We start from the raw sequence: 56379 nt of genomic DNA, 5'->3' as shown, positions 1-56379 counted from the left end.
ACGCATCGACTACATCTTCACCTCGGCCTCGCTCGCCGGATCGCTGAAGCGCCTGTGGGTCGACCGTGAAGCGGTCGGCTCGGACCATCTCCCGATTTGGGTCGAGATGGGCTGACCGGCGATTGTTCATCTGCCGGCGTTTTTGCGGTCGACGATCGCCATCATGATCGCATCGACGTATCGGCCGTCGATCTTGACCGCGTCACGCTGCACACCCTCGGTGACAAACCCGACCTTGTAGTAGAGGGAGATGGCGCGGGCATTGTCGGAATGCACGGAAAGCTCGATGCGGACGAAGCCGATGTTGCGTGCTTCCGTCAAGGCGGCATTGATAAGCCGCAGTCCCAGACCACGTCCTCGATAGTCCGGCACAATTCCCATTCCAAGGGTGCCGCGATGAGCATGTATCTGCCGGTCATGCCGTGAGATATCGCACCAACCGACAACCTCGCCACGAACAACCGCCACGAACCCTGGGTCGCCTCTCCCGATGCGGTCCACTATGAATGTTCGGGTTTGATCGAGCGGCGGCGCTTCCAGGAAAGACAGGTACTTCCGCTCACGCGCAACGATGTCGAGCGCCTGGTGAAAACTCTCGACATCGCGCGGCGTCATCGGCGCAATCGTGACTGCTTCGATATGGTTGCTATAATCGGCCATCGGCTTGATCGGAACAAACCATCAGAAGTGGACCCAGTTGCGCAGGCTGATCCAGGTCTTTCTGTCCAGCCGGTACCGCTCGACCGGCACCTGGCCGGCGACGATCGAGTTCAGCATGCCCTGGCCGGCATACTGGAAGCCGCATTTGTGGATGACCCGGCGCGAGGCCGGATTGATCACCCGCGTCGAAGCCTGCAGCACCTGGATCGACGTCCGTTGGAAGGCGAGGTCGACCAACGCGTGCGCGGCCTCCGTCGCATAGCCGCGCTTCCAATAGGGCTCGCCGATCCAGTAGCCGAGTTCCAGCCCGCGATCGGTCATGTTGAGGCCGGCGCAGCCGACGAAAATGTCGGTGCCGGCGAGCGTCAGGGCGTAGGCGATGCCGGCCCGGCGCGACCGGGTCATGGCCAGGAAGGCGCGTGCCTCGGCCTCGCCATAGGGGTGCGGCATGCGGGCCAGCATCTCGGCGACATGACGGTTGTCGGCAAGCTCGACCAGTTGCGCGATGTCGGCTTCACACGGGGCGCGCATCACCAGCCGCTCCGTGGCCAGCACCGGGCAATCTATCGCGTAACTTTCGTCTTCGGTGTCTTCCGCTTCGGCAACCATTCGACGTCCTCCAGGCAAGAAAAAGGGGAGATGGAAAACCCATCTCCCCTGATCCTTTTCCTGGCTCCATTCACTGGTTTGGCCAGACACCGGTTCCCGAGATGGGCGCCGGTTTTATAGTGCGGAACCGGCTACTCCGCGGCTTTGGTAATCGGGTTGACCGATACGTAGGTTCGGCCGTTGGCTTTTTTGTTGAAGGTGACTGCGCCGGTCTCGAGCGCAAAAAGGGTGTGGTCCGTGCCCATGCCGACATTGACGCCGGGATGCCAGGTGGTGCCGCGTTGACGGATGATGATGTTGCCCGGGATGACGGCTTCGCCGCCGAACTTCTTCACGCCCAGACGCTTGGAATGCGAGTCGCGACCGTTGCGCGACGAGCCGCCAGCTTTCTTGTGTGCCATCTAACTAACTCCGATGCGCCCTGGGGCGCTTGAATGGTCTTATGAACGCGTTCGCGTTCCGTTTCAAGTCCGATCCGGCGACCTTGTCGCCGGTTCGTTTTACTTCTTCGCCAGTTCCTTGGCCTGCTCGCGCCAGTCGTTGATCTGGTCGGTGCTGAAGGGCATGTGCGCGTCGATCTTGGCCACGTCCTTGTCCGACAGCTTGGCAAGCTGGGCGAAGGTGGTGATGCCCTGCTCGTGCAGCTGGCCGGCGGCAACCGGGCCGATGCCCTTGATCACGGCCAAATCGTCCGGCTCGCCCTTCGGCGCCTTGAACAGCGGCGCGGCGACGGCGGTCTCCGTCTTGGCTTCATCCTTCGGAGCAGCCTCGGCTTTGGCTTCCTTCTTCGCCTTGGCTTCCTTCGGCGCGGCCTCGGCCTTCGCCTCGGGCGCTACGTCAGCCTTGACTTCCTTGGCTTCCACCTTGGCTGCGGCCTTCTTGGAAGGCTTGGCGCCACCCAGCAGGATCTCGGCGATCCGCACGGTGGTCAGAAGCTGGCGGTGGCCGATCTTGCGGCGCGAATTCTGCCGGCGGCGCTTCTTGAAAGCGATGACGGTGCGGTTCTTGCCCTGCTCGACGACTTCCGCCGTGACCAGAGCGCCATCGACGAACGGGGCGCCGAAGGTGACATTTTCGCCTTCGCCATGGGCGAGGACGCTGCCGATTTCGACGATATCGCCGACATTGGCTTCGAGCTTCTCGATCTTCAGGAGATCGTTGGCGGCAACGCGATACTGCTTACCGCCCGTTTTAATGACTGCGAACATTTTTTGCCTTTCGCTGTTCGGTCGGCCTCGATGAGCCGCGTCACGCGGTTCGGCCGTCTTTTTGTCAGTCTGCGGGTTCGAAAAACAAGCGGCGTGGAAGAACCCTCCACGCCGATTGCGCGCTTCCCCTAACCGAAGGTTCGGTACGAGTCAAGGCAAACGGGCGGAATCCTTGGCCACGCCGCCTCCTTGCCGCCCCCGATCTCTCCAGTCGAGGACCGGTTGGCCCCATCTGCCGACGTGGCCGCAACGCAGCCCTCCAGACAGAGCCCGCACAGGAAGCTGAATTCCCCCGCGGATTTGGCCTTGTAACCTGCCCGCCCAGCCGTTATCTAGTGCGCCGCGCCGGCAACGGCCGACCATGACCGCGGAGAGGTGGCAGAGTGGTCGAATGCACCGCACTCGAAATGCGGCATGGGTGCAAGCCCATCGGGGGTTCGAATCCCTCCCTCTCCGCCACCCTACGCCGGTCCATTCCGGACACATAGGTTACGGTTTATATCGGAGACATGGGTAACACTTTTGGCCCGAAGGGGTTTTGGAGTGGTTCGAGCCTGCATGTCTCATCATCGAAGTAGCCCAAATCATAATCCATGAAGGAAGCCAGCCAGATATGGTCCTCGACCTGTTTGATGCCGACGGTCTGGCCGGCAAAGACGAGGCTGAGGTTGATCTTCTTGCGATTGTAGCAGATGCGGCCGCAGGTGGTGACGGTGACGGCCTTGTCGTGAAACGGATAATCGAGATCCGGCAGGCCGGCATAGATGCGCGGTGACGGNGGTGGTGACGGTGACGGCCTTGTCGTGAAACGGATAATCGAGATCCGGCAGGCCGGCATAGATGCGCGGTGACGGCGTGTAGCGCTCGGCTGGACAGGCCATGTCGAGCGCCTGATGTGGGCGTTCTGAGTTGAACTCATTGATGAAGTCATCGAACCTGGCCTGCTGCTGCAGGAAATTGGCGCCAGCCGGTTTGGTGGTTTCCTTCTTGAGAGTCAGGTGCATGCGCTCATGGCGCCCGTTCTGCTGCGGACAGCCCGGCTGGATGCGCTCGATGTCGATGCCCAGGCGCAGCCACCAGACCGACAGTTTGCTGAGATTGAACAGCGCGTTTGGGCTGGCAAAGGGAACGCCATTGTCGGTCCTGATGGCGCTGGGCAGGCCGAACTCTTTGAAAACGCTCTCGAACACCGTGAAGGCATAGGCTTCCTTGGTAGTCGACAACGCCTCGCAGGCGATGAGATAGCGGCTGGCGAAGTCGGTGATCGTCAGCGGATAGCAATAGCGCCGATCGGCGAGCATGAACTCGCCTTTGTAGTCGGCACACCACAGATCGTTGGGCCGATAGCCGTTTGAAAGTGGTGTTCCCATCGCCCTGTTGCGCCTTCGCTTGCGGCGCTCGACCAGGCCATGGCGGTCGAGAACCGCATGCACCGTCGAGATCGCAGGCCGGTGAACGTCAGGATACAGCCGGGCCAACCGTTCGCGTATCTTTGGCGCACCCCAGGTCGGCTTGTCTTGCTTGAGGCGCACAATCAGCTTCTCGATTTGAAACGGAAGCTGATTGGCGTGGCGGTAGGGTCGGCGTGATCGATCCGTCAGCCCCTCAAGGCCACTGTCATTGTAGCGTGTGAGGATCTTGTAGCCGGTCTTGCGCGAGATATCGAACTCACGGCAAAGCACCGATATCTTCTCGCCGTCCAGCAGCCGGGCAATGAACTTCAGCCGCTCTTCCATGACGTTACACTCCTTCCAAGGCACCTTGCTCTCCTTGCAAAGGGCCGAAAGTGTAACCCATGTCTCCGGAATGAACTGTCACCCATCTCTCGGGAAGGGCANTGCTCTCCTTGCAAAGGGCCGAAAGTGTAACCCATGTCTCCGGAATGAACTGTCACCCATCTCTCGGGAAGGGCACGATGCATTACAATAGCTCAGATAACCCTAAAGCGCGTCGCGCTGAAACGGATTCATGCGACGCGCTTTAAAGTCTTTGTTTAATGCATGTCGTTGTCCCACAACCGCGGCACTTCTGGGCGACATGCATGAGTGCCCGGGTCTAGGCACGGGCGATCAGTCGATATTCGGTGTTATTGGCGCGTCGATTACCACTTCCGCCCGTTCAGTCAGACGCTATGCTGCTGACCGTGAGACCAAGGCGCGCGTTCGTGATGAAGCAAAGTCAACACCGCTTGCATGAGCGGATGACCATTCGCGGCCACCTCGAACCCGCGTCCTTCCTGCCCTGGATCATGCGCCATGCGGCCAAGCTCGGTCTCGCGCACCACATCGCTCATGCAAGCACCGATCGCATCGAACTCGATATTGCCGGTGCGGCGGAACTGATCGACATGATGGAGATGGGATGTTCGCTTGGGCCCATTGAAGTCTGGGTCGAGACGATCGACCGCGCGCCTGTCGAGCAAAAAAACATATAGCTTTGCGTGTGGTTACCCTCCGTTTGCACTTAATTTAATCAATATTGCAATTGCGAAATAATTATGCATACGTCAGCCGCATCGAGCGGTTCGCCAACTCCTTGCGCCGGCATCTCTCTGGTCGGGAAACAGTAGTATCAGTACGGAAAGTAAGGTCATGCTGTCCGACAAGACGGACACCTGGGTGCCGGTCGCCCTTACCCAGGATCTGCCAACAGGACAGGTAATGCCGGCGCGGACGCCCGCCGGTCCCATTGCCCTCTGGCGAAGCCAATCGGGGCGCTTGGCGGCATCGGCGGATCGCTGTCCGCATCGCGGTATGCGCCTCTCCCATGGCTTCGTGCGCGGCGAGGCGCTCTCCTGCATCTATCACGGCTGGACCTATTCGCAGGCCGGTCAGTGTCTGCGCATTCCTGCCCATCCCAGCCTCACGCCGCCGGAGACGATTCGCGTCACGACCCGGTTGGTCGAAGAGGCCGGCGGGATCATCTGGGTCGCTGATGGAGAGCCTGACGGCAAGCCACCCCTTTTTGAGGGTTACGTCCCGCTCCGTTCATTGACGGCCCGTGCCGGACATTCGGCGCTCTCGGTCGCTGCCGGTACGAAGGCCACCGTTGAAGGATACGTCTGGCAGGCGCCCGGCGCGCCGGCAATTCGCCTGCTGCCTATCCCGCAGGAAGCCGGCGAGACGCTGATCCACGTCCTTGTTCCAGCCGATTGCGATGCGTCCGAGCGCATCGCCGCCTCGCGAGCCGCCGAGAGCCTTCGGCGCATGGCCGAAGGGATCGAGGCGAAAGGGGCTGTGCCATGATCGACGATGCGATGCGCGATGAATGGTATCCGGTCGGGCTTTTCAGCCGGCTCGACCGCTATGGGCGCGAGACCACCCTGATGGACGAGCCGATCAAGGTTGCGCTCGACGCCAATGGCGCGGCGAAAGTGACAGGCGAAAACGGGCGCGTGCTGCCGGTTTCGGTGCGCTATGGCCATATCTGGTCGTCGCTCGGCGAACCGAATAAACCGGTCTTCCCGATTCCCGAGGCAGACCAGCCCGGGCGCCGCTTCGTCGATGTCGGCGTGGTGCGGGTGCGCTGCTCGCCGCTCCGCGCCGTCGAGAACTTCCTCGACATCGCACACTTCCCCTTCGTCCATACCGACATTCTCGGCTCGGAGCCGCATACCGAGGTCGAAAACTACAAGGTCGAGATCCGCGAGGAAGAGGACGAGGTCTGGGCGACCCAGGTGAAGTTCTACCAGCCGCAGGCGGCGAAATCCGCGAGCGGAGGTATCACGACGGAATACATGTACCGCGTGCCGGCTCCGACCTGCTCAGTCCTCTACAAGACCTGCCCGCCGCGCCCGGGCGAATGGGATGTCATTGCGCTATTCGTCCAGCCGCTTGCCGAGGATCTCTGCGACGTCTGGCCGTGGATGGCGCTTTTCGATGACGAGACGCCACAGACCGACCTCATCCATTTCCAGCAGACGATTTTCCTGCAGGACCGCTCGATCCTCGAAAACCAGATCCCGCGTCTTTTGCCGCTCGATCCCGGCATGGAAATCCCGACGCGCGCCGACCTGACCTCGGTCGCCTATCGCCGCTGGCTGAAGCGCCACAATTATACCTACGGCGCGCAATTGGTGGCACAGTGAAGCTTTACGACTACATCCTCTCCCCAAGTTGCTACAAGGTGCGCCTGATGGCGACGCTGTCAGGTGTGAAGCTCGAAATCCGCCCGGTCGACTTCCATCCCGGCGCCGAGCATCGTGGCCCCGAGCTTATGGCGCTTAATCCGGGAGGCTCCATCCCGATCCTTGAAGACGGCGACCTGATCCTGACCGAGTCTTCCGCCATGCTTGGCTATCTCGCCGCGAAGGCAGCACCGGCCTGGCTCGGCAGCGGCGCCCCCAAGGAGACGGCGCGCATCCGGCAATGGCTTTCCTTCTCGCACAGGCTGACCGCCAACCTCGGCGGCGCGCGCCTGCATGAGATGCTGCTGCGCCCCGGTGACATCGGTGCGCTTCAGGCCAATGGCATAGCGGCACTACGTGAGCTGGAAGCCGGCCTCTTCGAACAAAAAATGCGTGGCGATCGGTTTCTCGCATCCGACCGGCCGACGATTGCCGACATTGCTTGCTTTCCCTATGTCGCGCTCGCGCCCGACGGTGGCGTTTCCCTCGATCCGTATCCCACGATCCGGCTCTGGTCGCGAGCGCTCCGCAGCCTCGACAATTTCATCGAGATGCCCGGTATCCACCGGCTGCACGAGTTGAAGCCCGAACCGCGACCCATACCGGACGAGGCGTGAGGTGACCGGCTATCTCCTGAAGAATTGCGCAGCGGTCATCACCGACGAGGGCAGGGGTCCGAGCGTCCGGCGCAATGTCGATGTGCTGACGAATGGCCCGCAGATCGAGGCAATCGGGCAAGGCCTGCACAGAAGCGAGTTGCCGGCCGGTACTATCGTGCAGGACGCCGACGGCTGGTTCGTCTATCCCGGCCTCGTCAACACGCACCATCACTTCTTTCAGTGCTTTGTGCGCAACCGTGCCGACCTCGACTGGACGAAGCTGTCGGTCATCGAATGGCTCGACCGGATCTATCCGATCTTCTCCCGGCTCAACGAGGATTGTTTCTACCACGCCTCGATCACGGCGATGGCAGAGTTGATAAAGCACGGTTGCACGACGGCCTTCGACCACCAGTACAATTTTCCGCTCCATGCCGGAAAACGGCTCATCGACCGGCAGTTCGAAGCGGCCGACCTTCTCGGCATGCGTTTCCACGCCGGCCGCGGCGGCAACACGCTGCCAAAATCGGAAGGCTCGACCATTCCAGACGAGATGCTGGAGACCACGGACGAATTCATTGCCGACTGCGCACGCCTCATCGACACTTATCACGACACCAGTCCCTTCAGCATGCGTCAGGTCGTGGTCGCTCCCTGCCAGCCGGTCAACTGCTACCGCGAGACCTTCGTGGAATCGGTTTCGCTGGCGCGTGATCGCGGGGTGCGGATGCACACCCATGTCGGCGAGGGCGAAAGCCCGATCATCGAGGCCCGCCATGGCATGCGTACGGTGGACTATCTCGAGGACCTCGGATTTGCCGGCCGAGACACTTTCTATGCCCATTGCTGGGAGCTGACGCATGACGAACTGCGGCTGATGGCGGCGAGCGGCACCGGTGTCTCGCATTGCCCGGAGCCGGTCTATCTGGTGGGTGCGGAGGTGACTGATATTCCCGCCATGTCCGCCTTTGGCCTGCGCGTCGGTCTCGGCTGCGACGGTGCTGCCTCGAACGACAACTCCAACCTCATGCACTGCATCCATTCCGCCTACATGCTGCAATGCCTGGCGGCCTCGACGCGCGCTCATCCCGTGCCTGCGCCGGTCGATTTCCTCGGCTATGCGACAACGGGCGGGGCCGCGCTTCTGGGCCGCAATGACATCGGCCGACTGTCGCCCGGTATGGCCGCCGACCTCTTCGCGATCGACACGCGCCGCATGGATTATGTCGGCACGCGCCACGATCCATTGAGCCTGATCGCCAAGGTCGGCATCGGCATGCCCACCGACATGACCATGATCAACGGCCGCATCGTCTGGGAGAAGGGTGCGTTTACCGGGCTGAACGAGACCCGGCTTGCTGCGGACGCGGAAGCCGCTTTTGCCGCGGTGGAATTCTAACAACTTAAGACAGGGGAACTGACATGCTGAACTATCTGACCCGCAGAACTCTGATGAAGGGCCTTGCCGCGACAGGGCTTGCCGGCGCGCTTGGCAGCCGTCCCGCCTTTGCGGCCGACGAGCCGCTCGGTATCACGCTCGTGCTCCCGTCGCCGGTCGGCGATGTCGGCTGGGGCCATGCGCTCGCCGCCGGCCTCGAGCCGGTCAAGGCCGCATACGGCGACAAGGTGAAGATCACCGTCATCGAGAACATCGCCGAAGGGCCGGACGCCGACCGGATCATGAACAAGACCGTCGCCGACGGTAACAAGTTCCTGATCGCCGGCTCATTCGGCTACCAGAATGGTGCACTACAGATCGCCCGCCGCGATCCTGCGGTCACCGTGCTGCATGCCTCCGGCTTCCAGACCGCGCCGAATTTCTCGCCCTTCGCGGCGAAGTATTTCCAGGGCACTTACCTGCTCGGCATAGCCGCCGCAGCTCTTTCCAAGACCGGCAAGCTCGGCTCCGTCTCGGCCTTCGCCATTCCGGAGCTGATCACCTCGATCAACGCATTTACGCTCGGCGCGCAGACTGTAAATCCCGATATCGAGGTATCGGTCGTCTGGGTGAACTCCTGGTTCGACCCGGCCAAGGAACAGGAAGCCGCCAAGGCGCTGATGGCACAGAACTGCGACGTGATCTTCTCGAACGCGCAGGACACACCCTCCGTGATCTCGGCCTGCGAGGAGGCTGGCGTCTACGCGTTCAACCTCAATTCGTCGATGAAGAAATATGCACCGAAGAAATATCTCGGCTGCATCGCGACGGACTGGTCGCCCTTCTTCAAGGCTTCCGTGGATGCCCATCTGGCCGGAACCTTCAAGGGCGCCAACACCTTCCTCGGCGTCGCCGAAAAGGTGGTGGAGGTCGTGGACTGGAACTCAGATATCCCAGCCGACACGATGACGAAGATCAAGGAAGTAGCGGCGAAGATCGCCGACGGCAGCTTCTCGCCCTTCACAGGTCCAATCACCAAGGCCGACGGCAGCGAAGCCGCCGCCGCCGGTGCGACGATAGCGGATCCCGAGATCGTCGCGATGGACTGGCACGTCAAGGGTGTCACCACACCACTGCCGAAGTAAGTCATGACCCCGCCCCTTCTGTCGCTCCGCGGCATCTCGAAGAGCTACGGCCAGATCCGGGCTAACGAAGCCATCGATCTGGACGTGGCGCCCCAATCGATCCATGCGATCCTCGGGGAGAATGGGGCGGGCAAATCGACGCTGATGAAGCTCATCTATGGCGTTGAACAGCCGGACGAAGGCACCGTCGTCTGGAACGGAGAGCATCTGCGCCTTGCCTCGCCGGCTGAGGCACGGCGCAGGGGCATCGGCATGGTCTTTCAGCATTTCTCGCTGTTCGAGACGCTGACTGTCGTCGAGAACATCCAGCTCGTCGTCCCCGGCGGCAAGGCGGAGCTGGCGGGGCGCATCCGCAGCCTCGGCCAGGATTTCGGCCTTGAAGTAGATCCTCTCGCCGATGTGCACGCGCTCTCGGTCGGCGAACGGCAGCGGGTGGAGATCATCCGCTGCCTGATGACGGACCCGAAGCTGCTCATTCTCGACGAGCCGACCTCGGTCTTGCCGCCGCAGGCGGTGAAGAAGCTGTTCGACACGCTCAGGCGCCTTCGCGACCGCGGCGTGTCCATCCTGTTCATCTCCCACAAACTGGAGGAAATTCGCACGATCTGTGACCAGGCGACGGTCTTGCGTGGAGGGCGCGTTATCGGCACCGTCGACCCGCGCGACTATGATGCGCACGACCTCGCCCGGATGATGATCGGCCGCGACATGCCCGAGGTGATGCCCGCGTTGGCCATGCCCGAGGGGGAGAAGCGGCTGGAACTAATCGACATGGACTACACGCCGGACGACCCCTTTGCCACGCCGCTCTCCGGCATCAGCCTCACGGTACGATCAGGCGAGATTCTTGGCATAGCCGGAATATCGGGCAATGGCCAAGGCGAGCTTGCCGCGCTTATCTCGGGCGAAGCGATGCTGCTGAAGGAACAACGCGACCGGATTTACATGATGGGCCGCGACGTAGGCACACTCGATGCGGCCGCGCGCAGGAGATTTGGCTTCGCCTTCGTGCCCGAAGACCGGCTGGGACGCGGCGCGGTCCCTGAAATGTCGCTCGTGCTCAACACCGTTCTTACCGCCCATCCTTTCGATCTCGTGAGGCGCGGCCTCATCAACAGCGCCGGAGCGACGGCTTTCACCAACGAATGCATCCGTCGGTACGACGTCCGCGCCTCCGGCCCGGATGCCGAAGCGGGCTCGCTGTCCGGCGGCAACTTGCAGAAATTCATCGTCGGTCGCGAGATGATGCTGTCGCCAAAACTGCTTTTCGTGGCGCAACCGACCTGGGGTGTAGACATTGGCGCTGCATCCGCCATCAGAAGGCGGCTCATCGCGTTGCGCAACCTGGGCGTGGCGATCCTCGTAATTTCCGAGGAACTCGAGGAACTTTTCGAACTCTGCGATTTCATCCAGGTGCTGCATCATGGGATGCTGAGTCCGCCTCTGGTCACGCGGGACACGCGCCCCGAAGACATCGGCAGATACATGATCGGAGCACATGCCTCGCCAGAGAAGGTTCCTGCATGAGCGTTTGGGCCGCGACGTTCCTCCCCGCGCTCGTCCGCCGGGAGCATGCCTCGCTCGTCGCGGCCATGCTGGCCCCGGCTGTCGCGCTTGGCATGGCGATCATCCTCAATCTGGGCCTTTATGTGCTGATAGGCCGAGATCCGGCGGCCGTCCTGTACGCGATGCTTCTCGAGCCGTTCCTCTCCTGGGCATCGTTCGCGGAGGTGCTGCTGAAGGCGGGGCCTCTTCTCCTCATTGCCCAGGGGCTGGCGATCGGTTTCCGCGCAAAAGTGTTCAACATCGGCGCGGAGGGCCAGTTTATCCTGGGCGCTATTTTCGCCTCGGCGATCCCCGTCTGGTTTCCGCAGGCGACCGGGCAGTGGATCTGGCCGCTGATGCTGCTTCTCGGTGCCCTCGGCGGTGCGCTTTGGGCATCTATCACCGCCTTCTGGCGCGTCAGGCTCAATGCGAACGAGATCCTGGTCTCCCTGATGCTGAGCCTCGTTGCGGCGCAAGTCCTCAACTACTTGCTGCTCGGCCCATGGAAGGACCCGGCCGGCTTCAATTTCCCACAATCCGTCATGTTTCAGAACGACGCGATGGTGCCGACCCTGATCACCGGTACCCGTGTCAACGTCTCGCTGCTCATCACACTTGCGCTCTCGCTGGTGGCCTGGGTTTTCATGCAGCGAAGCTTCATGGGGTATAAGCTCAAGGTCGGCGGCCTTGCCCCGCGCGCGGCCGGTTACGCCGGCTTCAGCGAAGGGCGTGCGATTTGGCTATCGCTTCTGATCGGTGGCTTGGCGGCGGGACTGGCAGGCGCCGCGGAAGTCGCGGGTCCGCTCGGCCAGTTGCAGCGCTCGATCTCGACCGGCTACGGTTATGCGGCCATTATTGTCGCATATCTCGGCGGCTTGCATCCAGTCGGCATCATCTTTTCCGCGCTCTTCATGGCTGTCCTCTATATCGGCGGCGACAATGCGATGGTGTCGGCAAACCTGCCGATCGCCGCCGTCCGCGTCTTCCAAGGCAGCTTGCTGCTCGCCTATCTCGGCGCTGTGGCCTTCGTGCGCTACCGCATCGAGTGGCGCCGCCCCCATCACCTGAGCCAGCCATGAACGCCGTCGAGTTCATTATTTCGGGCATGCTCGCAGCGGCAACCCCCTTTCTCCTTGCCGCACTCGGCGAGTTGGTGGTCGAGCGCGCCGGTGTTCTTAACCTCGGCGTAGAGGGCCTGATGGCCCTCGGCGCGGTGCTCGCGTTCATCGTCGTCTACCACGGCGGTGGACACCTGCTGGGGTTCGTTGCCGCCGGCCTCGGTAGCGCCGTCCTGTCGCTCGTCTTTGCAGTGCTGGCACTCGGATTCCGGGCAAACCAGGTCGCGACAGGCCTTGCGATCGGCATTCTCGGCCAAGGCCTTTCGGCGCTGTTCGGCAAAAGCTACGAGAGCTTGACGGTGAAGGGGCTCCCGAAACTTGCCTTTCCCGGCCTCTCGGAAATCCCGGTAGTCGGCAGGCTGTTTGTCCAGGACGTCGTCGTATGGCTTTCCCTTGCCGTGACGTTTGCGATCTGGGCGATGTTTGCCTATACGAGAGTCGGCCTTGTCGTGAGGGCAATCGGCGAGAATCCCAAGGCAGCCCACGCCATCGGCTATCCGGTCATCGCTATCCGTGTCGCGGCCATAGCTTTTGGTGGCATGATGGCGGGTTTTGCCGGCGCCTATGCGGCGGCGGTGTACACGCCCCTTTGGGCGGACGGTATGATTGCCGGACGTGGCTGGATCGCGATCGCACTCGTTGTCTTTGGTACGTGGCTCGCTGGCCGCATCTTCCTGGGTGCCTGCCTCTTCGGCGCGGTTTCGCTGATGAGCCTCGCCGCCCAGGCGACCGGTCTGGACCTGCCATCGCAACTGCTTTCCAGCCTTCCCTATCTCGTTACGATCGTCGTGCTCGGTGTCATCTCGGCGGACCGCCGCTTGCTCAGGCTGAACGGTGTCGCCTCGCTTGGCGAACCCTTCGAACGTTAGCCGGGATTAAAGTGGATTTGCGAAACTCGGCGTAAGTTGAAGAGATTCGAAACGCCAGCGGACGATCGGCATCCGATCCAAAGGGCAGAAACGCCAAACGGGGCGAAGGTATGCCCGCAAGGGTAGCGCTGACGCCGTCGACTGCGAGCAGCGGAACGATGTGGCGCACAACGCGCCCGACATCGGTGGAGATCGTCGCGGGTTTCTTGGATCGTCCCCTTTTCTGCAGTACGAGCCCCATTCTCGAGGGTCCATTCTCCACCGCAGCCTAGGGAAGCGGCGTCGCAAGATGGCCTGAGGCATGCGCCCGGTAAATTCCCGCATGCGAGCACTCGTCCTGCCTGTCTAAGGTTCCGAGTCTAACCGCAAATCCTCGATTTTTTCCGCCAATTCCAACATATATATTCCGGTCGCCGCAAGAAGCCATAACAACGACTTCCAATACTACCTATTCTTGCAGAAACTAAAAACGCTACACTCGCGTAATCATATTGGTAACGGATGCTGTTCAACCTGCGTCCAGGCAACCAGCACGGGGAGCGGCGTTATGGATTTCTTTAAAAGTTTAACAAAGGTCTTGGCCGGCGGCGCGGTTTCCGTAGCTTTGTGCTTTCCGGCTGGCGCGGGCGGGCTCAGTGTGGGCATCGGCGGCAGCGGTGGGGTGGGTGTTTCGGTCGGCGGCAGTGGCGGCGGGCTTGGCGTCGGTGTCTCGGTCGGCGGGAGCAAGGGCGTCAATGCCGGAGCGACGGTCGGAGGCACCAGCGGCACCACCGCCAGTGTCGGCGCCTCGGTTGGCAGCGGCGTTACCGCCGGCGCCGGCGTATCGGTCGGCACGGGCGTCGGGGTCGGGGTCGGCGCAACCGTCGGCAGCGGGGTCGGCGCCGGGGTCGGGGTGGGCAGTGGAGTGACGGCCGGGGTCGGCGTCGGCATTGGCACACAGACAACGACCACCAGCCCTAGGGATCCCAACACGCCGGCGGTGCCGGCGCGGCCGGCGGTGGTTGCCATCAGCGCCATGTCGGCCGGCCAGATCGCCAAGATGAAAAAACGCTGCGCCAGCGTGCTCAGCGGCAAGGGCACCTACGACCGGGACCTGAAGGAGCTCTGCCGGATATTGGCGCGGCGCTGAGTACCGCAACATCGCATCTGCCGTGGGGCGTCAGTCTCTCAGCCAGCCCCAATGCCGCAAGGTGGCGGGCATTCTTAGGGAGAGAGTTTTGCCGAGCGGTTCAGCGTTTCGCGGAAAGGCGGAACCGCTCAGGCTGTGCGCTTTCATCGGCGGCATTCCGCATGGCTTGGTCGCCGAGCCGAAGGAAGCGCGCCGCCCGGTTGCGGCCTTAATCTGACCTCTGCCGTCCGTCCGGTCACCCGTTTGGGCCGGCTCGAAGATTCGCCTCTGGCCTTTTGTATCACCCGCTCTAGCTGCTTTGTGTTAGGCTCGTCATGTTAGCCTTGTCTTGCTGATGGAGGTTTTGATGGATCGGCGATCATTCTTGACAGCATTGTTTGGCGTTGCGGGGGCCGCGGCGCTTGCTACCGCGGTTCGGCCTCTCGAGGCCGTGGCCGGGGTTCCCAATGTCGGTAACGGCATTCTCGATGAACTCGACAAGCAGGATGCCAATTCGTTTGATGACGACGAAGGCGCTGGCGATGTCGAGCAGATCTCGCATCGGCGATGGCACCATCGTCGCCACCACAGGCGGCATGTCTGGAGACGGCACTGCCGCACGTTCTGGCGGCATGGCCGGCTGCGCCGGCGCTGCTATCGCAGGCGCTCCTTTGTCGTCTTGCGGTTCTAACCGCGGCACGTTCCCGGATAGACCCTGCCCTGAGGCGCAAACACCAAACAGACCCATCCCGATTTGCATCGGGATGGGCTGGTTCAACTTTATCCAGCCACAGCTGCCACCGACTCCCGCTGCACCAGCGGGCATTCCAGCTTGGTGATGGGATAGCGGCCGCGGCCGGCAGGCGGCGGCACTTCGAGCTGTTCGATCGCCCATTGGCCCATCGCCATGTGCGGCAGGATCGATGTCGTCAGCGGCGGGAACAGATGGCGGGCGATCTCCTCGTCGTCATAGCCGACGACGGAGATGTCCTGCGGGATGTGCAGGCCTGCCTCCTTCAGCGCTTCGTAGCAGCCGATGGCCGTGCGGTCGTTCTGGCAGAAGATGGCGGTCGGGCGCTCTTTCAGCGCCAAAAGCTTCACGGTCGCGGCATAGCCGGCGCTCGCCGACCAGTCGCCCTCGACCACCAGTTCGGGATCGAACGGGATGTCGGCGGTGGCGAGCGCCCTGCGGTAGCCTTTCAGCCGGTCCTGCGCGGCCTGCATCCACGGCTCGCCGGTGATGATGGCGATGCGGCGGTGGCCGTGGCCGATCAGATGCCGGGTCGAGTTCTGGCCGCCGGCGATCTCGGAAGGCACCACGGCCGGGAAGGCATAATCGGCCGTGTAGCAGTTGAGCAGGATGACCGGTATGTCGAGGCCGTAGAGGAAATCCGGCGCCGTGATCTCGCGGGTGAAGATGGTCATGTAGATCAGCGCCGAGATGCCGCGCCTGGTGAGCGCCGCAATGGCGCGCGGCTCCATGACGGCGTCGCCCATGGTCTGCGCCACGAGCAACACATTGCCGGCGTTCCACGATGCCTGGCGCGCGCCCTCGATGGCGACAACGGCTTCCGGGCTTGTCGCCAGCTGGTCGACAGCGAAACCGATGACACCGTCAAGTCCATCGAAGGCGGGAACAGGTTTGCGCAGCGCCGAGAAGGCGGGTGCTGCGTAGCCGAGCGAGCGCGCGGCGTCGATCACCCGCTCGCGCGTCTGCTGCGACAGCCGGATGCCGGGCGAATCGTTGAGCACGAAAGAGACGGTCGCCTGCGAGCAACCGGCTGCCCTGGCAATGTCGGTCATGGTGACGCGGCCGCCCTTGGCAGCTCTCGCCGGCGCCTTGCGCCGCTTCGCCGTGTCGTCCGGATCCCTCGTCTCGCTCATGGCATTGCGTCCCAATCCCCAGCCTGTCTAGTCGCAAGCCTGCCACACCGACAAGATGGTGTCGCGCCGTCGACCAATGGAAATAGTCGAAGGCGTTTATCTTTATTAGCAGCTTTGAAGTTCGCCGCCATGCCGCTTCGGGCCGCGTGAAATTCGAGGACTGCAAGGCATCAGCTTGCGCGAAGCCGTGCTGCACCTGTTCGGGCAAACTAGACCTAGGGCCACCGCCGAGTGTCCGCGCGAGACCTCTGCTAATAGTGTTTACTAATACAAAACGACGCTGTAACGTCAATCCGCCGTGTCCGGTCAGGTGGGACCCCGTGCGGCGAGAAGTGCACGTGAATGGCCCGATGGCGAGCGGGGTTTGCCTCCGCAAGCCTGGTCTCGGACATGTGATATGTCAGACAAATCAGACTATTTACGAGCACGGGATGAGTCTCTAAAGTCCGTGATCGCGACCGACGACGCCATTCTTCAGCGCCGGGAACCCCTGAGGAGGAGGGCGTCCAAATCGCGAGCGGCAAGTCAGTGAATTCAGATCGGTTCAGTCCGACGACTGAGCCAAAACGGGAGGTTGAACATGAAATCCTTGATACGACATGCATCCGTGGCCACCGCAGCCCTGCTGCTTGGCCTGACCGCGACAGCCATTGCGCGCGCCGACGACAAGCCGACGCTTGCCTTCGTCGTCAACGGCGCTTCCGATTTCTGGAAGGCCGCCGAAGCCGGCGTCAAGAAGGCGCAGGCCGAATTGCCCGACTACAATCTCGAACTCAAGTATCCCGAGCAGTCCTCGGTCGCCATCCAGCAGCGGCTGATGGACGATCTGGTGACCGCCGGCGTCAAGGGCATCATGGTCTCGGCCGTCGACCCCAAGACCTCGACCGACGGTCTGAACAAGATCGCGTCGGAAACGGCGCTGTTCACCACCGACTCCGATGCCCCGCAGACCAAGCGCGTCGCCTATATCGGCTCGTCCAATGTCGACGCCGGCAAGCAGGCGGCCGAGATCGCCAAGAAGGCGATGCCGGACGGCGGCAAGTGCCTCGGCTTCGTCGGCCTGCTCGGCGCCGACAATGCCAAGGAACGCATCCAGGGCATGAAGGACGGCCTCGCCGGCAGCAAGATCGAACTGGTGGACGTGCGCGGCGACGACATCGACCAGGCGCGCGCCAAGAAGAATGTCGAGGACGCGCTGGTCGCCAGCCCCGACATCACCTGCATGGTCGGCTTCTATTCCTACAACACGCCGCGCATCTATGAAGCGCTGCGCGACGCCGGCAAGCTCGGCTCGATCACCGTCGTCGGCTTCGATGACGATCCGATCACGCTGGGCGGCGTCAAGGAAGGCACCGTGGCGGCCACCGTCGTGCAGCAGCCCTTCGAATGGGCCTATCAGGGCATGAAGCTGATGGCCGCCTATCTCAAGGGCGACAAATCAGGCATTCCGGAAGGCGGCCTGATCATCATCCCGACCAAGATCATCGGTAAGGACGATGTCGACACCTATGCCGCCAATCTGAAGGCGATGTCCGGAAACTGAGACCACGAGCAGTTGCGCCGGCTCAGGGTTCGCCTTGAGCCGGCGATCGTGTTGACGGGCCGGCCAAGGCCCGTCAGTCTGTAGCCCACCGGCTGCTGGCAAGCCTGATCAAATATGGCGTGATGAATTATTCCGACCCATCCATCGTCGCAACCACCCCGTTCCTCGGCCTCGAGAACGTGCGCAAGACCTATCCGGGCGTGGTGGCGCTGGACGGCTTTTCCATGGAAGTCAGGCCGGGCGAGGTGATCGGCCTGGTCGGCGAAAACGGCGCCGGCAAGTCGACCTTGATGAAGATCCTCGGCGGCGTCACCAGGCCGGACAGCGGCGCCATCACCGTCGACGGCGTTGCGCATGACGGGCTCACCGTCGAAGGCAGCCTGGGGTCGGGCATCGCCTTCGTCCACCAGGAACTCAATCTGTTCGAAAACCTCGATGTTGCCGCCAATATCTTCTTCGGCCGCGAGCCGTTGCGCGGCGGGCCGCTGAGATTGGTCGACCGCGCCAAGCTGCGCGAAATGGTGGCGCCGCTGCTGAAGCGTGTCGGCGCCAACTTTTCCGCCGATACGCCGGTTGCCTCGCTGTCGCTTGCCCAGCAGCAGATGGTCGAGATCGCCAAGGCGCTGTCGATCAAGGCCCGGCTGGTCATCCTCGACGAGCCGACATCGAGCCTGCCGCTTGCCGAAACCGACAAGCTGCTCGACGTCATCAAGGCGCTGAAGGCCGATGGCATCAGCGTCATCTTCATTTCGCACCGGCTGCATGAGGTCGAGCGCGTCGCCGACCGCGTCGTGGTGCTGCGCGACGGCATGCTGGCCGGCACCTTGCCGAAGAGCGCCATCAACCACGACCAGATGGTCAAGCTGATGATCGGCCGCATGCTGAAGGAGCGCGAGAAGGCCTCCGAGGCGGCGCGGGCGCCGGGCGCCACGGCTCTCTCGGCCAAAGCCATCCGCACCCCCGCCTACCCTGCCCGGCCGGTCGACCTCGACATCAGGCGCGGTGAAATCCTCGGCCTTGCCGGTCTTGTCGGCTCCGGCCGCACCGAACTGGCGCGGGTGTTCTTCGGCATCGACAGCACGCTTGGCGGTGGGCTCGAACTCGACGGCAAGCCGCTTGTACTGGGTTCCGCGGCCGATGCGGTCGCGCATGGCATTTTCCTGGTTCCGGAAGACCGCAAGCTGACCGGCATTTTGCTTGACCTGTCGATCGCGCAGAACATCTCGCTGCCCAACCTGCCGGCGCATGCGAAGCGTCGACTGGTGTCGGCAAGCGCCGAGACCGCCACCGCCGAGAAGCAGAAGAGCAATCTCGGCATCAAGGCGCCGTCGGTGCAGACGCGAACCGGCACGCTGTCGGGCGGCAACCAGCAGAAGGTGGTGCTGGGCAAATGGCTGGCGATGAACCCGAAGGTGATGATCCTCGATGAGCCTACGCGCGGCATCGATATCGGCGCCAAGGCCGAGATTTACGGGCTGATGCGAGCCTTGGCCGATGCCGGCGTGGCCGTGCTGATGATCTCCAGCGACATGGAAGAGGTGATCGGCGTGTCCGACCGCATCGCCGTCATGCATGAGGGCCAGATCTCGGGCATTCTCGACAAGGAACAATTCAGCCAGGAAAACGTGCTGTTGCTGGCGGTCGGCAAGCCGGCAAACTAGCGGGCTTCAGGCGATTGCCGGTCCGGCGCATTGGGGAGAAGACGATGAGCAAAAAAGATCTCGGCCTGCTGATCCTGATCCTGGTGGTCGGCGCCGTGGTGACCGCCATCAACCCGCGCTTCCTTTTGCCGATCAACCTCGCCAACACCTCGAACCTGATCGGCCTGTTCGGGATTCTCGCCATCGGCCAGGCCTTCGTCATCATCACCGGCGGCATCGAATTGTCTGTGGGATCGCTGGTGGCGCTGCTCGGCACGCTGTTCATCGATTTCATCGCTGTGCGCGACATGCCATGGCCGGTGGCGCTGCCGCTGATCCTGGTGCTGGGCGGCATCATCGGGCTGGCGCATGGCTGGCTGATCACAAGGCTGAAATTGCAGCCCTTCGTGGTGACGCTGTGCGGCCTTTTGATCTATCGCGGGGTCGCCCGTTTCTATACCGCCGACGGCACCGCCGGCTTCGCCTTCGGCCAGAATTTTCCCGAGCTCGAATTCCTCACCGCGGGCCGCAGCTATGGCGTGCCCAACAGTTTCATCGCACTGATCGTCATTTCGATCGTCATGTGGGTGGTGCTGCACCGCTCGGTGTTCGGACGCTACCTCTATGCCATCGGCAAGAACGAAGAGGCGGCTAAATATTCGGGCATCCGCACCGGCCGCGTCGTGATGGCCGCCTATGTCATCTGCGGCGTTCTGACGGCGCTGTCGGCGATCTATTTCGCCATGTACACGCGCTCGATCTCGCCGGCCAGCCACGGCCAGTTCTACGAACTCTACGCCATTGCCGCCGCCGTGCTCGGCGGCTTCTCGCTGCGCGGCGGCGAAGGCTCGCTGGTTGGCGTCATCCTGGGCACCGTGCTGCTGCAGGAGTTGCAGAACCTGGTCAATCTGCTCGGCATCCCGTCCTCGCTCAACTTCGCGGTGATGGGCGGCGTGATCCTGATCGGCGTGCTGGTCGACCAGCAATGGGGCGTGTTCCGCGCAAGGCGGCTGATGCTCGATGCCAGCCGCAAGACTGTCGCGGCCGAGTAGCGCTACATCACGCCGGAGATATCCGAGAAGGCCATCGCCTTGCGCAGTACCTCGGCGAAGCGTTCTCCGGCGGCTTCGCGCTGGCCGCCGTTGTCGATGGAGGTGACACCGGGTCCGGACAAAGCGACATTGGCGCTGCGGGCGAGCCGAGCCAGCACTTCGCCGCGCGATTCGCGGCCGCGCTGGGCGAGACGCTCGGCGAGGATTTCCGGCGAAGCGGTGATCTCGACGACAGCCAGATTGGCATAGCGCTCCCGCAGCACCGGGATGACTGCGCGCGAGACATTGGCCACGGCGACATGGCCATTGGCTATCGACCAGTCGACATCGGCCGGGATGCCATAGCGCAGGCCGTGCGCCTCCCAGGAAATGGCGAAAGCGCCGTCGGCCTGGGCCTCGGCAAAGGCGGCGTCGGCCAGCGTGTCGTGATCCTCGCTTGCGGCGTCGCTCGGCCTGGTGATGACCCGGCGGACGAACTCCAGCCTCGTCTCGTCGGCAAACAAGGTGCGGGCATAGCCGATTACCGTATCCTTGCCGGCGCCGCTCGGGCCGACGACGGCGACAAACACGCCGTTGCGGAGCGGAAAGGCCTCGCTGCTGAGTTCGCGCTCGATCGACGCCGAGACCATCAGGCGACCCGGCGCCCTTGGCGCCAGACAGTGCGCACGACCGGCACATGGTCGTCGACGCGCACACGCACCAGATCGGCGCGGCGGCCCTGTTCGATGACGCCGCGGTCGTTGAGGCCGATCGCCTCGGCCGGATTCTTCGACACCATCGCAACCGCCTGCGGCAGGGAAATGCCCTCGACGACGTCGCCGAGGAAGAAGGCCGACTGGATCAGGCTGAAGGGAATGTAGTCGGACGACAATATGTCGAGCAGGCCGTCGCCGGCCAGCGTGCGGGCCGAGACATTGCCCGAATGCGAGGAGCCGCGCATGACGTTGGGCGCGCCCATCAGTACGCCGAGCCCGGCATCCTTCGAGGCCTTGGCGGCTTCCAGCGTGGTCGGGAATTCCGCGACGCGCACGCCCTGCTCGATCGCCTCGTCGACATGGCCTGATGTGGCGTCGTCATGGCTCGCCAGCACAATGCCCCGCTCGTTGCAGGCGGCTGATATCGCCACCCGGTTCGGTCCCGAATTCTTCGCCGATTCCGACATCCGCTTTTCGCAGAACAATTGGAAGTCGCGATCGGTCAATTTCAGCTTGCGCTGATAGTAATGGGCGTAGGTCTCGAGATTGACGAACTGACGCTGTCCCGGCGCATGGTCCATCAGCGAGGCCAGCTTGACCCGCTCGTCGCCATCGAAATTGGCGAAAGCCCGCAAGCAATCCGGCGCCGAGACCTCGCAGCGCAGGTGCAGGAAATGGTCGGCCCGCAACCGGTCTTTCGCGACGCTGTCCTCGATCGCGCCGGCGAGCTTGCGGATGTCGTCGGAGGTAATATCCGCGTCCTCGTCCATGCCGACACGCAAAGCGTCGAGCACGGTGGTGATGCCGGCGGTGGCCACCTGCGCGTCATGGGCAAGGACGGCGGCGATCGGGTTCCAGCGCACTTTCGGGCGCGGCGCATAGTGGCCTTCGAGATGGTCAGTGTGCAGCTCGACCAGGCCGGGAATGATGTAGTCGCCACCCATGTCCTCGCCGCCCATGCTCCCGCCGGTGTGGCCGGTGCCGGCGTCGACGCCGGAGATAAAACCGTCGCGCAGCACGAGCGACCCTTCGACGATCTCGTCGGCAAGCACGATGCGGGCGTTGTGGAGAACAGTTTCGGCGGTCATTCAGGCAGTCCTTGCTTACTCGGACGAATTGCGGTCAGGCGGTTTTTCGGGCAGCGCGGCGGCCGAGCGCATGATGCGAAAGCACCATGAACGGAGCGCCCGGTTCGGTTTCGACGAACAGCGTCAGCGCATCCACCAGCACCGGCTGCTGCAGCACATCGGCGAACAGGCTGTCAATTGCCGCGCGCAGACGTTGGCTTTCCTGCGGCCCGGCCCGGCCGGACAGTGTCATGTGGAAGCGAAAGGTCTCAAACACATAGGGATAGCCCCACTGGCAGAGATTGCGGAACTCGGCCGGCTTCAGCGAATCCGGGCTGCGCCGCTCGATCTCGGCCTCGGTGAGCGGCGCGCGAAAACGGTCGAAGCTAAGCACGACATCATCGGCGAAACGGTTGAGCGGCGGCAGCGGGCCTTCCGGCAGCAAAGCGAAGAAACCATCGATCTGGCTGACGACCAGGCGCGGGATGGTGACCGTCGGCGTTGCTTCGGCAAAGGCGTCCAGCGCCGCGCGCAACGAGCTTTCAGTTTCGTTGGCGGCCAACCGGAAGGGCGCTTTCAGCGTCGCATGAAAACCGTAGCGCCGCGCCGATGCGGTGTGAAAGGCGACTTCGGCCGCCGACAGCTCGCCCACCGCCTCGACCGGCCTGGTGGCGGCGCCAAAGGGGTCGCGACCCAGCCAGTTGGCGGCGATCCGCGCCAGCGGCTCGTCCTGCATCGGGGTGAAATAGATGGCGTAGCGCATCGAAAATCCTCGTCAGCCCGCTGCCATAGGTGATTTCCATGACGGATTGACGAAGCTTATGCGGGTTTTCGAAGGCAAATCGACCCCGCAGGTCCTTAGCCGACGATTTTTCGCTGCTGGACCAACAGCTTCCGCCGCAAGCGAAGGCCGATCAGGCCTTCATCAGCCACTCGTGCTCGGGCGCGTTGTGGAACTTCCACGTCCGCTTCGGCCCGGCCATGACGTTAAGGTAATAGAGGTCGTAGCCGTGACAGGCCGCGCACGGATGATAGCCCTTGGGCACCAGCACGACATCGCCGTCCTCGATCGCCATCGCCTCGTCCAGTTCGCGGGCGCCCGACTTGTCGGCGTCGGTGTAGACCCGCTGGAAGGCAAAGCCCTGCGGCGGGTTGAGGCGGTGGTAATAGGTTTCCTCAAGATAGGATTCGGCAGGCAGATTGTCCTGGTCGTGCTTGTGCGGCGGGTAGCTCGATGTGTGGCCGCCGGGCGTGATGACCTCGACCACCAGCAGCGAGTCGGCGGGCTTGCCCTCGGGCAATATGTTGGTGACGTAGCGCGTGTTGGTGCCTTTGCCCCGAGTCTCCTGGCCGAGGTCGTCGGGTGCGATGACGCGAACGGGCAAGCCGCCGCCCAGGCCCGGCGCCGAACAGACCGCGAGTTCGAGATCGGTGTCGGCGGTGACCGACCAGTCCGAACCCTCCGGGATATAGACCGACCACGGCTTGCCCTCGAAGGGCGACATGCGCTCGCCGAGCAGGCCGAGTTCCCGGCCGCCGGCCCTTGCCGTGCCCTTGCCGGTGACGAACACCAGGCAGACTTCGCGATCCCGCGTCTTGCCGGATGCGGTCGCGCCCGGCTTCAGCCGGTGCAGGTCGAAGCCGACATAGGTCCATCCGGCGCTTTTGGGCGTGACATGGGCGACGCGGCCATGGCCCTTGTCGGCTTTGACGAGCAGTTTCGACATGTTTTGTCTCTCCTATCGCATGTCTTCGAGGTCGGCCTCTCAACTTCGTCATCCTAGGGCGAAGCAGGAGCGAAGCTCCGTCGCGAAGACCCTAGGATGACGAAGCGAGGGACGTTCCGGCCAATCATCGACGTAGGCGATACGCCAGGTGTCCAGTGTCCGACCCGCAAGCCCTTCCGAGCCACGGCCGCTTCATTCCTTCGGTTCGGCGTCCGCCTTCGCTTCGCCGGTCTTCGGTCGATCAGGCGCAGCCTTGCTCTCCTCCACCGGCTTGTAAAGATAGAAGAACTGCCAGACGGCGTAGGCGGCAAAGCCGAGCGCAATGATGCCCCAGAATGGGGTGCCGGAGGCGAATTCTATTCCGGCCCAGATCACGCAGACGGCGACGACGGCAACGCGCCGCCACAGCGGCCGGAAGAACGGGTGCTCGTAATCCTTCATCGGATCGCCTCAGGCATTGGGAAAACCCTGCGTTTCCACCGTGTAGCCGGCCGCCGTCATCACCCGCATCAATTCCTTGTGGCCGACCTGCGCCATCTTGAGCGGCGGGTTCTTCTTCGGGTCCTGCTCGGCCTCGACGACGAACCAGCCTTCATAGCCATGGTCGGCGAAGCGCTGCACAATGGCGCCGAAATCAAGCGAACCGTCGCCAGGCACCGTGAAGGCACCGAGCGCCACGGCGTCGAGAAAGGACTGCTTTGTGCGGTCGAGCCCGTCGATCACGCCCATGCGCACATCCTTCACATGGACATGGCTGATGCGCTTGTGGTGGTTGTCGATGGCGCGCAGCACGTCGCCACCGGCAAAGGCGAGATGCCCTGCATCGAGCAGCAACGGAATGCCTTCGCCGGAATGGCGCATGAAGGCATCGAGCTCCGGCTCGGTCTCGACCACCGCCGCCATGTGATGGTGATAGGACAGCGGCATGCCTTGCTCTGCGCACCATTCGCCGAACTCGGTGAGGCGCCTGGCATAGGCCCTCATCTCGTCATTCGACAATTTCGGCTTGGTGGCGAGAGGCCTGGAGCGATCGCCCTGGATCGAGCGGCCGACCTCGCCATAGACGATGCAAGGCGCATTAACCGCCTTGAACAGGTCGATCATCGGCTGGATGCGATCCTTGTTCTTGCCCATGTCCTCATCGACCAGCGTGCCGGAGAACCAGCCGCCGCACAGCGTCACGTCGGCCTTTTTCAGGATAGGCAGCATGATTTCGGGGTCATTGGGAAAGCGGCGGCCCATTTCCATGCCGGTGAAGCCGGCCAAGCGCGACTGGCGCAGGCACTCTTCCAGCGAGACGTCGTCGCTGAGTTCGGCAAGATCGTCGTTCCACCACGCAATGGGGGACATGCCCAGTTTGGCTTTCAAGTTTTAGCTCCGGTCTCTTGTTCACCCTCCCCCTTGTGGGGAGGGTCGCTGCGAAGCAGCGGGGTGGGGGTGCGGCGCCAGACCCCCACCCCGACCTGCGGTCCGACCTCCTCACAAGGGGGAGGTAGGGGGCAGCGCTGACTTAGCATCAATCGCCAATTGTCTGCATCTGCCGCTTTTCGTCATAGGCTTTGCGCGCTGCGTTGACCTGCGGCCGTGCGGAGACTTCCGGCACCGCGACATCCCACCAATGGCCGCCGGCATCGGTGGAAATCAGCGGGTCGGTGTCGATGACCAACACGGTGGTGCGGTCGTTGGTTTTCGACTTTTGCAGCGCAGTCTCCAGGCCGGTGATCGACGGCACCTTCTCGGCAATAGCGCCCATGCTCGCCGCATGCGCGGCGAAGTCGATGTCGGGCAGGATCTCGTGGCGCGCGTCCTTCAAGAGGTTGTTGAAGTTGGCGCCGCCGGTGGCCATCTGCAGCCGGTTGATGCAGCCATAACCCCTGTTGTCGAGCACCACGATGGTCAGCTTCAAGCCAAGCATCACCGACGTGGCGATTTCGGAATTCATCATGAGGTAGGAGCCGTCCCCGACCATGACGACTACCTCCTGGTCGGGCTTGGCCATCTTGGCGCCGAGCCCGCCGGCAATCTCGTAGCCCATGGTCGAGAAGCCATATTCGCCATGGTACGAGCCGGGCGCGCCTGCCTGCCAGAGCTTGTGCAACTCGCCCGGCAAACCGCCCGACGCATTCAGCAGCGTTACGCCGGACCCCAGCGCGCGCTGCACGGCGCCGATCACCTGCGCGTCCGACGGGAAGGCGGCGTTGGTCGACGCCGTCACCTTGGAGGCTTCGGCCTGCCAAGCCTTCTTGCCCTGGGTCGCATTGTCGGTCCATGTCGCCGGTGCTTTCCAGCTCCCCAGCGCAGCACCGAGTTCGGCGAGCCCTTCGGCCGCATCGGCGACCAGCGGCAGCGCGCGGTGCTTGCCGGCGTCGAAAGGCTGCACGTTGAGGCCGATGATGGTCTTGCCGGAGTTCTTGAACAGCGCCCACGAGCCGGTGGTGAAATCCTGCAGGCGGGTGCCGATGGCGAGCACGACATCGGCTTCCTCGGCCAGCCGGTTGGCCGCGGACGTGCCGGTGACGCCAACCGCCGCCATGTTGAGCGGATGTGTGTCGGGCAGCGAGGACTTGCCGCCTTGCGTCTCGCAGACCGGAATGCCGGCGCTCTCGGCGAATTTCGCCAGTTCGTCCGAAGCCTGCGCATACAGCACGCCGCCGCCGGCGATGATCAGCGGTTTTTTCGCACCCTTCAGCGCGGTGACCGCCGCCGCCAATTCATGCCGGTCCGGACGCGGCCGGCGCTGGTGCCAGACGCGCTCGGCGAAAAAGCTCTCGGGATAGTCATAGGCCTCGGCCTGCACGTCCTGGCAGAGCGACAGCGTCACCGGGCCGCATTCCGCCGGATCGGTCAGCACCTGCATGGTCCGCGCCAATGCCGGGATGATCTGCTCGGGACGGGTGATGCGGTCGAAATAGCGCGACACCGGACGGAAGCAGTCATTGACCGTCGCGGTGCCGTCGGAAAAGTCCTCGGCCTGCTGCAGCACCGGATCGGGGATGCGGTTGGCGAAGACATCGCCCGGCAAAAACAGGACGGGCAACCTGTTTACGTGGGCGAGCGCCGCCGCCGTCACCATGTTGAGCGCACCGGGGCCGATCGAAGAGGTCGCGGCCATGAAGCGGCGGCGGAAATTGGCCTTGCCATAGGCGATCGCCGCATGCGCCATCGCCTGCTCATTGTGGGCGCGGAAGGTCGGCAATTCGTCGCGCAGCTGGTACAGCGCCTCGCCGATGCCGGCGACATTGCCGTGACCGAAGATCGCCCAGACACCGCCGAAGATGGGCACTCGTCTGCCGTCGATCTCGGTCATCTGCTNATCTGCTTGCTCAGAAAGCGGGTCAGCGCCTGCGCCATCGTCAGGCGGATTGTCTTGCTCATGGTGTTTTCCTCCGCAGTCCTCTTGCCGCGCCTTTATGCTGCTTTACGGCCACGCGCGGCAAGCCACGCTTCGGTCAACTGTTCGAAGCGCGCGGCCATGTCGGCGATAGCCTCGTCATCCGTCATCTTGCCTGCCAGCCATCGTTCGGCGGCGTGGACGAAGATGGTGCGGCCGACGGCAAAGCCCTTGACGATCGGCGCCTTGGCGGTGGCGGCAAAGGCCGCTTCCAGTTCGTCCTGCGGCGCTTCGAGACCCAGCAGCACGACGCCACGACACCAGGGATCGTGCTTCAGGATCACCGCTTCGATCTTGGCCCAGGCGCCGGCCGACGCCTGCGGTTCGAGCTTCCACCAGTCCGGCTTGATGCCAAGCGCATAGAGTTCTTCCAGGGCGCGCGGGATGGTCGTTTCGTCGAGCTTGCCGTGCTTGCCGGCGATGATCTCGACCAGAAGCTCCCGGCCGACCTTCCGCGCGGCTTCGAACAGCGAGCGCAGCTTCTGCTGCTGCTCATCCTTGAGCGCTGCCGGATCGTCGGGGTGATAGAAGCACAGGCATTTGATGCAGTGGTCGACCGGCCATTCCACCAGTTGCGAGCCGATGTCCTGCGAGAACTCGAAGCGCAGCGGCCGCGAGCCCGGCAGTTCGACGGGACGGCCGAGCCAGGCAAAGGGGTGGCGGGCGAATTCGAACATCGCTTCGCGGCCATGCTTCTCGTCGATCAGCATGCCATAGCCGTCGCGGCCGGCGGCGACTTTCGCCGCAGCCTTGACCGCCAGCACCTTGAAATCGCGGATGCGCGCCGGATCGGCGCCGGTCTTTGCCGCGACGTCCTCAAGCTGCACACGGTGGTCGCAGGCGAGCGCCATCATCGAGGGGATATCGCGGCGGCGGGTCGTCGCCCAATGGATGTGGTTGATCGCCTCGTCCTTGCGCAGAGCGAGGTGCTTGCTGCCGTTCCTGAGGAAGAACTGCAATTCCTCGAAGGTCGGATATTCCGGCGCGCAGAGCAGCCGCGACACGGCGAAGGCGCCGCAGGCATTGGCCCAGGTCGCCGCCGTCGCGTGGTCTTCGCCTCCCAGCCAGCCGCGCAGGAAACCGGACATGAAGGCATCGCCCGCGCCCAGCACATTATAGATCTCGATCGGAAAGCCCTTGCCGACGATGCCGTCTTCCAGATCGTCGCTGACCGGCCCGTCATAGACGATGCAGCCCATGGCGCCGCGCTTCAGTACGATGGTTGCCTTGGACAGCGCGCGGATCGTCTTCAGCGCGCTCAGGCAATCGTCGGCGCCCGAGGCGATCATGATCTCTTCCTCGGTGCCGACGATGAGGTCGCAATCGGGCAGCACCGTCTTCAGCTGGGCCGAGACGCGGTCGGATTTGACATAGCGCTCAAAACCTTCGGCATGGCCGGCGAGCCCCCAGAGGTTGGGGCGGTAGTCGATGTCGAACACCACCTTGCCGCCCCTGGCCTTGATGATGCGGATCGCCTTGCGCTGGGCGGCGTCGCTGTTGGGCCGGGAAAAATGCGTGCCGGTGACGACGATCGAGCGGGCCGAGGCGATGAAGGCTTCATCGATGTCTTCTTCGGCGAGCGCCATGTCGGCGCAGTCGCTGCGATAAAAGATCATTGGCGAGACGCCTTCGCTCTCGACCGAAAGCAGCACCAGGGCCGTCAGCCGTTCCTGGTCGGTCTTGAGCCCATCGACATTGACGCCTTCGCGCCGCAGCTGCTCGCGGATGAAGCGGCCCATCTGCTCGTCGCCGACGCGGGTGAGCAGCGCCGAGCGCAGGCCTAGTCTCGCCGTGCCAACCGAGATGTTGGCCGGGCAGCCGCCGACCGATTTGGCAAAGGAGGTGATGTCCTCCAGCCGCGAGCCGATCTGCTGGCCGTAAAGGTCGACGGAAGCGCGACCGATGGTGATGACATCGAGCGTCGCCTGTTTGGCGTCCACGGCTTCGCTCATTGGAACCTCCCGTCGGTCTTGTTGTCTTGAGCAACGTAGTTGGGGGACACGCGCGAGCGGCAGCGTGGCGCCGGGAATATGAAATAATAATTCCAATCCATAGTCAATATGGAATGAGCATTCCTTCCTTTAAAAGTGCCGAAGAGCGATGGCTGCTGGAGACTTAGGATGGAGACCCGTTACCGCGCAACCAGATGTGGATCGAGACGAGTTTGAGGGGGAAAGCCGCCAGCCGACAAAACGATTCGGTTATGAAAAAGCACGCCAGACCACACTCCCAAGGTCGGGAGAGTAGCGGGCGATGATAGCCTCCTGATCATTTTCCTGCGTCAGAGTTACCTGCTTCCCAGTAGCGTCACCTAGCAATCGCACAAAGCGGTCAAGGTGCTCAATCTCAGTTTCTCCGCTGACTTGCCTAGGATCGAAGTCGAACTCGATTTCGACAACGGTGAAGAAGTGACATGCAAGCTGGATTGGCCCGACGTAAAAAGAAAGTAGGCTGTCTGTTTCGCTTTCCAGGGCGGCTTCGACCCCCAATGGCATCGATTCGATCTTGCCGGAGACACTGAAATTGGCGGGGTCCATTCGAGGAGGATGTCCCAGACGGCCTGCCAATCTGCCTCAGACGTGTTCAGAACGTAGATATCTCGCCATGAGCCGTCCCAAGCGAAATCCGATGCGATCTGTTCCCAATTCATGCATGAACCATTCTCGATGAACTTCGGTTCTAGCATGGCATACGGGATGATCCCTTTCCACAGATCCCAAGTCCGCATTTTCCGGACGGAAAACCGCTTCACGCCTTTTTCTGGGATTGCCTAGACCTTGCGCTTCTTTCCGGTGCTGCGCCGCTTCTCGCCGACGCCGACGGTGAGCGCCATGGCCAGCGCCATGGTGGCCGACAGCGAGCGGAAGCCGGCAAAATCGGCCTCGGCAACCTCGAACCAGACCTTGGCGAACTGCGCTAGTGGCGAAAACGAACTGTCGGTGATGGCGATGATCGGCACGCCCTGTTCGGAAATGGTGCGGGCCTCCTCGATGGTGGCCGGCGCATAGGGCGAGAAACTGATGGCAATGACGGCGTCCGCCGGGGTGGCGAAGGCGACCATCTCGGCATTGAGGCCGGCGGCGGATTCGATCAGCTGGTTGCGGATCTTCAGCTTGCCCAAGGCATAGGCAATGTAGCTCGCCACCGGGTAGGAGCGGCGCTTGGCCAGGACATAGATGGTCTCGGCCTTGGCCAGCAGCGAGATCGCGTCTTCCAGATGCGCCTCGTCCAGCGAGCGCGAAATGTCGTTGAGCGAAGTGCTGGCGGCGGCGACGAAGCCGTCGAAGATGGCTCGGTGTCCAGCACCCGCATCGGCCTTGGCGCGCAGCGCCTGCAGGCGTTCGTCATAAGAGGAATTGCGCTCGCGCAGCCGCTCGCGAAACACCTGCTGCAGGCTGGTGAAGCCGTCAAAGCCTAGTTGCTGGGCAAAGCGGATCAAGGTGGACGGCTGCACGCCCGCCGAAGCGGCGATGCTGGCGGCGGTGCCGAAGGCGATGTCATCGGGATTGTCGAGCGCATAGGCGGCGATCTGGGCGATGCGCTTGGGCAAGGTTTCACGGCGATCGAGGATCGTGGCGCGCAGCGTCTCGAAGTCGCGAGGTACCCGTTCGTCCATCGTCGCCCCGTCCAAGCTCATCTAGAGCATGATGCCGAAAAGTGTGCAGCGGTTTTCGGACGACATCATGCTCTCTTTAACCCAAGTGACGTCCTCTCTGCCCCATCATAGCGAGCCTGCGCAAGAAGGCCATAAAAAATGAGCAGACATTCCATTCGGAGAAGAAATGGACTAATTCATCCATCGATCGCTTCAGGTATTGGGAGAAAGAAATGGTCGGCGTTGGTCTTATTGGCACGGGTTTCATGGGCAAATGCCACGCCATTGCGTGGAGCGCCGTCGGCGCCGTCTTTCCCGATGTCGCCAAGCCGAAGCTGGTCCATCTCGGCGAGGTCAACGAGGAGCTGGCCAAGCGCAAGGCCGGTGAGTTCGGCTTCGCCAAGGCGTCGGGCGACTGGCGTGCCGTCGTCAACGACCCCGAGGTCGATATCGTCTCGCTGACCACGCCCAACCAGTTCCATCCGGAGATGGCCATCGCTATTCTCGAAGCCGGCAAGCATCTGTGGTGCGAGAAGCCGATGGCGCCGAGCTTTGCCGAAGCAGCGGCGATGGCGGCCGCGGCGAAGAAGTCCGGCAAGGTCGCAGCGCTTGGCTACAACTACATACAGAGCCCGGCCATCCGCCACATCGGCGCGCTGCTCGAGGAAAAGATCATCGGCGAGGTCAACCATCTGCGCATCGAGATGGACGAGGACTTCATGGCCGACCCCGAAGCGCTGTTCTTCTGGAAGCATGAGGCCGCATCCGGCTATGGCGCGCTCGACGATTTCGCCGTGCATCCGCTGTCGCTGGTCTCGACGCTGTTCGGCCGCGTCGCAAAAGTCATCTGCGACATGGCCAAACCCTATGTCGACCGCAAGCTGGCCAGCGGCGGCCGCCGTGCGGTGGAGACCTACGACATCGCCAGCGTTTTGATGCATCTGGAAAACGGCATTGCCGGCACGCTGCTGGTCAACCGCTCGGCCTGGGGCCGCAAGGGCCGCATCGCCATACAGATTTTCGGCTCCAAGGGATCGATCCTGTTCGACCAGGAGCGGATGAACGAAATCCAGCTCTACGTCACCGCCGATCGCCCGACCGAACAGGGCTACCGCACCATATTGATGGCGCCGCACCACAAGCCTTACGACGCCTTCCTCCCGGCGCCGGGCCATGGGCTCGGTTTCAACGACCTCAAGATCATCGAGTGCCACGAATTGCTGACGCGGCTTGCCGGCAAGCCGGCACGGGTCATCGAATTTGCCGAAGGGCTGGAGATCGAGCGCACCGTGCACGCGATGGCGAGGTCGTTCGAGGAGAAGCGCTGGGTGGATGTGCGGTAAGATCCGCTTCAGCCGCCAGCGACAGCGTTCGCCTCCCAGCCACTGACCCAGACCTGCCGCAGGCGATCGCCTTCGCCCTTGAAGCGCAGCCCGGTCGCCCGGCAATTCGCGATGCGGTCGCTGCGGAAATTGCGGATGGCCTGGCGCAATTCGCACCAGGCGACGATGTTGGCGGTCTCTGAATAGTAGATCAGCGCGATCGGACGGATCAGCCGCTCGGAGGCGCGGCCGATTTCGTCGCGATAGGACAGGTCGAGCTTTTCCTCGTCGCGGATTGCGCGGCGCACCAGCGCCAGATCGATGGTGCCGATTGCCGGTGCAGCGAGCCCCCAGACATGCAGTGCGTTGGCGTCGAACGCCTGGCGCAACGGCGGCGGCACGGCGCCGGCGATCTTGGCGCTGACGCGCTTGGCCGCCTGCTTGAGCTCGCTGTCTCCCGTGCGCTCCAGCAGCGCCAGCGACAGGACGATCGCCTCCATCTCCTCGATCGAAAACATCAGCGGCGGCAGGTCGAAGCCGGGCCGCAATATATAACCGATACCGCGCCCGCCTTCGATCGGCACGCGCATCGCCTGCAGTGCGGCGATGTCGCGATAGATCGAACGCATCGTGACTTCCAGCTGCCCGGCGATCATGGCCGCCGTCACCGGCTGCCGCGCCAGCCGCAGGATCTGGATGATCTCGAACAGGCGCGACGCCTTGCGCATTTCCTCTTCCCTGATGAAACGCTACTGACACATCCCCGTCAGTTGGGATGATTTATTGACTGCCTATCGGGTTGAAAATCAACAAATTCCTCAACGGCACCCCAGCAGGAAGCGACAGGCAACTGACATGAGTTACGCGGAAAATCTCTGGCTGTTCTTTATCCTGCTGTCCGGCATCATCATCGTGCCCGGCATGGACATGCTGTTCGTGCTTGCCAATGCGCTCACCGGCGGCCGCGACCGGGGCCTCGCCGCCACCGGCGGCATCATGGTCGGCGGCATCGTGCACACGCTGAACGGCGCCATCGGCGTCGGCCTGCTGATGCATTTCGTACCGATCCTGTACAAGCCGCTGCTGATAGCCGGCGCCGCCTACATGGCCTTCATCGGCATCTCGCTGATGCGCAGTTCCATCACCGTCGGCCATGACGGGCCCGCCGGCAGCCGTACGGCCTGGAAGGCCTTTCGCCAGGGACTGGTGACCTGCCTGATCAACCCGAAGGCCTATCTCTTCATATTTGCCGTCTATCCGCAGTTCCTGAAGCCGGATTACGGCCCGATCTGGATGCAGGCGACGGTCATGGGCTTGCTGACGGTGGCGACTCAGGCCGCGATCTATGGCGGGCTCGCCATCACCGCCGGCCGCAGCCGCAATCTGCTGGTGGCCAATCCGCGGAAGACCGCGTTTGCGGGCCGGGCGGCCGGACTGCTGCTGTTTGCGGTCTCGGTGTTTACGGCATGGGAAGGGTTGAGGGCAGCGTGATCCCGATCAAGCGATGACGCCGCGTTTCTTCGCCTCGGCGCGGCGCTTGCGGATCACTGTCCCGGTCTTTTCGTCGTCGAGGGCGGCAGCTACCCCGTCCGCGAGACCGATGACGTCATGACCGCCTCACGCCTTCGCCCAAGACGACGAGAAGCTCGTCCAATTGCTCGAACGTCTCGCCCATCGCATCCGCCGCCCCGGTACCGGCCGCGTCGAGAGCCTCCTTCGAGGGATAGAGTTCGTGCATGACCAGCAGCGTATTACCACCCTTTTCCTCGAAGGTCAGCGTGGTGACGGGTCCACCGTCACCACCTTCGTCATTGGTCCAGACAAGGCGTGAGTGCGGTGTCACTTCGATATACCTGCCGAAGAATTCGTGAAGGTCCGAGGCGTCGTGGCCGAACACCAGGCGGTACGTGCCTCCGGTACGAGCATCCATCTCACATGAACGCAGGAACATGCCCATCGACTTCGGCACCCACCACTGCTTGAACAGCTCGGGCTTCGTCCACGCCTCGAACACGATGCGCGCCGGACCGTTGACTGTTCGCGTGACGACCAGCTCGCGCTCGGACTTCCGTTCGACCGTCGTGCGGTTGTTCGTGGGCTCACTCTCGGTTCTTTGGCGCATCGGCTTTCTCCTTCCGTTTCAATTCCTCGACAACCTTGTCCAACTCGTTGAAGCGTGCGTCCCAGAGCAGGCGGTGCCGCTCGATCCAGGCCGCCTCTTCCTCCAGTCCGCGCAGGCCGAGCTTGCAGGTCCGCACGCGGCCAACCTTCTGCGTGGTGACGAGCCCCGCCTGCTCCAGGACGCCGACGTGCTTCTTCATGCCCGTGAGGGTCATGTGGAATTTTCCGGCAAGCTCGGTGATCGAAGCGTCTGCGCGTCCGAGCTGCTCCAGAACGCCACGCCGGGTGGCGTCCGAGAGCGCGGCGAACGAGGAATCCAAGTCGGTATACTGAACCATACGGTTCAGTATTTAGCAGACCGGTTGCCGGGGTGCAAGGGGAGCCGCAGCGTCCTTCCCGCGCATCGCCTCGTATCAGGCGGCGCCCGGCCGGTTCTCCATCATGGCGCGGCGGGCTGAGCGGCGCCATTCTACGGCGCCGGCGAGGCCGTGCAGCACAGTCTCTGTGGTCGCCCAGTCGATGCAGCCATCTGTGATGCTCTGGCCATAGACGAGCGGCTTGCCTGATACCACGTCCTGCCGGCCGGCGACGAGATTGCTCTCGATCATGACGCCGATGATACGCTCGTCCCCTGCTGCCACCTGGCCGGCGACATCGGCCGCCACCTTCGGCTGGTTCTCCGGCTTCTTGCTCGAGTTGGCGTGGCTGACATCGATCATCAGACGGGGGGCGACGCCGATGCGGGCAAGTTCGACCGAGGCCGCCTCGACGCTCGCCGCATCGTAATTCGGCTGAACGCCGCCGCGCAGGATGACGTGGCAGTCCTCATTGCCGGTAGTAGTCGCAATGCCGCTGCGTCCGCCCTTGGTCACCGCCATGAAATGATGCGGCTGAGCGGCGGATTTCACCGCCTCGGCGGCGATCCTGAGATTGCCGTCGGTGCCGTTCTTGAAGCCGACCGGGCAGGACAGGCCGGAAGCCAGTTCGCGGTGGATCTGGCTCTCGGTGGTGCGCGCGCCGATGGCGCCCCAGGCGACGAGGTCGGCAATGTATTGCGGCGTCGTCATGTCGAGAAATTCGGTGGCCGAGGGCAGGCCGAGATTGTTGACCGCCGACAGCACGTTGCGCGCCATCCGCAGTCCCTTGTCGATGTTGAAGCTGCCGTCGAGATCGGGGTCGTTGATAAGGCCCTTCCAGCCGACAGTCGTGCGCGGCTTTTCGAAATAGACCCGCATGACGATCTCCAACCGGTCGGACAGGGTCTCGCGCAGCGCCACCAGCCGGCTGGCATAGTCAACGGCTGCGACCGGGTCGTGGATCGAACACGGGCCGACGATGACAAGCAGCCGGTCGTCGGTGCCGTTCAAGATGGCATGGGTGGCGTTGCGTGATGCGCTCACGGTGCGCGTTGCCGTCAGCGTGCGCGGGATCTCCCGCATCACCTCGTCCGGCGTACTCAATTCTCGGATTTCCTTGACCCGAAGATCGTCTGTGGTGGTCAACACGGCTTTCTGCTCCTGTTTTTAGGAGACCTGCCGGCTGATACAAAAAAGCCGCCAGGTCTGGCGGCTGTTCGGACTTGTTGCTGCAATCTTCAGATCGAGCGCAATCCTCCCGCCGCCAGCGAGCTGCTAAAGTACCAATACGAGGCGGTCAGGTTGATCATCAGGCGTCATATAGTCGATGCCGAGGCGCTTGTCACGTGGGGTATGCGGAGACAATTCGGGATGGGCCGAATCCTCGCGATTTCGTCATCCCTGGGCGGAGCAGGAGCGAAGCTCCGTCGCGGAGACCCTGGGATCCATTCCGTGACCTGGGCCGTGGAGTGCGGCGGAGCAGAATTCTGGACCGTAGCAGCGCTCTGAAGTCGCGGCATGGATCCTCGGGTCTGCGCTGCGTCGCTACGCTCCTTGTTCCGCCCGTGGATGACGAAGTGCCGGCGGTTTCGCCAATCGCCAACACGTATAACGCGGAGCGGCTCATGCGGTCCAGGGATCGAAGAGTTCAATTCCCAAGCCTTCGAAATGTTTCGTATTGCGCGTTGCCAAGGTGAGCTCGTGCGCAATCGCAGTGGCTGCGATCAGGCCGTCCATCGACGACAGACCACGACCGCGGCGCTTGCCAAGACCCATCAGGTCGCTCCAGGCCAAGGCAACCGCATCGTCCACCGGCAAACCCGCTGTTCGAAGCGCTGGGGCAGATCCCGGGCGAGCCATTCGGCCAGCGCCTCGCGTTTGCGGCCCTCATCCATCAGAGAGACGCCGCGCCGGATCTCGGCGATCGACACTACGCTGATGAAGGAGCGGTCCTCATCAAGCTCGTCCAGCCAGCCCAGGACACGTGCGACAGGCGCTGGCCTCGTCACCTCGGACAGGATGTTCGTGTCGAGCAGCAGTCTCACAGCGGCAGGTCACGCGGTTCGTCGCGCTGACGTTCAAGCTCGAGATCGGCGCCGCGCAGCGGCGAGTCCAGCAGGAACTCGGCAAGCGTACCCTTGCGTGCGATCTTGCGCTGCCATTCCTCGGCCGAGACGACAACCACGCTTGGTTTGCCGTTCTTGGTGATCGTCTGCGGCGAGGACTGCGCGCGCTCGATGACCTCGGAGAGCCGGGCTTTTGCCCCGGCAACCGTCCAGTTGGTGCCTTTGGATGACGTTAGCATCGCATCCCTCGTGACTATCATGACTATCATGACTATCTGGGAATGGCGATGTTGCTGCAACAGGGTTTGAAGCTACTCCGGCGAGGTCCCCGCGACGTTCTGGTCATAGTCGACCAGCGAGCCGGTCATGACACCGGATTGCGGGCTGGCCATGTAGCTGATCAGCCGCGCCAGTTGGTCGGGCTTCACCAGTTGGCCCATGGGCTGGCCGGCCTCTGCCTTTGCCAGCCAGTCGTCGGAGGCACCGTGCCATTTCTTCTGCACGATGTCCTCGCCCTCGGTGTCCATCCAGCCCGGCAGAACGGCGTTGCAGCGGATGCGGTTGGAGCGATAGGCGTTGGCGACGTTCTTGGTCAGCGTCGCCAGCGCACCCTTGCTCGAGGAATAGGGCGCGAGGAACGACTGGCCGCAATGCGCCGACATCGACAGCACGTTGACGATCGAACCCGGCGCTTTCTTGTCCAGCAGATGCGCCACCACGCCCTGCATCAAGAAGAAGGGGCCGCGCACATTGGTCTGGAAAATCTGGTCGAACACCTCTTCCGAAGTTTCGACAAGTGAACCACGCGCGGACGTGGCGGCGGCGTTGACCAGCGCGTTGATGGTGTCGAAATGCGAGACGGCGGTGGCCACGGCGCGCTTGCAGTCCGCCACTTTCGAGACGTCGGCGCTGATGAAGATCGCATCGACGCCTGCCTTCTTGAAGTGGGCGACAGCCTTGTCGCCCTTCTCCTCCGAACGGCCGATCAGCGCCAGCGCCTTGCAGCCTTCGTCGGCCAAGGCCTCGGCAACGGCAAAGCCGATGCCTTGCGCGCCGCCGGTGACGATGGCGCGCGTGTTCGAATTGCGATCGGCTGATGTGCTCATCGCTCTGCTCCTGTGCCCTGGTTTCGGTTCTTACTTGTCGAGGCGGACGGTCTTGCCCGATGTCGCCGATTTCAGCGCCGCATCGGCCAGCTTCAGCGCCACGAGGCCGTCGGCGCCGCTCGGCGATGCCTTCTTGCCCGAGGTTGCAGCAGTGATGAAGGCGGCGATCTCGATGGCGTAGGCGTCGAGATAGCGGGTCATGAAGAAATCGTGCAGCGGCGGGCGCGTATAGCCCTTCTCATTGGCGACCTCGATCGACACCGGCCGCTGGTTCTCGGCGGCGACCATGCCCTTGGAGCCATGCACCTCGATGCGCTGGTCGTAGCCATAGGTGGCGCGGCGCGAATTGGAGATGACGGCCTGCTTGCCGGATGCGGTTTCGAGGATGACGCTGACCGAATCGAAATCGCCGGCCTCACCGATCTTCTTGTCGACCAGAACCGAGGCATGGGCGCTGACCGCGACCACCTCTTCGCCGAGCAGGAAGCGCGCCATGTCGAAATCGTGGATGGTCATGTCGCGAAAGATGCCGCCCGAACGCTTGATGTAGTCGACCGGCGGCGCACCTGGATCGCGCGAAGTGATGGTGACCATCTCCACCTTGCCGATGGCGCCGTCGTCGATCGCCTTGCGTACGGCGGCGAAGTGCGGATCGAAGCGGCGGTTGAAACCGACCATCAGCGTCGCCTTGGCCTTGTCGACCACGGCCAGGCATTTCTCGACACGCTTGACGTTGAGATCGATGGGCTTCTCGCAGAAGATCGCCTTGCCGGCCTTGGCGAAACGCTCGATCAGATCGGCATGGGTGTCGGTCGGCGTGCAGATGACCACGGCGTCGATGTCCTTGGCCTTCTCGATCGCGTCGATGGTGCGCACTTCGGCGCCATAGGCGGTTGCCAGTTCGGTCGCCGCCTTCTCAAAGGCATCGGCAACGGCCACCAGTCTGGCCTGCGGGTTGGAGCCGACGGCGCGGGCATGGACCTTGCCGATGCGGCCGGCGCCGAGGAGAGCGAAACGAACAGTCATGGGTATTTCCTCTAGGGGATGGGTTCGAGAGAGTTGTGTCGGCACCTTCCCGTGAGGGAAAGGGGCAAGGGTACTTTTCGAGCGCACCAGAAAACAGGGTGACCACCCTGTTCAGGCCGCGAGTTCCGCCTCCCCGGTCTTGGCGCCGGTGATGTAGGAGACGATGTCGTTGCCGTCGGTGTTTTCCTTGCGCAGATTGGCGACGATGCGGCCGCGCCGGAAGACGACGATGCGGTCGCACAGGTCGAACACCTGGCGCATGTTGTGGCTGATCAGGATCAGCGGCTCGCCATTGTCCTTCAGCGTGCGGATGATGTTCTCGACCTGCGCCGTCTCCTGCACGCCAAGGGCTGCCGTCGGCTCGTCCATGATGATCAGCTTGGAGGCGAAGGTCGCGGTCCGGGCGATGGCAACGCACTGGCGCTGGCCGCCCGACATGTGGCGGATGGTGTTGGAGAGGTTGGGGATTTTCACTGCCGTGCGGATCAGCGCCGCCTCGGTCGCCTTGCGCATGTATTTGCGGTCGAGGATCGAGAACGGCCCGAGATTGAACAGCACCTTTTCGCGGCCGAGGAACAGGTTCGACGGCACGTCGAGATCGTCGGCCAGCGCCAGATTCTGGAACACGGTCTCGATGCCCGCCGTGCGCGCTTCGATCGGCCCGGCAAAATTCACTTCCCTGCCGTCGAACCAGATCTGGCCGCTGGTGCGCTGCTCGACGGCGGTGATCTGGCGCACGAAGGTGGATTTGCCGGCGCCATTGTCGCCCATGATGGCGACATGCTCGCCCTTGCGCAGCTCGAAATTCGCGCCTTCCAGCGCATGGACGCCGCCATAGCGTTTGGTCAGGTTTTCGGTCTTCAGGACGATGTCTGTCGTGGAGATATCTGGCATGGTCAAGCCCTCAATGCCCGCATGCGCTGGCGCCATTGGTCGAGAACGACCGCGCCGACGATGATCACGCCCTTGACCATCTCCTGATAGTAGGCGTCGAGGCGCAGGAAGGTGAAGCCGGAAATGATGACGCCGAAGATCAGCGAGCCGATCACGGTGCCGACGATCGAGCCGCGGCCGCCCGACAAAGAGACGCCGCCGATGACCGCCATGGCGATGGCGTCGAGCTCGTACATGACGCCCATGCCGGACTGTGCTGTCAGGTTCTTGGAGGAGAGCACGACGGCGGCCAGCGCGGCGAGGATGCCGGCAATGACATAGACGAGGATCTTGTGGTTGGCGATCTTGATGCCCGACATGCGCGCGGCATCCTCGTTGGAGCCGATGGCGTAGCAGTGCTTGCCGTAGCGTGTGTAGGTCATGATCAACTGGAACAGCACCGCCAGCGACAGGAAGATGATGACCGGCATCAGGCCCTTGCCGATACCAGCGAAACTTTCGGTCGGAAACGAGATCGGCTGACCCTTGGACCACCATTTGGCAATGCCGCGCGCGGTCACCATCATGCCGAGCGTGGCGATGAACGGCGGAATGCGCGTGTATGCAATCAAGGAGCCGTTGACGAGACCGGCGAGCAGACCGCAGCCGATGGCGACTAGTACCGGCACGATGACCGGCAGGTCGGTCCAGCCTTGCGCCAGGAACATCGCCTTGGGGTTGGGGTTACCGTTGACCGTCGCCACCTGGGCAAAACTCATGGCGATCATGGCGGTGGCGCCGACGATCGAGCCCGAGGACAAGTCGATGCCGCCGCAAATGATCACCTGCGTGACGCCGATGGCGATGATGCCGACGATCGACACCTGCAGGATGATGATCTGCAGGCGGGCCTCATTGAAGATCCCGGCGACGTTGTCGCGCGTGTTGAACAGGAAGCTGTCGCCAAGAAAGATGCGGCCGATCATTTCGAAGATGACGACCAGAATGACCAGCGCCAGGAAGACGTTGAATTCGGCCGGCCATGTCCGCCTCTTCGCGTCATAGCTGACCCCGCCGACGCCATGAGATGTCTGTGACATGTCTGTCCTCCGTGAGGCGGCATTTGCCCTCCCGCACGTAAGGGCGGTGAGGGAAACGGGAGCGGCGCGATTGATGCGCCGCTCCGTTAGTCGAACGAGTCGCCGGCTCAGTTCTTCTTCAGGAACTTGTCGATGTTGGCTGGCGTCACGAGTTGGAAGGGCACGTAGACCTTGTGCTCGACCTTCTCGCCCTTGGCGAGCTTCAGCGCTGCGTCCAGAGCGCCGGCGCCCTGGCCGGCCGCATCCTGGAACACGGTGGCATCGAGGTCGCCGGCCTGCATGGCGGCAAGCGCGTCCTGCGTGGCGTCGACACCGCCGACGACGACCGTCTTCATATCGATGTTGGCGGCCTTCATCGCCTGGATGGCGCCGATGGCGCTTTCGTCATTGTTGGCGATGACGCCGTCGAACGGCTTGCCGGTCGACAGCCAGTTGGTCATCAGGTTCTGCGCTTCGTCCCGGTTCCAGTTCGAAGTCTGCTTGTCGATGATCTTGATGAAGCTGCACTCCGGCGTGGCGATCACCTCTTCGATGTCCTTGGTGCGCTGCACGGCGGCCTGGTTGGAAAGCTCGCCCATGATGACATAGACATTGGCTTCCTTCTTGCCGGCCTCGGTGAACAGGCGGCAGACTTCCTTGGTCTCGAGCGTGCCGGAATCGGCCTCGTTCGACGCGACGAAGGCCTGGTTGTCAGGCAGCGTGTCGACATTGACCGGCTGGCGGTTGACATAGACCAACGGGATCTTGGCGGCTGCGGCGGCGTCCGACATCGCCTGCGTGGCCGAGGTATCGACCGGGTTGACGATGATGGCGTCGACGCCCGAGGCGGCGAAGTTCTTGATCTGGTCGAGCTGCTTGGCGACGTCGTTCTGCGCGTCCTCGACCTGCAGTTCCACGCCGCTCATGCCCTTGGCCTGCTCGATCATGCCGTTGCGCAGCACGGTGAGGAAGTTGTCGTCGAACTTGGCCATCGACACGCCGACCTTGGCGGCAAAAGCGGACGAACTCATCAGCGCCGCAAAGGCGACGCCCAAAATCAGTTTCTTCATTGTGTTTCTCCTCCACATTGGTGTCCGGCTGCACCGATCTACCCGGAATCCCCGATAGCCCGAGGAATCTCTCCCTGATGCCTTCCTGTTCCGTATGGCGTTTTGTCCAAGGGATGGAACGCCAGGCTCCCAGTTTGAAACAGATGTTCCGGAACGAAAGAACCAAAATACCAATCTGATGAAATATTTATTCCATTTTTTCGCGAGACGTCAAGAGCGATTCCTAAGTCGGAAAGCGGATTTTCGGTCGCCGCGCCGCAATTTCACGTCGAATCAAGGCCGACAGCGGCCCAGGCCGAGTCTGAAGGCAGAATTGATAGATTCTATCATCGCCGGAGAGCCCACGCCGAACGGGTCAGCGCGGCAACGCGTTAGATATTTTCCGGCAGATAGATGTCGAAGGGCAGAAAGGTCTGGCCCGGCGCGTTGGCGGCGCCGGCCTCGATGGAATGCGCCATCAGGTCGACAAGCTCGCGGCACAAGGCGGCGAGCGGCGTCGAAATCACCATTGTCAGGATGTTGTCGGCGAGTGCCGCGCGCGATTCGGCGTTGATCTCGTTGCAGACGACCACCGGCATGTTTGCGGGCTTCGCTGCGCGCAGCGCCGAGACCGCGCCTTCCATGCCGCCGCCGGCGACATAGCAGCCGGCAAGATCCGGATACCGCACCAGGAGATCGATCATCGCATCGTGGGTGACCTGGTTGGCTTCCAGATTGACCAGCGTTTCCATCACCGTGAAGTCCGGCGCATGTTCGCGGAAGAAGGAGCGAAATCCGATCTCGCGCAGTTCATGGCCGTGGAAGCGATGACTGCCGACGAAAAGGGCGACCTTGCCGGGGTTCTTTGCCGCCCTGGCGATCATCCAGGCCGCGGTACGACCGACCTTGCGATTGTCGAGGCCGACATATCCCTCACGGATGCCAGCGGCAAAGTCGGACAGCAGCGAGAAGACAGGTTGCCCCCTCGCTTTCAGCGACTCCACGACCGCCGTCAGCGTCGGATGGTCCGGACCGACAACGGCGATTGCTCTGGATTTCGCTGCCAGCTTGCGCATCTGGGCGGCGATCTCGTCGGCGGCTAGCGAGCTGGCGAAATCGATGGTGGCGACGCCGCGGAAGCGCTGCGATTGCGAGACCGCCATTTCTAGCTCCCTCGCGAAATCGCCGTAAAAAACATCATTGCCCCGCAGCAGCAGAAAGCCGAGGCGGTATTCCGGCAATTCCTGGCGCATGCGCCGCTTGATCAGCCCGGCGGCGTGGTAACCGATGCCGGTCGCCGCCTCATAGACGCGGCGCGCGGTTTCCTCGCGCACCGGCAGCCGGTTGTTCAGCACCCTGTCGACAGTGGCGACGCTAACGCCGGAGATGCGCGCCAGATCGGTGATGGTTGGCCGTTTTGCCATGACTGTCCCGCATGAGTGCCTGCAACTGCTTACATCGTTCTGATGGAAAATGATAGAAACTATCTTTGTGATATTGAGACTATCACCGCATGGCGCTATTTTGCGCTCGGACACAAGCGCCCTGTAATGGACATATCCGTCCTGACGGATGCTGTGGCCGACGGAGCCAGCCCCTATGGAAGCGACACTATCCACACCACCGTCCCGGCGCGACTACAGCCTGATCGGCCGCGACGCCAAGCTCGCCGTCGAGACCGGCCTGTCGGCGGCCGAGTGGTATCACACCGATATTCCGCGCAAGCAGATGAAGGAGCTGATGCAGCGCTCCGATGGGCCGGCGATCCGCGACACCACGATCTGGCTGGCCGCGCTGATCCTGAGCGCCGCCGGCGGCGCCTGGTTCTGGGGCAGCTGGTGGTGCGTGCCGTTCTTCTTCGTCTATGGCGTGCTCTACGGCTCCTCCACCGATTCACGCTGGCACGAATGCGGCCACGGCACCGCCTTCCGCACCCAGTGGATGAACGACGCGGTTTACCAGATCGCCTGCTTCATGATCATGCGCAATCCGGTGACCTGGCGCTGGAGCCACACCCGCCACCACACCGACACCATCATCGTCGGCCGCGACCCGGAAATCTCGGTGATGCGGCCGCCGGATCTGTTCCGCGTTGCGCTTGGCTTTATCGGCGTGCTGGATGCCTGGCATGCGATGTCGGACATGCTGCGCAACGCCGCCGGCAATATCAGCGCGGCGGAAAAGACTTTTATCCCCGAACAGGAGCAGCCTAAAGCCATTCGCATCGCCCGAATCTGGACGGCGATCTATGCCGTCACCATCGCGATCGCACTGTATTTCGGTTCATGGCTGCCGCTGATGCTGGTCGGGCTGCCCCGGCTCTACGGCGCCTGGCATCATGTCATGGTCGGCCTGCTGCAGCATGGCGGGCTCGCCGAAAATGTCGTCGACCACCGGCTGAACAGCCGCACCGTCTACATGAACCCGGTCAGCCGCTTCATCTACTGGAACATGAACTATCACGTCGAACACCACATGTTCCCGATGGTGCCCTATCACGCGCTGCCTAAACTGCATGCGCTGATCAAGCACGATCTGCCGGCGCCGACGCCGTCGATCCTGGCCGGCTACCGCGAGATGATCCCGGCCTTTTTGCGCCAGCTGCGCAACGAGGACTATTTCCTCAAGCGCGAATTGCCGCCGACGGCGCGGCCATACCGCGAGGAATTCCACAACGACGCCGTCGCCGCCGCAGCGGAATGACGATCCTGTTCGACTTTTGGTTTTGACGCAATTCCGAACGGAAAACCGCAACGCACTTTTCCTGGAATTGCTTTTTGGGGAGGAACACATGAGCGACTGGGTCGAGGCCTGTGCTGCCGGCGACATCGACGAAGAAGATGTGATGCGCTTCGACCATGGCGGCCGCACCTTCGCCATCTATCGCAGCCCCGATGACGATTATTTCGCCACCGATGGCCTGTGCACGCACGAAAAGGTGCATCTTGCCGACGGGCTGGTGATGGACGACATCATCGAGTGCCCCAAGCACAATGGCCGCTTCAATTACAAGACGGGCGCCGCACGGGGCGCGCCGGTCTGCGTCAACCTCGCCACCTATCCGGTCAAGGTCGAGGCCGGCAAAGTGCTGATCCAGATCGGATAGGACCATGCAGGCGGGAATGGTCATCATTGGCGCCGGCGAGTGCGGCGGGCGGGCAGCCCTTGCTCTGCGCGAACTGGGCTATGACGGGCCGGTGACGCTGGTGGGTGACGAACCCCATCTGCCCTATGAGCGGCCGCCCCTGTCCAAGGACGCAATGACGAGCGACGCGGCCGAGATCAAGACGATCGCCAGCGACGAAATTCTGGCCGAGAAATCGATCCGGCATATCCATTCCGTTCAAGCGGTGGCGATCGACCGCCCGGCGCATATGGTGCGGCTGTCGGACGGTTCGGCCCTGCCCTACGACAAGCTGCTGCTGGCGACCGGCTCGACACCGCGCAAGCTGCCGATGCCGGGATTGGGGTCGCGCTGCGTCTACCTCCGCACCTTTGCCGACGCGCTGGCCATTCGCGCCCACCTCAGCCCGGCAAACCGCATCGCCATCATTGGTGGTGGCTTTATCGGCCTGGAGCTCGCCGCTTCGGCGCGCAAGCTCGGGGCCAGCGTCACGGTCATTGAGGCGCAGCCGCGCATCCTCATGCGTGGCGTGCCGGCGGAGATCGCTGAAATCATCCATCAGGCGCATGAGGCCGAAGGCGTCACCGTGCTCACCGGTCAGGGCATCGCTGATATCGCCGACGACGGCGCTGAGGTGCACATCATGCTCGCCGATGGGCAGGACATCGTCGCCGATCTCACCGTCATCGGCATCGGCGCCGTGCCGGTGACCGGGCTTGCCGCGGAAGCGGGCCTGACCGTCGATAACGGCATCGCCGTCAATGGCGAACTCCAAACAATCGATCCCGACATCTTCGCCGCCGGCGATTGCTGCTCGTTTCCGCTCGCTGTCTATGCTGGCCGGCGGGTGCGGCTGGAAGCCTGGCGCAATGCGCAGGAACAGGGTGCGCTGGCCGCGAAGAACATGCTGGGCGCCCGCGAAGCGCATGCCGCGGTGCCATGGTTCTGGTCGGATCAGTTTGGTTTGTCGCTGCAGATCGCCGGCCTTTCGGACGAGGGCAAAAGCACGGTCCGCCGCGATCTCGGCGACGGTGCTTTTATTCTGTTTCATCTGGCCGAGGATGGCAGGCTGGTGGCGGCGAGCGGCCTCGGTACGGGCAATGCCGTGGCGCGCGACATCAGGCTGGCCGAGATGCTGATCGCGAAACGGGCACAGCCGGCGCCGGAGGCGTTGGGGTCGCAGGGGGTAAAGCTGAAGTCGTTGCTGGCGGCGTAAGTTTTACCCTTCCCCTTGTGGGGAGGGTCGCTGCGAAGCAGCCGGGTGGGGGTGCGGCACCGACCCCCACCCGGACCTTTGGTCCGACCTCCCCACAAGGGGAGGTAAAGGGCCCCAGCCCTAAAACAGCGCTTTCAGCTCGTCCAGCTTGTCGTTGACCAGCCAGCCGTAATAATTCTCTTCGGGCAGTTTGACCGTCTCACCCGCCGCGCGGCGCTTGTCGTTCTCTGCTTTCAGCGCATAGGCGCGCTGCTCGGGATTGCCGACATTGTAGAGCGTGGCGGTCAGCCCCGGATTGCCTGAGATGTCGAAGCCGGCAATGTTTTTGTAGGCGTCGATCGACTTCCTGATCGTCGCTGCGACGTAGGGCAATGTCAGATCCGGATCCATGATGGTCTTGTAGACCCCATTGGGATCGCCGACATCGAGTTCGGGCAGCCCCGACACCTTGTGCACGAGATCGCTCATCTGCAGCGCGGTCAGCGGGTTGAGCTGGCCGAGGCCAAAGGTCTGGCCGGCATAATAGGGCTGGAAGAAGGTGGCGCCGAAGCGGTCGTTGGGAAAGCTGGTGCCGCCGACGGTCTTGCCGCGGAAGGAGCGGTTCCACACCTGCTCGCGGCATTCCCACAGGTCGTAGCTGTCCGACATTGTGCACTTCTTGAATTCCGGCCGCTGCACGAAATCGGTGATGTCCTCGCCGTCATAGGCGAAGGACAGCTTGCTGGAGAGGTAGGAGATCGCCTTGACGTAGTAGGTCTGCAGCCGGTCGTAGGCGTCGACATTGTAGGTGTGCTCGCCGACGATGGCACCGACGATGTGCAAGGGGTTGATGCCGTAAGCGGCAGCCGCCTTCCTGATCTTGGCTCGCAATTCGGCGTCGTTCTGCAACAGAGCGTAGACCTTGCGGTATTTGGCCTGGAAGGTGGTGTTGGTGGCCTGGGTGCGGCGGCTGGAGGCGCCCGGTATGTCAGGCTGCACGACATTGCGGTTGCCCGCCGGCACCAATGTCGCCGCGTCAGCCGCGAACAGCGTCGCCGCCAGCGTCAAGCCGAGAATGACAAGGATCAGTTTTTTCATGCGCCGCCGCCCAAGCAATTCCAGGAAAGTGTGAAACGGCTTTCCGTCCGGAATTGCGTCTAGAGAATTGCCGCGCAAACTAGGGAGTGCTCCCGGTCGAGTCGAGAGCGCCCCTGCAGCCGGCAAGACGAAAGGTGGTCCGATGATACCATCCGGCCACACATCAACCTGTTAGCCGGATTGTTGCCTAAGCATCGGCCCAAAGATCGAAACCGATTTTTGGAAAGTCCGATGCATCGATTCAATACTGCTAGAGCGACCTTTGCGTGTCCAAAAGACGCGCGGCGCCCTAATACCGGCGCCGGATGAACCGGCGCCCTCGTTTAAAGGATGAATCGCGACAAATCTGTGTTTCGCGAGAGGTCGCCGACATGCTTTTCCACATAGGCGGCATCGATGGCGACGCTGGTGCCGTTGCGGTCCGGCGCGTCGTAGGAGATCTCGTCCAACACACGCTCCATCACCGTCTGCAGGCGTCTCGCTCCGATGTTTTCGACGCTGGCGTTGAGGTCGACGGCAATGCCGGCCAGCGAATCGATGGCGTCGTCGGTGAAGGTGAGATCGACGCCTTCGGTCTTCATCAGTGCGATATACTGCTTGATCAGGCTTGCCTCGGTCTCGGTGAGGATGCGAATGAAATCGTCCTTCTCCAGCGCCCGCAACTCGACACGGATCGGCAGGCGGCCCTGCAATTCCGGCAACAGGTCGGAGGGCTTGGAGACATGGAATGCGCCCGAGGCGATGAACAGTATGTGGTCGGTCTTCAACGGTCCGTATTTGGTCGCAACCGTCGTGCCTTCGATCAGCGGCAGCAGGTCGCGCTGCACGCCTTCGCGCGAGACGCCGGCGCCCATGCCACCTTCGCGCGAGGCGATCTTGTCGATCTCGTCGAGGAAGACGATGCCGTCATTTTCGGTCGCATCCAGCGCCCGGCGCACGACTTCGTCCTGGTCGAGCAGCTTGTCGGACTCGTCGTTGACCAGCAGCGCGTAGGATTCCTTGACCGTCGTCTTGCGCGCCTTGGTCTTCTTGCCACCCATCGCCTTCGACAGCATGTCGTTGATGTTGAGCACGCCGATATTAGCGCCCGGCATGCCGGGGATCTCGAAGCCGGGCATGCCGCCGGTGCCGGTGTCGGCAACCTCGATCTCGATCTCCTTGTCGTCGAGCTCGCCGTCGCGCAGCTTCTTGCGGAAGGAATCGCGGGTTGCCGGGCTCGCCGTCTTGCCGACCAGGGCTTCCAGCACGCGCTCCTCGGCGTTGAGGTGCGCGCGCGCCTTCACGTCCTCGCGCATCTTCTCGCGCACCAGGCCGATGGCGATCTCGACCAGGTCGCGGATGATCTGCTCGACATCGCGGCCGACATAGCCGACCTCGGTGAACTTGGTGGCCTCGACCTTGACGAAAGGCGCGCCGGCGAGCCGCGCCAGGCGGCGCGAGATCTCGGTCTTGCCGACGCCGGTCGGGCCGATCATCAGGATGTTCTTCGGCATCACCTCTTCGCGCATCTGGCCTTCCAGCTGCTGGCGGCGCCAGCGATTGCGCAAGGCGATGGCCACGGCGCGCTTGGCGTCCTTCTGGCCGATGATGAAGCGGTCGAGTTCCGAAACGATTTCACGGGGAGAGAAGGTGGTCATATCACTAAATTCCACTTTGCCACTGCTTGATGGACTCGAACGGATGCAGCAGCATGATCACGTTGAGCGTCAGATTGTCCCGGATTAGGTAGCCGACACCCAGTTCGAAGATGAGGGCGAGGCCGACGATGCTCCATATAGGTAGCTTTCGCGCCATCACAAATCCCAGCATCATGGCCAGCGTGTCGGACACCGAATTGATGATGCTATCGCCATAGTAATCCAGCGAGATGGTGCCGGCGCGGTAGCGCTCGATGATGAACGGGCTGTTTTCCAGGAGTTCCCAGCCGCCCTCGATGACGACGGCGAATGCCAGGCGCAGACCGATTGGCGAGCGCGGGAACAGGAACCAGGCCAAGGCGTAGAACAGGAAGCCGTGGATGATGTGCGAGAACGTGTACCAGTCGGAAATATGCTGGGAATTCTCCGAACTGTTCACCACACCGTGCCAGAGTTTGACATAACCGCAGGTGCAGATCGGCGTGCGGCCCATGCCGTAAAGCGCGCCGGCCTGGAAGATGAGCAGAGCGAGCACGAGCAGAAGCCCCATCCGCCAGCTGTCTTCGTAGGCCGAGTAATTTTTGGCAGTGCCCGGTGTCGCCATCAACTCATTCCCCTTCTTCCGCGTCGCTCTCTTCGGCATCGACGGCCATCAGCACGACGTCCCCATATCTAGAGTGTCTGCGATCGATAGCCCTGAAGCCCGCTTTTTCATAGGCGCGGATGGCGCGGCCATTGTCGGGATGCGGATCGATGATGACGCGTGGCGCGCCTTCCTCGAACAGTTGCTCGACGAATTGCCTGACGATCGCCGAGCCATGACCTCTGCCGACCAGGTCCGGCACGCCGATCGACAGGTCGATGCCGAGCGTGCCAAACGGCTGGTCGGCATAGGGATGGCCGTCTTCCAGATGCGGATCGTAGCTCTGCAGATAGGCAATCGGCCTGCCGTCGAGCTCGACGATCAGCGGCTCTACAGAAATAGAGTCAATGTGCTCCCGGATTTCGGCGATTTCCGTCTCCGGATCGTCCCACCATTCGGCGACATGCGGCTCGGCCAGCCAGCCGGCGATCATCGGCAGGTCTTTTTCGGTAACCGGTCGAAAATCATAGAGCACCGGCGGGTTAGCCGGCATCGAGCGTTTCGACAACAAAGTTGTTGTTGGTATAGACGCAAATGTCGGAGGCGATCTGCATCGCCTTGCGGGCGATCTCCTCGGCATCCTTGTCGCTGTCCATCAGCGCGCGGGCAGCGGCCAGCGCATAGTTGCCGCCGGAACCGATGGCCATGACGCCGAATTCGGGCTCCAGCACGTCGCCGGTGCCGGTGAGCGCCAGCGAAACCGACTTGTCGGCCACCAGCATCATCGCTTCCAGCCGGCGCAGATAACGGTCGGTGCGCCAGTCCTTGGCGAGCTCGACGCAGGCGCGCGTCAACTGGTCGGGATATTGTTCGAGCTTGGCTTCCAGCCGCTCCAGAAGGGTGAAAGCATCCGCCGTGGCGCCGGCGAAACCCGCAATGACATTGCCGCCTTTGCCGATGCGGCGCACCTTTTTGGCGTTGCCTTTCATGATGGTCTGGCCAAGGCTGACCTGGCCGTCGCCGGCGATCACCACCTTGTTGCCCTTGCGCACCGTCACGATGGTCGTGGCGTGCATGCTCAGTTCATTCGACATTTTTAGCTCCGATTCGCGCGATCCCGATAAGGCGATTGGCGCGCGGTACGAGTGATTTCGATCGGCCATATGTATGCATGGGGCGGGTGATTGCAAACGGCGTCCGCCATGGCCGGTGGCTGTCCGCATCGCAACTGGCAATCGCCGGATCATGCTGCTAGAAGGCTTTCGTTTTCAAGCAAATGACAGCTTGGAACCCCGTCTTGAGTTTCGAACCCCTCAGCCAAGGACAAGGTCATGGCGTCCCGTTCCGCCGAAGTCAGCCGCAAGACCAAGGAAACCGAGATCAGCGTCTCGGTCCATGTCGACGGCACCGGAAAATCCGACATGTCGAGCGGCGTCGGCTTCTTCGACCACATGCTGGACCAGCTGTCGCGCCACTCGCTGATCGACATCACGGTGAAGGCCAAGGGCGACCTGCACATTGACGACCACCACACGGTCGAGGACACCGGCATTGCGATCGGCCAGGCGCTGGCCAAGGCGCTGGGCGAGCGGCGCGGCATCATGCGCTACGCCTCTGTCGACCTTGCCATGGACGAGACGCTGACGCGGGCCGCGATCGACGTGTCGGGCCGTCCGTTCCTGGTCTGGAATGTCGCCTTCTCGTCGCCCAAGATCGGCACGTTCGACACCGAACTGGTGCGTGAATTCTTCCAGGCGCTGGCGCAGAATGCCGGTATCACGCTGCATGTCACCAACCATTATGGCGCCAACAATCACCATATTGCCGAAACCTGCTTCAAGGCGGTGGCGCGCGCGCTGCGTTTCGCACTGGAGCGCGACCCGCGCCAGCCGGAAGCGGTTCCCTCCACCAAGGGATCTCTGAAAGGGTAGGCTGATGGCCATCTATGTCGTGATGGAACCGCCAGGCCGCACCGAGGCGGCCGACGCAACCGTTTTGGTCCGCGACGGTTTTTCCTGGCTGGCTTTCCTGGTGGCGCCGCTGTGGCTCGCCTGGCACAGGCTGTGGATCGAGGCCGCGCTCGCCTTCGTCGCCATGGGGCTCATCTCGGTGCTCGGCCAATGGCTGGGACTGGACTGGGCCGGCTCCGCACTGTCTTTACTGGTCTCGCTCTATATCGGGCTGGAAGGCCAAGGGCTGCGGATCGCAGCGCTGCGCTGCCGCGGCTGGCATGAATGGGGCGTCGTCGAAGCCGACAATCCTGACGATGCCGACATCCGCCAGACACTGGACGCCGAGGCGCTTGCCGACGAGCCGGCGCCGCTGCCGCGCATCGTGCCGGACGCCAGCCTGGCCCGGCCGACGCAGACCGGGCTGACGCTGGGCCTGAGCCATACGCCGGGAAAAGCCTGAGATGCGGGTTGCCATCATCGATTACGGGTCGGGCAATCTGCGCTCGGCCACCAAGGCCTTCGAGCGCGCCGCGCATGAAGCCGGCATTGCCGCTGCCATCGAGCTGACCGCCGATGCCGAGCGGGTGCGCAGCGCCGACCGAATCGTTTTGCCCGGCGTCGGCGCCTATGCCGATTGCGCGGCGGGCCTGCGCGGCGTCGCCGGCATGTGGGAAGCGGTGGAAGAGGTAGCGATCGCCAAGGCGCGGCCGTTCCTCGGCATCTGCGTCGGCATGCAGCTGATGTCGGAGCGCGGCCTGGAAAAGACCGTGACCAAGGGCTTCGGCTGGATTGCCGGCGACGTCAAGGAGATCACGCCCGCCGATCCGGCACTGAAGATCCCGCAAATCGGCTGGAACACCATCGATCTGGAGCGCAAGCACCCGCTGTTTTCGGGTATTGCGACCGGGCCCAAGGGTCTGCACGCCTATTTCGTTCATTCCTACCATCTCGACGCGACAAGGCCGGACGAAGTGCTGGCCGTCGCCGATTATGGCGGCCCGGTAACGGCGGCGGTCGCGCGCGGTAACCTTGCCGGCATGCAATTCCATCCGGAAAAGAGCCAGGCGCTCGGCCTGGCACTGATCACCAACTTCCTGCGCTGGAGGCCTTGAGATGAGCAAGAAGGGCTACTGGATGGCGATGGTCGATGTGACCGATCCGGAAAACTATCCGAAATACATCGCCGCCAACAAAGCGGCGTTCGACAAATACGGCGCGAAATTCCTGACGCGAGGCGGTCAGTCGTCAAGCCCGGAAGGGCCATCCGGCAATCGCCATGTGATCGTCGAGTTCGAAAGCTACGAGGTCGCGCTGGCTTGCTTCCATTCCCCCGAATACCAGGCAGCGCTGAAATTCCGGCGCGCTTATTCGACCTCGCATTTCGCCATTGTGGAAGGGGTCTGAACGGTGATCCTGTTTCCGGCCATCGACCTCAAGGACGGCAAGTGCGTGCGGCTGAAGCACGGCGATATGGCGACCGCGACCATCTACAATGACGACCCTGCGGCCCAGGCCAAGGCCTTCGAAGAGCAAGGGTTTGAATGGCTGCATGTCGTCGACCTCAACGGCGCCTTCAAGGGCCAGAGCGTCAACAGCGCGGCGGTCGGCGCCATCCTCAAGGCGACGAAAAACCCGGTGCAGCTCGGCGGCGGCATCCGCACGCTGGCGCAGATCGAGGACTGGCTCGACCGCGGGCTGGCCCGCGTCATCCTCGGCACGGTGGCGGTGCGCGATCCCGACCTGGTCCGGGAAGCCTGCAAGGAATTTCCTGGAAAGATCGCCGTGGGCATCGACGCCAAGTGCGGCAAGGTGGCGGTCGAAGGCTGGGCCGAGGCCTCCAGCCTCGGCGTCATCGAACTGGCGCAGAAATTCGAAGGCGCCGGCGTTGCCGCCATCATCTACACCGACATCGACCGCGACGGCGTTCTGACCGGCATCAACTGGGACGCCACGATCGATCTCGCCGACGCGGTGTCGATCCCGGTCATCGCCTCGGGCGGGCTGGCCTCGATCGCCGACATCGTGCGCATGACCATGCCCGACGCAAAGAAACTCGAAGGCGCCATCTCCGGTCGCGCGCTCTATGACGGGCGCATCGACCCGGCCGAGGCGCTTGCGGTGCTGCAGGGCAAGGCGATGGAGACCCGGCCGTGAAAATCTCCATCATCCTGGCCTCCTATGACAGCGGCCACTATCACGGCGGCATGGGCCGAGGCCCGGATGCACTCATCGCCGGCGGGCTTGTCGACGCGCTGACGCTCTCCGGGCATGACGTCGTCGTCACCGATATCGGCAGGGTTGGCGACGAACAGCAGCGCGAGATCGCCACCGGCTTTGCCGTGTGCGGTGCCCTCTCCGGCGAGGTCCGCATCGCCATAGACCGCGGCCGGTTTCCCATCGTGCTGGCGGGCAATTGCCTGACATCGGCCGGTGCGGTTGCCGGCGAGGATGCCGATGCGATCATCTGGGCCGACCAGCATGGCGATCTCAACACCCCGGAGACGTCCATCTTCGGCTTTCTCGATGGCATGGCGCTGGCCACGGTTCTCGGCCTGTGCTGGAAGCCGATGGCCTCGGCCATCCCCGGCTTCAGGCCGATCGATCCGGCGCGCTGCGTGCTGGTCAACGCACGCGATCTCGATCCGGCCGAAACGGAGCTGTTGAAGACGTTGCCGGTCATCCGCACCGAATGCCCGGACTGGGCCACGGCGTGCGGCAGGCTGAAGGCGCCGGATGCGAAGCGGGTGCACCTGCATCTCGATCTCGACGTGCACGACCCCGGGGCGCTGCAGGCCAACCGTTACACCACGCCCGGCGGCCCGGAGCCGAAACAGCTGCGCCAGGCTGTCTGCGGCATGGCCGGCCTGCTGCCGATTTCCGGCATCACCATTTCCGCCTACGATCCGGCGTTCGATGCGCAGGCCGAGGTTCCGCCGCTGGTCGGCGAACTGCTCAGCGAGTTGCTGGCGACGATGGAGAAGGGCTGATGCTGAAGGCCCGAGTCATCCCTTGCCTCGACGTCAAGAACGGCCGCGTCGTCAAGGGCGTCAATTTCGTCGACCTCATCGATGCCGGTGATCCGGTCGAGGCGGCCAAAGCCTATGACGCGGCCGGCGCTGACGAGCTTTGCTTTCTCGATATCACCGCGTCGTCCGACAACCGTGAAACCATCTTCGACGTCGTCGCCCGCACCGCCGAACAATGCTTCATGCCGCTGACCGTCGGCGGCGGCGTGCGCCAGGTGGCCGATATTCGCAAACTGTTGCTGGCCGGCGCCGACAAGGTGTCGATCAACACTGCGGCGGTGAAGAACCCCGATTTCGTCGCGGAAGCCGCCGACAAGTTCGGCAACCAGTGCATTGTCGTCGCCATCGACGCCAAGAAGGTGTCGGCACCCAATGAAGCCGACCGCTGGGAGATCTTCACCCATGGCGGCCGTGAAAAGACCGGCATCGATGCGGTCGAGTTTGCGCGAAAAATGGTCGATCGCGGCGCCGGCGAGATTCTTTTGACCTCGATGGACCGTGACGGCACCAAGGCCGGTTACGACATTGCGCTGACCCGCGCGATAGCGGATGCGGTGCGCGCGCCGGTGATCGCGTCGGGCGGCGTCGGCACGCTCGATCATCTGGTCGAGGGCATTCGCGACGGCCATGCCGGCGCCGTGCTCGCCGCCTCGATCTTCCATTTCGGCACTTACACGATTACGGAAGCCAAGGCGCATATGGCCGAGGCCGGGCTGCCGATGCGGCTGGACTATCCGGTTCAATCCACTTCACAAAGGCTGTAGGCTGCGCCATGGCTGAATTTTCGCTGTCCGATCTGGAAACGATCATTGGCGAACGCGCCCGTTCCGGGGACCCGGACTCGTGGACGGCAAAACTGTTCGCCAAAGGCATCGACAAGGCGGCGCAGAAGCTTGGTGAAGAGGCAGTCGAGACCGTCATTGCCGCCGTCAAGGGCGACGAGAAAGCCCTCGTTTCCGAAAGTGCCGATCTCATATATCATTGGCTCGTCGTGCTTGGCATGGCCGGCGTTTCGCTGGGCGAGGTGCTGAAGGAGCTTGAGGGCCGCACCGGCCGTTCGGGCGTCACTGAAAAGGCATCCCGGCCGAAAGGCTGACCGCTAGAGCCGGATGATTTCGGGCCGAGGCCTTAAATCTGAATCCGTCTCTCAATTGATAGAGGGAGCATGATGTCGCTCGAAAACCGCTTCACACTTTTCGGCATCATGCTCTAGAGGGCAGGAAACTCGATGGACCAGCTCGCTCCGACCGAGAAATATTCCCCCTATCGTTTCTTCTCGGCCGAGCAATGGTCGAACTTCCGCGCCGACACGCCGATGACGCTGGGCGAAGACGAGATCAACCGTCTGCGCTCGTTGAACGATCCGGTCGACCTGGAAGAAGTCAAGCGCATCTATCTGTCGCTCTCGCGGCTGCTTTCGGCGCATGTCGAGGCCAGCCAGTTGCTGTTTCGCCAGCGCCAGGCCTTCTTCAACGCGCTGGATGTGGTCAAGACACCGTTCATCATCGGCATTGCCGGTTCGGTTGCGGTCGGCAAATCGACCACGGCGCGCGTGCTGAAGGAGCTTCTGGCGCGCTGGCCGTCGAGCCCCAAGGTCGATCTCATCACTACCGACGGGTTCCTGCTGCCCAACAAGGTGTTGCGACGAGACAATCTGATGGAGCGCAAGGGCTTTCCCGACAGCTACGATGTCGGTGCGCTGCTGCGTTTCCTCTCGGGCATCAAGTCGGCGCAGCGCAATGTCCGCGCGCCCGTCTATTCGCATTTGACCTATGACGTCATTCCCGGCGAGTTCGTCACCATCGAC

59 protein-coding genes, 1 tRNA gene and 3 pseudogenes (2 of these 63 cut by a window edge) are annotated in these 56379 nt (G+C 62.9%); 29 read left to right on the top strand and 34 right to left on the bottom strand.

The annotated features are described in order from the left end of the window. Positions 1-115, top strand: partial view of an endonuclease/exonuclease/phosphatase family protein gene (locus X751_RS148675; RefSeq protein ID WP_023728671.1) — the final stretch only. It extends 749 nt beyond the left edge of the window; the window shows 115 of its 864 coding nt (coding positions 750-864); its start codon lies off the left edge, out of view; the stop codon is at positions 113-115. Positions 116-126: 11 nt separating this feature from the next. Here the strand turns inward: X751_RS148675 and X751_RS148680 are convergent, their stop codons facing one another. The 4 genes from X751_RS148680 to X751_RS148695 all read right to left on the bottom strand — a co-directional run bounded on the left by X751_RS148680 (position 127) and on the right by X751_RS148695 (position 2477). After that, complete coding sequence (locus X751_RS148680) at positions 127-660, bottom strand: GNAT family protein (protein ID WP_023744951.1); 534 nt, start codon at positions 658-660, stop codon at positions 127-129. A 21-nt stretch (positions 661-681) separates the two neighbouring features. After that, a complete protein-coding gene (locus X751_RS148685) occupies positions 682-1269 on the bottom strand; it encodes a GNAT family N-acetyltransferase (RefSeq protein WP_023688901.1) in 588 nt (195 codons plus the stop codon). A gap of 131 nt (positions 1270-1400) precedes the next feature. Then, a complete protein-coding gene (gene rpmA, locus X751_RS148690) occupies positions 1401-1670 on the bottom strand; it encodes a 50S ribosomal protein L27 (protein ID WP_015315190.1) in 270 nt (89 codons plus the stop codon). Between the two features lie 99 nt (positions 1671-1769). Next, a complete protein-coding gene (locus X751_RS148695; protein WP_023700236.1) occupies positions 1770-2477 on the bottom strand; it encodes a 50S ribosomal protein L21 in 708 nt (235 codons plus the stop codon). 369 nt (positions 2478-2846) lie between these two features. Here X751_RS148695 and X751_RS148700 point away from each other — a divergent pair. Continuing rightward, positions 2847-2936, top strand: a tRNA-Ser gene (locus X751_RS148700). A gap of 37 nt (positions 2937-2973) precedes the next feature. Here X751_RS148700 and X751_RS148705 read toward each other — a convergent pair. After that, positions 2974-4213: pseudogene (locus tag X751_RS148705) on the bottom strand (IS481 family transposase). Between the two features lie 431 nt (positions 4214-4644). On the opposite strand from X751_RS148705, the gene X751_RS148710 reads away from it, so the two are divergent. The 10 genes from X751_RS148710 to X751_RS148755 all read left to right on the top strand — a co-directional run bounded on the left by X751_RS148710 (position 4645) and on the right by X751_RS148755 (position 14386). After that, on the top strand, positions 4645-4911 hold the full coding sequence (locus tag X751_RS148710; RefSeq protein WP_023689148.1) for an acylphosphatase: 267 nt from the start codon (positions 4645-4647) through the stop codon (positions 4909-4911). Positions 4912-5068: 157 nt separating this feature from the next. Beyond that, positions 5069-5722, top strand: coding sequence for a Rieske 2Fe-2S domain-containing protein (locus X751_RS148715; RefSeq protein WP_023744949.1), 654 nt, complete (start codon positions 5069-5071; stop codon positions 5720-5722). Next, positions 5719-6564: an aromatic ring-hydroxylating dioxygenase subunit alpha gene (locus tag X751_RS148720; RefSeq protein WP_023744948.1), complete on the top strand. Its 846-nt coding sequence runs from the start codon at positions 5719-5721 to the stop codon at positions 6562-6564. The genes X751_RS148715 and X751_RS148720 overlap by 4 nt, the downstream gene beginning before the upstream one ends. Then, entirely contained in the window at positions 6561-7220 is a 660-nt protein-coding gene (locus tag X751_RS148725; RefSeq protein WP_023744947.1) for a glutathione S-transferase family protein, read from the top strand. The genes X751_RS148720 and X751_RS148725 overlap by 4 nt, the downstream gene beginning before the upstream one ends. A 1-nt stretch (position 7221) precedes the next feature. Beyond that, a complete protein-coding gene (locus tag X751_RS148730; RefSeq protein ID WP_023744946.1) occupies positions 7222-8601 on the top strand; it encodes an amidohydrolase in 1380 nt (459 codons plus the stop codon). Between the two features lie 26 nt (positions 8602-8627). Further along, positions 8628-9725, top strand: a complete 1098-nt coding sequence (locus X751_RS148735; protein WP_196815006.1) for a BMP family ABC transporter substrate-binding protein — start codon at positions 8628-8630, stop codon at positions 9723-9725. A gap of 3 nt (positions 9726-9728) precedes the next feature. After that, positions 9729-11252, top strand: a complete 1524-nt coding sequence (locus X751_RS148740) for an ABC transporter ATP-binding protein (protein WP_023744944.1) — start codon at positions 9729-9731, stop codon at positions 11250-11252. Next, positions 11249-12349: an ABC transporter permease gene (locus X751_RS148745; protein WP_023744943.1), complete on the top strand. Its 1101-nt coding sequence runs from the start codon at positions 11249-11251 to the stop codon at positions 12347-12349. Before X751_RS148740 ends, X751_RS148745 begins: the two co-directional genes overlap by 4 nt. Further along, a complete protein-coding gene (locus tag X751_RS148750) occupies positions 12346-13257 on the top strand; it encodes an ABC transporter permease (protein WP_023744942.1) in 912 nt (303 codons plus the stop codon). Before X751_RS148745 ends, X751_RS148750 begins: the two co-directional genes overlap by 4 nt. A gap of 547 nt (positions 13258-13804) precedes the next feature. Next, positions 13805-14386, top strand: coding sequence for a hypothetical protein (locus X751_RS148755; protein ID WP_023834618.1), 582 nt, complete (start codon positions 13805-13807; stop codon positions 14384-14386). A 358-nt stretch (positions 14387-14744) separates the two neighbouring features. Here X751_RS148755 and X751_RS1000000167510 read toward each other — a convergent pair whose 3' ends face one another. Further along, positions 14745-15143, bottom strand: a complete 399-nt coding sequence (locus X751_RS1000000167510) for a hypothetical protein (protein WP_196815005.1) — start codon at positions 15141-15143, stop codon at positions 14745-14747. Between the two features lie 2 nt (positions 15144-15145). After that, positions 15146-16249, bottom strand: a complete 1104-nt coding sequence (locus X751_RS148765; RefSeq protein WP_031204422.1) for a LacI family DNA-binding transcriptional regulator — start codon at positions 16247-16249, stop codon at positions 15146-15148. 580 nt (positions 16250-16829) lie between these two features. Here X751_RS148765 and X751_RS148770 point away from each other — a divergent pair. The 3 genes from X751_RS148770 (at position 16830) to X751_RS148780 (ending at position 20484) form a co-directional block, all read left to right on the top strand. Then, complete coding sequence (locus X751_RS148770) at positions 16830-17792, top strand: sugar-binding protein (protein WP_023672352.1); 963 nt, start codon at positions 16830-16832, stop codon at positions 17790-17792. 122 nt (positions 17793-17914) lie between these two features. Next, the gene (locus X751_RS148775; protein ID WP_023672351.1) at positions 17915-19453 is read left to right on the top strand and encodes a sugar ABC transporter ATP-binding protein; all 1539 of its coding nucleotides are present in this window, start codon (positions 17915-17917) and stop codon (positions 19451-19453) included. A 44-nt stretch (positions 19454-19497) separates the two neighbouring features. Beyond that, the gene (locus X751_RS148780) at positions 19498-20484 is read left to right on the top strand and encodes an ABC transporter permease (RefSeq protein WP_023684050.1); all 987 of its coding nucleotides are present in this window, start codon (positions 19498-19500) and stop codon (positions 20482-20484) included. 2 nt (positions 20485-20486) lie between these two features. Here X751_RS148780 and phnN read toward each other — a convergent pair whose 3' ends face one another. From phnN to X751_RS148820, 10 genes and pseudogenes are all read right to left on the bottom strand, one after another. Continuing rightward, entirely contained in the window at positions 20487-21116 is a 630-nt protein-coding gene (gene phnN / locus X751_RS148785) for a phosphonate metabolism protein/1,5-bisphosphokinase (PRPP-forming) PhnN (protein WP_023744939.1), read from the bottom strand. Continuing rightward, the gene (locus tag X751_RS148790) at positions 21113-22267 is read right to left on the bottom strand and encodes an alpha-D-ribose 1-methylphosphonate 5-triphosphate diphosphatase (protein WP_023694645.1); all 1155 of its coding nucleotides are present in this window, start codon (positions 22265-22267) and stop codon (positions 21113-21115) included. Before X751_RS148790 ends, phnN begins: the two co-directional genes overlap by 4 nt. A 34-nt stretch (positions 22268-22301) precedes the next feature. Further along, complete coding sequence (locus tag X751_RS148795) at positions 22302-23009, bottom strand: DUF1045 domain-containing protein (RefSeq protein ID WP_023744938.1); 708 nt, start codon at positions 23007-23009, stop codon at positions 22302-22304. 151 nt (positions 23010-23160) lie between these two features. Then, a complete protein-coding gene (gene iolB, locus X751_RS148800; protein ID WP_023744937.1) occupies positions 23161-23973 on the bottom strand; it encodes a 5-deoxy-glucuronate isomerase in 813 nt (270 codons plus the stop codon). Positions 23974-24165: 192 nt separating this feature from the next. Further along, positions 24166-24414 (bottom strand): hypothetical protein, encoded by a 249-nt coding sequence (locus X751_RS148805; protein WP_023672345.1) that lies wholly within the window; start codon positions 24412-24414, stop codon positions 24166-24168. A 9-nt stretch (positions 24415-24423) separates the two neighbouring features. Then, a complete protein-coding gene (gene iolE, locus X751_RS148810) occupies positions 24424-25341 on the bottom strand; it encodes a myo-inosose-2 dehydratase (protein WP_023744936.1) in 918 nt (305 codons plus the stop codon). Positions 25342-25489: 148 nt separating this feature from the next. After that, a pseudogene (gene iolD, locus X751_RS01000000163855) lies at positions 25490-27348 on the bottom strand (3D-(3,5/4)-trihydroxycyclohexane-1,2-dione acylhydrolase (decyclizing)). A gap of 33 nt (positions 27349-27381) precedes the next feature. Next, the gene (gene iolC / locus X751_RS148815) at positions 27382-29316 is read right to left on the bottom strand and encodes a 5-dehydro-2-deoxygluconokinase (RefSeq protein ID WP_023744935.1); all 1935 of its coding nucleotides are present in this window, start codon (positions 29314-29316) and stop codon (positions 27382-27384) included. Positions 29317-29565: 249 nt separating this feature from the next. Next, positions 29566-29901 carry a hypothetical protein gene (locus X751_RS01000000163850; protein WP_023744934.1) on the bottom strand — a complete coding sequence of 112 codons (336 nt, stop codon included), beginning with the start codon at positions 29899-29901 and terminating at the stop codon, positions 29566-29568. A 233-nt stretch (positions 29902-30134) separates the two neighbouring features. Then, positions 30135-30980, bottom strand: coding sequence for a MurR/RpiR family transcriptional regulator (locus X751_RS148820; RefSeq protein ID WP_023744933.1), 846 nt, complete (start codon positions 30978-30980; stop codon positions 30135-30137). 212 nt (positions 30981-31192) lie between these two features. On the opposite strand from X751_RS148820, the gene X751_RS148825 reads away from it, so the two are divergent. Continuing rightward, complete coding sequence (locus tag X751_RS148825) at positions 31193-32302, top strand: Gfo/Idh/MocA family oxidoreductase (RefSeq protein WP_023744932.1); 1110 nt, start codon at positions 31193-31195, stop codon at positions 32300-32302. An 8-nt stretch (positions 32303-32310) separates the two neighbouring features. On the opposite strand, the gene X751_RS148830 is transcribed toward X751_RS148825, so the two are convergent. Beyond that, on the bottom strand, positions 32311-33009 hold the full coding sequence (locus X751_RS148830; protein ID WP_023744931.1) for a YafY family protein: 699 nt from the start codon (positions 33007-33009) through the stop codon (positions 32311-32313). A 127-nt stretch (positions 33010-33136) separates the two neighbouring features. Here X751_RS148830 and X751_RS148835 point away from each other — a divergent pair, with 127 nt between their 5' ends. Further along, positions 33137-33772 (top strand): LysE family translocator, encoded by a 636-nt coding sequence (locus X751_RS148835; RefSeq protein WP_023703748.1) that lies wholly within the window; start codon positions 33137-33139, stop codon positions 33770-33772. A 115-nt stretch (positions 33773-33887) separates the two neighbouring features. Here X751_RS148835 and X751_RS148840 read toward each other — a convergent pair whose 3' ends face one another. The 11 genes and pseudogenes from X751_RS148840 to X751_RS148885 all read right to left on the bottom strand — a co-directional run bounded on the left by X751_RS148840 (position 33888) and on the right by X751_RS148885 (position 43381). Beyond that, a complete protein-coding gene (locus X751_RS148840) occupies positions 33888-34403 on the bottom strand; it encodes an SRPBCC domain-containing protein (protein WP_023703749.1) in 516 nt (171 codons plus the stop codon). Next, positions 34381-34740 carry a helix-turn-helix domain-containing protein gene (locus tag X751_RS148845; RefSeq protein ID WP_023672338.1) on the bottom strand — a complete coding sequence of 120 codons (360 nt, stop codon included), beginning with the start codon at positions 34738-34740 and terminating at the stop codon, positions 34381-34383. Before X751_RS148845 ends, X751_RS148840 begins: the two co-directional genes overlap by 23 nt. Positions 34741-34815: 75 nt before the next feature. Further along, positions 34816-35907 carry a 3-deoxy-7-phosphoheptulonate synthase gene (locus tag X751_RS148850; protein ID WP_023695981.1) on the bottom strand — a complete coding sequence of 364 codons (1092 nt, stop codon included), beginning with the start codon at positions 35905-35907 and terminating at the stop codon, positions 34816-34818. Between the two features lie 474 nt (positions 35908-36381). Further along, positions 36382-36803 (bottom strand): annotated as a pseudogene (locus X751_RS01000000163845) (type II toxin-antitoxin system VapC family toxin). Next, positions 36800-37063, bottom strand: a complete 264-nt coding sequence (locus tag X751_RS148855; RefSeq protein WP_023687410.1) for a type II toxin-antitoxin system Phd/YefM family antitoxin — start codon at positions 37061-37063, stop codon at positions 36800-36802. Before X751_RS148855 ends, X751_RS01000000163845 begins: the two are co-directional and overlap by 4 nt. Before the next feature lie 72 nt (positions 37064-37135). After that, entirely contained in the window at positions 37136-37930 is a 795-nt protein-coding gene (locus tag X751_RS148860; RefSeq protein WP_023744930.1) for an SDR family oxidoreductase, read from the bottom strand. Positions 37931-37960: 30 nt separating this feature from the next. Continuing rightward, entirely contained in the window at positions 37961-38956 is a 996-nt protein-coding gene (gene iolG / locus X751_RS148865; RefSeq protein WP_023744929.1) for an inositol 2-dehydrogenase, read from the bottom strand. A 111-nt stretch (positions 38957-39067) separates the two neighbouring features. Continuing rightward, positions 39068-39850: an ATP-binding cassette domain-containing protein gene (locus tag X751_RS148870; protein ID WP_027049093.1), complete on the bottom strand. Its 783-nt coding sequence runs from the start codon at positions 39848-39850 to the stop codon at positions 39068-39070. Between the two features lie 2 nt (positions 39851-39852). Continuing rightward, positions 39853-40929: an ABC transporter permease gene (locus X751_RS148875; protein WP_023687413.1), complete on the bottom strand. Its 1077-nt coding sequence runs from the start codon at positions 40927-40929 to the stop codon at positions 39853-39855. 107 nt (positions 40930-41036) lie between these two features. Continuing rightward, the gene (locus X751_RS148880) at positions 41037-41978 is read right to left on the bottom strand and encodes a sugar ABC transporter substrate-binding protein (protein WP_023684065.1); all 942 of its coding nucleotides are present in this window, start codon (positions 41976-41978) and stop codon (positions 41037-41039) included. Positions 41979-42349: 371 nt separating this feature from the next. After that, positions 42350-43381 carry a LacI family DNA-binding transcriptional regulator gene (locus X751_RS148885; RefSeq protein ID WP_023684066.1) on the bottom strand — a complete coding sequence of 344 codons (1032 nt, stop codon included), beginning with the start codon at positions 43379-43381 and terminating at the stop codon, positions 42350-42352. Positions 43382-43556: 175 nt separating this feature from the next. Between X751_RS148885 and X751_RS148890 the strand changes: the two genes are divergently transcribed. The 3 genes from X751_RS148890 to X751_RS148900 all read left to right on the top strand — a co-directional run bounded on the left by X751_RS148890 (position 43557) and on the right by X751_RS148900 (position 46297). After that, positions 43557-44660, top strand: coding sequence for a fatty acid desaturase family protein (locus X751_RS148890; RefSeq protein ID WP_023744928.1), 1104 nt, complete (start codon positions 43557-43559; stop codon positions 44658-44660). Between the two features lie 88 nt (positions 44661-44748). Continuing rightward, the gene (locus X751_RS148895; protein WP_023744927.1) at positions 44749-45063 is read left to right on the top strand and encodes a MocE family 2Fe-2S type ferredoxin; all 315 of its coding nucleotides are present in this window, start codon (positions 44749-44751) and stop codon (positions 45061-45063) included. A 4-nt stretch (positions 45064-45067) separates the two neighbouring features. Next, the gene (locus tag X751_RS148900; RefSeq protein ID WP_031247108.1) at positions 45068-46297 is read left to right on the top strand and encodes an FAD-dependent oxidoreductase; all 1230 of its coding nucleotides are present in this window, start codon (positions 45068-45070) and stop codon (positions 46295-46297) included. A gap of 120 nt (positions 46298-46417) precedes the next feature. Here the strand turns inward: X751_RS148900 and X751_RS148905 are convergent, their stop codons facing one another. The 5 genes from X751_RS148905 to hslV all read right to left on the bottom strand — a co-directional run bounded on the left by X751_RS148905 (position 46418) and on the right by hslV (position 50688). Beyond that, complete coding sequence (locus X751_RS148905; protein WP_023687416.1) at positions 46418-47374, bottom strand: DUF1402 family protein; 957 nt, start codon at positions 47372-47374, stop codon at positions 46418-46420. A gap of 323 nt (positions 47375-47697) precedes the next feature. After that, entirely contained in the window at positions 47698-49011 is a 1314-nt protein-coding gene (hslU, locus tag X751_RS148910; protein ID WP_023672325.1) for an ATP-dependent protease ATPase subunit HslU, read from the bottom strand. Positions 49012-49015: 4 nt separating this feature from the next. Further along, positions 49016-49615, bottom strand: coding sequence for a DUF2585 domain-containing protein (locus X751_RS148915; protein ID WP_023744925.1), 600 nt, complete (start codon positions 49613-49615; stop codon positions 49016-49018). A gap of 4 nt (positions 49616-49619) precedes the next feature. After that, entirely contained in the window at positions 49620-50147 is a 528-nt protein-coding gene (locus X751_RS148920; protein ID WP_023744924.1) for a GNAT family N-acetyltransferase, read from the bottom strand. After that, complete coding sequence (hslV, locus tag X751_RS148925; RefSeq protein ID WP_023672322.1) at positions 50137-50688, bottom strand: ATP-dependent protease subunit HslV; 552 nt, start codon at positions 50686-50688, stop codon at positions 50137-50139. Before hslV ends, X751_RS148920 begins: the two co-directional genes overlap by 11 nt. A gap of 237 nt (positions 50689-50925) precedes the next feature. Here hslV and hisB point away from each other — a divergent pair, with 237 nt between their 5' ends. From hisB to coaA, 9 genes are all read left to right on the top strand, one after another. Then, a complete protein-coding gene (gene hisB / locus X751_RS148930) occupies positions 50926-51525 on the top strand; it encodes an imidazoleglycerol-phosphate dehydratase HisB (protein WP_023672321.1) in 600 nt (199 codons plus the stop codon). Between the two features lie 4 nt (positions 51526-51529). Further along, a complete protein-coding gene (locus X751_RS148935) occupies positions 51530-52006 on the top strand; it encodes a DUF2628 domain-containing protein (RefSeq protein WP_023695989.1) in 477 nt (158 codons plus the stop codon). A 1-nt stretch (position 52007) separates the two neighbouring features. Beyond that, a complete protein-coding gene (hisH, locus tag X751_RS148940; protein ID WP_023695990.1) occupies positions 52008-52658 on the top strand; it encodes an imidazole glycerol phosphate synthase subunit HisH in 651 nt (216 codons plus the stop codon). A 1-nt stretch (position 52659) separates the two neighbouring features. Next, positions 52660-52950, top strand: a complete 291-nt coding sequence (locus X751_RS148945) for a DUF1330 domain-containing protein (protein ID WP_023672318.1) — start codon at positions 52660-52662, stop codon at positions 52948-52950. A gap of 3 nt (positions 52951-52953) precedes the next feature. After that, the gene (hisA, locus tag X751_RS148950; RefSeq protein ID WP_023744923.1) at positions 52954-53700 is read left to right on the top strand and encodes a 1-(5-phosphoribosyl)-5-[(5-phosphoribosylamino)methylideneamino]imidazole-4-carboxamide isomerase; all 747 of its coding nucleotides are present in this window, start codon (positions 52954-52956) and stop codon (positions 53698-53700) included. Then, on the top strand, positions 53697-54533 hold the full coding sequence (locus X751_RS148955; RefSeq protein WP_023672316.1) for an arginase family protein: 837 nt from the start codon (positions 53697-53699) through the stop codon (positions 54531-54533). Before hisA ends, X751_RS148955 begins: the two co-directional genes overlap by 4 nt. Continuing rightward, entirely contained in the window at positions 54530-55336 is an 807-nt protein-coding gene (hisF, locus tag X751_RS148960; RefSeq protein ID WP_023744922.1) for an imidazole glycerol phosphate synthase subunit HisF, read from the top strand. Before X751_RS148955 ends, hisF begins: the two co-directional genes overlap by 4 nt. Positions 55337-55344: 8 nt before the next feature. Continuing rightward, complete coding sequence (locus X751_RS148965) at positions 55345-55668, top strand: phosphoribosyl-ATP diphosphatase (protein ID WP_023681408.1); 324 nt, start codon at positions 55345-55347, stop codon at positions 55666-55668. Between the two features lie 132 nt (positions 55669-55800). Then, on the top strand, positions 55801-56379 hold the 5' portion of the coding sequence (gene coaA, locus X751_RS148970) for a type I pantothenate kinase (RefSeq protein ID WP_023672313.1). The gene runs 381 nt beyond the window's last position; the window shows 579 of its 960 coding nt (coding positions 1-579); the start codon lies at positions 55801-55803; the stop codon falls past the right edge of the window.

The sequence above is a fragment of the Mesorhizobium sp. LNJC394B00 genome, assembly GCF_000502555.1.
Lineage (GTDB): Bacteria > Pseudomonadota > Alphaproteobacteria > Rhizobiales > Rhizobiaceae > Mesorhizobium.
Note: the sequence above shows the minus strand (reverse complement) of the source record. Positions and strands in the feature narration are given on the sequence as shown.

Coding starts and splice junctions, on each gene's coding strand:
- X751_RS148860 (WP_023744930.1), bottom strand. CDS start 37,930: ATGAGCACATCAGCCGATCGCAATTCGAACACGCGCGCCATCGTCACC.
- X751_RS148895 (WP_023744927.1), top strand. CDS start 44,749: ATGAGCGACTGGGTCGAGGCCTGTGCTGCCGGCGACATCGACGAAGAA.
- X751_RS148780 (WP_023684050.1), top strand. CDS start 19,498: ATGAGCAAAAAAGATCTCGGCCTGCTGATCCTGATCCTGGTGGTCGGC.
- X751_RS148745 (WP_023744943.1), top strand. CDS start 11,249: ATGAGCGTTTGGGCCGCGACGTTCCTCCCCGCGCTCGTCCGCCGGGAG.
- X751_RS148935 (WP_023695989.1), top strand. CDS start 51,530: ATGGCCATCTATGTCGTGATGGAACCGCCAGGCCGCACCGAGGCGGCC.
- iolC (WP_023744935.1), bottom strand. CDS start 29,316: ATGAGCGAAGCCGTGGACGCCAAACAGGCGACGCTCGATGTCATCACC.
- X751_RS148875 (WP_023687413.1), bottom strand. CDS start 40,929: ATGTCACAGACATCTCATGGCGTCGGCGGGGTCAGCTATGACGCGAAG.
- X751_RS148885 (WP_023684066.1), bottom strand. CDS start 43,381: ATGGCAAAACGGCCAACCATCACCGATCTGGCGCGCATCTCCGGCGTT.
- rpmA (WP_015315190.1), bottom strand. CDS start 1,670: ATGGCACACAAGAAAGCTGGCGGCTCGTCGCGCAACGGTCGCGACTCG.
- X751_RS148845 (WP_023672338.1), bottom strand. CDS start 34,740: ATGGTTCAGTATACCGACTTGGATTCCTCGTTCGCCGCGCTCTCGGAC.
- X751_RS148825 (WP_023744932.1), top strand. CDS start 31,193: ATGGTCGGCGTTGGTCTTATTGGCACGGGTTTCATGGGCAAATGCCAC.
- X751_RS148805 (WP_023672345.1), bottom strand. CDS start 24,414: ATGAAGGATTACGAGCACCCGTTCTTCCGGCCGCTGTGGCGGCGCGTT.
- X751_RS148685 (WP_023688901.1), bottom strand. CDS start 1,269: ATGGTTGCCGAAGCGGAAGACACCGAAGACGAAAGTTACGCGATAGAT.
- X751_RS148855 (WP_023687410.1), bottom strand. CDS start 37,063: ATGCTAACGTCATCCAAAGGCACCAACTGGACGGTTGCCGGGGCAAAA.
- hslU (WP_023672325.1), bottom strand. CDS start 49,011: ATGACCACCTTCTCTCCCCGTGAAATCGTTTCGGAACTCGACCGCTTC.
- X751_RS148695 (WP_023700236.1), bottom strand. CDS start 2,477: ATGTTCGCAGTCATTAAAACGGGCGGTAAGCAGTATCGCGTTGCCGCC.
- iolG (WP_023744929.1), bottom strand. CDS start 38,956: ATGACTGTTCGTTTCGCTCTCCTCGGCGCCGGCCGCATCGGCAAGGTC.
- X751_RS148945 (WP_023672318.1), top strand. CDS start 52,660: ATGAGCAAGAAGGGCTACTGGATGGCGATGGTCGATGTGACCGATCCG.
- X751_RS148905 (WP_023687416.1), bottom strand. CDS start 47,374: ATGAAAAAACTGATCCTTGTCATTCTCGGCTTGACGCTGGCGGCGACG.
- X751_RS148720 (WP_023744948.1), top strand. CDS start 5,719: ATGATCGACGATGCGATGCGCGATGAATGGTATCCGGTCGGGCTTTTC.
- X751_RS148775 (WP_023672351.1), top strand. CDS start 17,915: ATGAATTATTCCGACCCATCCATCGTCGCAACCACCCCGTTCCTCGGC.
- X751_RS148830 (WP_023744931.1), bottom strand. CDS start 33,009: ATGCGCAAGGCGTCGCGCCTGTTCGAGATCATCCAGATCCTGCGGCTG.
- X751_RS148920 (WP_023744924.1), bottom strand. CDS start 50,147: ATGCCGGCTAACCCGCCGGTGCTCTATGATTTTCGACCGGTTACCGAA.
- X751_RS148880 (WP_023684065.1), bottom strand. CDS start 41,978: ATGAAGAAACTGATTTTGGGCGTCGCCTTTGCGGCGCTGATGAGTTCG.
- X751_RS148765 (WP_031204422.1), bottom strand. CDS start 16,249: ATGAGCGAGACGAGGGATCCGGACGACACGGCGAAGCGGCGCAAGGCG.
- X751_RS148680 (WP_023744951.1), bottom strand. CDS start 660: ATGGCCGATTATAGCAACCATATCGAAGCAGTCACGATTGCGCCGATG.
- X751_RS148710 (WP_023689148.1), top strand. CDS start 4,645: ATGAAGCAAAGTCAACACCGCTTGCATGAGCGGATGACCATTCGCGGC.
- hisB (WP_023672321.1), top strand. CDS start 50,926: ATGGCGTCCCGTTCCGCCGAAGTCAGCCGCAAGACCAAGGAAACCGAG.
- X751_RS148715 (WP_023744949.1), top strand. CDS start 5,069: ATGCTGTCCGACAAGACGGACACCTGGGTGCCGGTCGCCCTTACCCAG.
- X751_RS148740 (WP_023744944.1), top strand. CDS start 9,729: ATGACCCCGCCCCTTCTGTCGCTCCGCGGCATCTCGAAGAGCTACGGC.
- X751_RS148840 (WP_023703749.1), bottom strand. CDS start 34,403: ATGCGCCAAAGAACCGAGAGTGAGCCCACGAACAACCGCACGACGGTC.
- hisH (WP_023695990.1), top strand. CDS start 52,008: ATGCGGGTTGCCATCATCGATTACGGGTCGGGCAATCTGCGCTCGGCC.
- X751_RS148915 (WP_023744925.1), bottom strand. CDS start 49,615: ATGGCGACACCGGGCACTGCCAAAAATTACTCGGCCTACGAAGACAGC.
- X751_RS148750 (WP_023744942.1), top strand. CDS start 12,346: ATGAACGCCGTCGAGTTCATTATTTCGGGCATGCTCGCAGCGGCAACC.
- iolB (WP_023744937.1), bottom strand. CDS start 23,973: ATGTCGAAACTGCTCGTCAAAGCCGACAAGGGCCATGGCCGCGTCGCC.
- X751_RS148755 (WP_023834618.1), top strand. CDS start 13,805: ATGGATTTCTTTAAAAGTTTAACAAAGGTCTTGGCCGGCGGCGCGGTT.
- X751_RS148965 (WP_023681408.1), top strand. CDS start 55,345: ATGGCTGAATTTTCGCTGTCCGATCTGGAAACGATCATTGGCGAACGC.
- X751_RS148835 (WP_023703748.1), top strand. CDS start 33,137: ATGAGTTACGCGGAAAATCTCTGGCTGTTCTTTATCCTGCTGTCCGGC.
- X751_RS148795 (WP_023744938.1), bottom strand. CDS start 23,009: ATGCGCTACGCCATCTATTTCACCCCGATGCAGGACGAGCCGCTGGCG.
- X751_RS148790 (WP_023694645.1), bottom strand. CDS start 22,267: ATGACCGCCGAAACTGTTCTCCACAACGCCCGCATCGTGCTTGCCGAC.
- X751_RS148890 (WP_023744928.1), top strand. CDS start 43,557: ATGGAAGCGACACTATCCACACCACCGTCCCGGCGCGACTACAGCCTG.
- X751_RS148820 (WP_023744933.1), bottom strand. CDS start 30,980: ATGGACGAACGGGTACCTCGCGACTTCGAGACGCTGCGCGCCACGATC.
- hslV (WP_023672322.1), bottom strand. CDS start 50,688: ATGTCGAATGAACTGAGCATGCACGCCACGACCATCGTGACGGTGCGC.
- X751_RS01000000163850 (WP_023744934.1), bottom strand. CDS start 29,901: ATGGACCCCGCCAATTTCAGTGTCTCCGGCAAGATCGAATCGATGCCA.
- X751_RS148770 (WP_023672352.1), top strand. CDS start 16,830: ATGAAATCCTTGATACGACATGCATCCGTGGCCACCGCAGCCCTGCTG.
- X751_RS148870 (WP_027049093.1), bottom strand. CDS start 39,850: ATGCCAGATATCTCCACGACAGACATCGTCCTGAAGACCGAAAACCTG.
- X751_RS148900 (WP_031247108.1), top strand. CDS start 45,068: ATGCAGGCGGGAATGGTCATCATTGGCGCCGGCGAGTGCGGCGGGCGG.